We start from the raw sequence: 57671 nt of genomic DNA, 5'->3' as shown, positions 1-57671 counted from the left end.
ATGTATAGTATTGTTTTCATGCTACTTCCTGCGAAAGCAGAAATCTCTTTTAAATTAATACAATTCTGATTTATACCTACAAGGTTTTTGAAACCTTGCAGGATGACTACCCTGTTTACTCTAATCTAATTTTATATTTCTTCACACTTACTGCTATAAAGAACACGGTCATTCCCACTAAAATCAAGGTTTCTTTCCAAATGTATTGTAATCCAACGCCTTTTAGCATAATCCCTTTAATGATGATGATAAACCACTTGGCTGGAATAATATTACTAATCACTTGCAATGGTAAAGGCATACTTGAAATAGGAAAAATAAAACCTGATAATAAAATTACAGGAAGCATTAATCCCATTAACGAAATCATCATTGCGGTTTGTTGTGTAGCTGAAACCGTTGAAATTAAAATACCTAATGCCAAGGCTGTTATGATGAACAAAACACTTTCAAATCCTAATAGAAATAGACTACCTTGAACTGGCATTTTAAAAATAAAAATACTCAGCATTACAATGACAATAGCGTTAATAATAGACAGAAAAATATAAGGAAAGACCTTACCTACAATAACTTGAATAGGCTTTAAAGGCGATACCAAGAGAATTTCCATAGTGCCTAATTCTTTTTCTCTTGTAATAGAAATTGAAGTCATCATTGCTGAAACTAACATTAAAATTACGGTCATTACACCGGGAACAAACATATACACGCTTTTGAGTTCTGGGTTGTAAACCATACGTGTTTGTGGCACTATTTGATAGCCTATTGTGATGTCTTTATTTAATTCTTTTTGATATTGTTGAAGTATGGCATTTACATAATTACTTATGGTATTCGCTGTATTTGGATCTGTGGCATCTGTAACAATCTGAATAGTTGCATTTTTATCCTTAATTAAATTTTTACTAAAATCTTTGTCGAAGTTTAAAACGGCTTTTACGTGCCCTTTCTTAAAAATAGTTTCAATATCTGATTCTTTTTCAATATACTGACTTATACTAAAATATTTCGAAGCTGAAATTTTATTGATAATTTCTAGTGTTGTAGCGTCTTTTGAATGGTCTAAAATAGCAATATCTACATTATTGATTTCGTTAGTAATGGCAAAACCGAAGAGCATTATTTGGGCAATTGGCATACCAAAAAGGATAAACAACGAGCGTCTATCTCTAAATATGTGGTAGAATTCTTTTTTTATGAAACCTATGAATCTTTTCATCCTTTATTCCTGAGAAATCAGAAATCTTTATAATTGTTAGCACTTAATATCTCCCGCAGATTTCGCAGATTAACGCAGATTTCTTTTTATTATGATTACGAGTAGTTTTCTGCGTAAATCAGCGAAATCTGTGGATACTTTTTTACTATAATCCGTTTACTTTTCTAAAAATTCCTTTTGTAATATCAACTACATTGAAATTGACTAAAATGCCTAATTTTAATTCTGACATCTTTAAATAAGTTAAAACTTGTTTATGATGCACTTTTGCTAAAGTTTCAACTGATTTAATCTCTATTATGACTTTATTATTTATTAATAAATCTAACCTAAAGCCTGATTCTAATTCAATACTATCATAAAATATTGGTAACGTAACTTGCCTTCTAACATTTAATCCTTCTTTTTCTAATTCATAGCTTAAAACAGTTTCGTAAACTGATTCTAATATACCTGGACCTAATTCATTGTAGACTTTAAAAATTGCTCCTCTGATTAGATAGGATATTTCGTTTTCTGTTTTTTCTGCCATAATTATTTGTTTTACTTTTCTATAATTCTCCCGCAGATTTCGCAGATACTCGCAGATTTTTTAGTTACTCTTCTGCGTAAATCTTTGAAATCTTCGGGAACCTATTTACCCACGAGCCAATTTTAAAAATACATCGTTCATATTATCGACTTTAAACTGGGCTTTTAATTTTTTTGGTGTGTCTAATGCCTCTATTTTTCCGTTGACCATAATGGAAACTCTATCACAATATTCGGCTTCATCCATATAATGTGTGGTTACAAAAACGGTTGTGCCTTGATGGGCTGCTTTATAAATCATTTCCCAAAATTGACGTCTGGTTATGGGATCTACGCCTCCTGTTGGTTCATCTAAAAACACTATTTTGGGGTCGTGAAGCAAGGCAACTGAAAAGGACAACTTTTGTTTCCAACCTAATGGCAATGCTCCCACTAACGTGTTTGCAACTTCCTCTAAACCTAATTCTTCTATTAAAACCGTAGATTTTTCTTTGATCCGTTTTCTAGATAATCCGTAAATACCTCCAAAGAATGTAATATTTTCTTTAACGGTTAAATCGTCATACAAGGCAAATTTCTGACTCATATAACCAATGTTTTTTTTGATGTCTTCAGGATGAGTAAACACATCAAAACCCGCGACATTTGCTTTTCCTGAAGTTGGATTAGAAATACCAATGAGCATTTTCATGGCTGTGGTTTTTCCTGCTCCGTTAGCACCTAAAAATCCAAAAATTTCGCCCTTATCCACTTCAAATGTTATGGCATTTACAGCTGTAAAATCTCCGAACATTTTGGTTAAACCTTCTACTTGTATGACTTTGTTGTTTTTCATCTTTAGTTTCTACGAAAGTGGGACTCTTATTGTTTAATTTTATACCTACAAGGTTTTTAAAACCTTACAGGAAAGACAATTAGAGACCTGATAGGTTTGAAAAACCTGCTAGGCCTGGGTTCTTTATTTTGCTAATTCCATAAAGGTGTCTTCAATGGTAGCTTTTGTTTTTTCAATTTCTATATGCGATAAATTTTTGGATTCTAAATACGCTTTTAATTCCTCAGGATTAAAATCTGTTCTACTATCTGTATAGTGAACAAATTCGCCAAAGGGATAAACACTATGGTTATATTCGTAAGTATTTAAACTGGTAATGAGTTGATACATATTATTTGCTCGCACATTATAAATCTGTTTCGGATAATGTTTTACAATCGCTTCAGGAGTATCAATTTCTAAGATTTTTCCATCTTGAATTAATGCAATTCTATCGCACAAAGCAGCTTCATCCATATAAGGTGTAGATACCAAAATAGTGATATCTTTTTGCTGTAAACGTTTTAGCATTTCCCAAAACTCTTTTCTAGAAACGGGGTCAACTCCTGTGGTTGGCTCATCTAAAAACAAGACTTTAGGTTTGTGAATTAAAGCACAACATAATGCGAGTTTTTGTTTCATACCACCCGATAATTTACCTGCTCTTCGAGCTTTAAAAGGTTCAATTTGAACGTAAATATCTTTTATTAAATCGTAATTTTCTTCAATGGTAGTTCCGAATATCGTAGCAAAAAAATCTAAGTTTTCTTCAACGGTTAAATCTTGATATAAAGAAAATTTTCCTGGCATATAACCAACACTATTTCGAATCTTTTTATAATCGTTAACGATATCAAATCCTGCAACTGTTGCTACTCCTTCATCTGCAAATAATAAGGTTGTCAACACGCGAAACAAGGTTGTTTTTCCTGCTCCATCTGGACCAATGAGTCCGAATAGTTCATTTGGTTTTACTTCAAATGATATATTTTGTAAAGCGTTTACTTTTTTGTAAGATTTCGATATGTTGGAAACGGAAATACCCATTATTTAATTAGTAAAAAATTACTTTCTTCTTTCGCTATAATTTTGTGTTTTACATTTATTTCAATCATCACATAAACTCCTGTAGACAGATTGATTTCCTTACCGTTTTCATCTGAAAAAACAGCATTTCCAGAGACACAAACCAATAATGCAGGTATTTTTGAAATATGCTCCTTAAGTGTTTCCCCTCTAGCAATTTGCATTGAAATCACTTTTGATTCTGATGGTTCAAACAAAAATTGCGTTTGAACGGATTCATTTTTAGTATGAAGATTTTTTAAAATCATGAGATATATTATTTAATTATTTTGAACACTAATTTTTACTTCCATCGTTATTTTAGATGTAATAGAATTTGAAATTAAACAGGCTTTTTCCGCCTTTTCAACAATGCGTTCGGTTCTTTCTCTTTTAGACTCATCTGCAATTACAACTTCAGGAAATAATACTATTTCACTCATGACGAACTTACCATCCACTTTTTCTAAAATTCCTTTAGAGCCACATTTAAAACTGACGAATTCTAATTTTGAATATTCAGCTATCGCTAAAAACGTTGTCATTAAACAACTACTTACTGCAGCTGTAAACAAATGTTCTGGTGACCAAATGTGTTTCATCCCTCCGGGAAATTCTGGTGGTGTTGCTACTTCCACACAGTTTGATTCTTGTGTTTCATCATTTGTTAATTCGGGTGAACACATGGTTCCCTTTCGATCTTCTATCCAATTGATGTTAACGTTATAGGTGTGTTTATCCATGATATTATATATTTTATTGTTTTTCTTCTGAATTGTTTAACCATAGTTCTGCTGGCATGCCAATCTTTAAGCTTCCATCATTGATAACATCAACTTTTACCGCATAAACTAAAGCCACACGTTCTTCTTTTGTTTGAATAATTTTTGGTGTAAATTCAGCTTCCGATGCTATCCAACTAACTTTACCTTTATAAGGTTTCATCGTATTTAGGTCATCAATTTTTACTGTTACTTCTTGCCCGATTTTAATCGTTGCTAATTGTGTTTCGCTGATATAAACTCGTAATTGCATGGTATTTAAATCGGCAATTTTATAAAGTGGTTTTCCAAAGGCTGTAATTTCGTTTGGTTCTGCGTATTTGGTTAAAACGGTACCGCTTTTTGGGTTTATAATTTTACTTTTTTCAATTTGATCGTCAATTTGTTTAAGCTGTACATCTATTGATTTTAATTCGTTTACAACTGGTGCATTTTGAATTTCGACACTTCTTATCTGACTTTTTATTACTTCTATTTCGCCTGAAACATCATCTAATTGTTTTTGTGTTCCTGCATTGTCTTTTATCAGGTTTTCAACTCTTTTCTTATTAGTATTTGCTGTTTTTAACCTAGAATTTAGCACGCTTATTTGAGACAATACACCTTTTGACTTTGAACTAATTACAGCTTTAGAGACTTGTAATTGCTCGCGTTTAAGAGACAATGGAATGGTATCGATATAGCCAATCATTTGATCTTGCAGTAGCACATCTCCTTCTTGCACATTAAACTGCATAAGTTTCCCGTTGTTTTCTGCTGAAATGGTAATTTCTGTAGCTTCGAAGTTTCCATAGCCATCTGCTTTTCCATTGTCATTATTACAGGAAAATAGACTGGCTGCTATTAAAGCTAATCCTAATATGTTTTTGTAATTTTTCATGTTTAACCTTTATTATTTTGTTCCGCAGATTTGCTTCTCCAATTCGCTATCGCTCGAGTCGCTGATTTTCGTTGATTTTATTGTCCTTTAATGCTATTGTAATTTGCTTTTGCTAGTTGTAATTGGATTCTGTGTTTTACTAAAGTGTTTTCATCTTCGTATAAATTAGTCAGCTCTGTAATGTATGCTGATGTTGTTATCACTCCATTTTTAAGTTGTGAATCTGCGGATTTTAAGACTTCTTTTCTAAGATTTATTATTTCTAAATCGGAATGAATATAACTTTCAATTTTAATGATTTCCTTTTGTTGCTGATTCAGTTCTATATTGGTGTTTAGTTTAAATATTTCGGTTTCATTAGCAACAATCTCTTTGTTGACTGATAAAGCTTCTCTTTGTTTTTTATTGGAATTCCAGTCAAAAACATTCCAATGCAATCTAACACCTACGGTATAAAAAGTTTGAAACGAATTATCGAGCATATTTAACCCTGGATTTCCGTAACCACCTGTTGCAAATCCTAAAAGTTTAGGTGAATTTTGTTTTGCTATTAAGTTTTCAGAATTTTCTATTTCTTCTTTTTTGAATTGGAATAATTCTAATTCTGGTCGTGATAAGTCAGAATTTAGTTGTGTTTCTACAAGTGGATTTTCAAATGTTGTTTCAATAGTTAAAGGTTGATTTATTAAACTTGAAAGCGTTTCAATTAGTGCTATTTTATTACTTTTTAATTCTTCTGATTGTTGACTTATTTTCAATAATTCAGCTTCCAAGACTTTATCAGAAGCAGGTAAAACCACACCATATTTTATGCCTGATTGCACTTCTTTTAATTTAGCTTCTAACTGCTCTTTTTTTACAGCTAGTAATACTTCAGATTCTTGAGCTAATAAAATCGAAAAATACAATTGGTTAATGCGTTGCTTTAATTGGTATAAGTTGACTTCAACTTGCTTCTGTTTTGTTTTTAATTCTGCAGATTTTAGATGTAATGATGCCTCTGTTAATCCACCATTATATATCAATTGATTTACGGAAATCGTAGCACGATATTGGTCTTTGTTTAAAGGTTCTACTTCCACCCCAGGAATTGAAAAAGGAAATTCAATCACATCAGACTGATATGTTGCTTGAGCATCTAGACTAAATTGTGGTAATTTAGATGTTGAAATAGACGCTTTCTCTAATTTATTTTGAGATTCAATGATTTGCGACTGCTTTGCTAATGGATAATTTTCAGAAACCAATAGGTAACATTCGTTTAAAGTGATGCTTTGTTGAGCTATACTTGGTAATGTTACTAAACATACAAACAAGAGTGTAATACGTTTCATTTTATGAGTTCTTTATGGAATTGATAATAAAATTAGACACTTCCGTTTTACGTTCTTCAATTAATTGCTTGTAGCTAGTATCATCTGTATTTGTAAATGCCATGAGTAATGGTTTGGCTACAAAAGGAAAAATATTTAAAGCCATAATATTCATAAACAATTGCTCTGCACTAATCGGTTTTATAGTTCCATTTTCAACTTCATCTTTTACTTGTTTACTAAATTTTTCAAGATTAGGAAAACTTGGGTTACTTTTCAGTTTTAAAATAAACTCTGGATTTCTGTTGAGTTCTTGAATTATAAAATTTGGTAAATACGGATGCTTAACAATGAACGAGATATAGTTAAAGGTGAAGTTTTTTACTTTCTCCTCAATGGATGAGTCATCATTTAAAACCGCATTTAGTTGCGGTGCTAATAATGAAAATGCATTTTTAAAAACTGCCTCAAACAATAGTTGTTTATTTCTGTAATAATAATGAAGCATTGCCTTGTTAATTCCTGCTTTATCTGCAATTTCTTGCATACGAGCACCATTCATTCCTTTAGATTGAAACACATTTTTTGCAGCTTCTAATATTTGTTCTTCGGTATTTTCGTCTTTCTTGTTTTTCATATTAACTATATGGTTTAACCAAATGGTTAACAAATATACAAAAAAAATCAAACAACTATTAGTTTGATAATTTTTTAGTTACTTTTTAAAAAGTTTTTATAGCTCTAATCGCCTAAATTCAATTAACGAAGAAATTAAAACAACTTGACTTTTGTTTCAAATTCACCAAATCGTATTCATTCATAGTATATTATAAACAAAATTTAATTCAAGAAACGTTTAATAACATGTTGCCCGACTTCTTCTCCGACGTCGAGACCAACTTCATTATCGGTTCTAAAATGAACACCACCTTCAAAACGCGATTCTGAACATTCTAATGCCAAATCTTGAAAAAACTGTTTGTCCTTTGGAAATAAATAAGACATAGCAGTTGCCAATGCGCCAGCAACAGTTGTATGACCAGCTGGATAACCTGGAAAATTAGGCGTTTTTAAAATCGGTTGAAACTCAGGATCATATTGAAATGGACGAATGCCCCAATAATGATATTTACCATCCCAAGCAGCGATAGTTGCATCGAAACGCGCCGTATGAAAAACAGCACTTGTATAAGCTGCTTGAAAAGCATCGAGATTATACTCTAGAATTTTTCGTTCTAATAACATATCCCAAATAGGTTCACTCTTCCATTTCCACGCAATGTCGCTGCTGTTATTATTTCTATAAAACTCCCGAAGTTCTTCCATATCAGCCGTCCAATCGGTTGGTGGAGGTCCTGGTCGAAACTGATCTGCTGATTGTAAAGTAAATGGTCTCCATTGGCGTTTCATTACTCCACTTTTACTTGGCGAGCCACTCCATAAGGTTTTGTCATAGGGAACAGTACCTGCCCACAACTTATCGGTACGATCTGTTTTGGCATAGTCGATATATTTTTGCGCCATCGTGTTGCCAATAAATAATCCTAATTCAATATCATTTTCAGATTGCAGTCCAGATTGCAAACGTGCTCTTTTAAATTGCTCTAACTTATCATCTAAAACTGTTTTTTGGTCTGAAAAATAATACGCGATAATTTGATGAGCCACTGCTGCTGTTGCACTATATTCACAGATATATGCGGAATAATCGGTAGATTTCCCTAGATTTTTAATGAGGCTATGTTCTTGAAATGGTGCTCCACGTTGTTTCACTTTTTTATGCTTCCATACTTCAGCAAGGGCATCGTAAATAGCTAAATGTAATATGGCCATACGACCACCATTTTTTTTAACACTACTGTTATTGCCAGCTTCAACCATAATCTGATGCCAACGGTACGAAGGATACGATGCATTCCAGTACTTTATTTCAAGCTTAGTGCTATCATTTATTTGCTTTTGAGCTTCAAGAATAGCTGTGATATCTAACTCAGAATTAGATGTCATTTTAGACAAATCATCACTTTCTAAAGTGAACATAAACGGTTGATAAGATTGGTTTTCAATCTGGGCAGAAAGAAACATAGAAAAAGCCAACCATAACGTACAACTGAGTAGTAAAACGTGTTGAAATTTCTTTTTAAAAGCGATATATGACATTCTTAGAATTTTATGAAATTGACACGAAAATAAAAAATATCTTTCACTTTGAAGACTAATAGAGACGTCAGTTAAATTTGAATTATTTTTAAATAGAAAACACTACTTACCCTCAAAAATTAATTTACTGATACGCTTATAAACTGTACTCGTTATTATCTCAAATTTGAGCAAAAACACAATGTTATTTATTAAGCTTCTTGTAAATCATTTTAGCGAATACTAGCCCTAAGATTCCGCCAAGAGCAGATACGAGCATATTTATTGATAGTCGGAAACCATCAAAATCGCCATTGTTCATAATGTGCCAAGGATCAAAACCTAATCGTCCAAATAATTTGATAAATAAGATACTTCCGAAAACACCAATCAGCGTATTTCCTTTAAATCCAAACGTATAATTTTTTTTGAAATAGCCAAATAGGTTTGATGAAACAATTCCTATTAGAATACTGATTAATGAAATTAAAGTGCCTGTCATTGTAATAGCGTATTACTAATGTCCGTAATCCATATCGTCAATTTTTCCTCCCAATAATCTTTTTTGTACAATCGCATAAATAACAAGTAAAATAAAACCTATAATACCCCAAATTAAAGCTACAGATAAACCGTATTCTGATGCAGAGGTATTGTAAATCGTTAAATGCTCATGAACATCATTAATTGAAGGTAAAATTACTGGGAATATAGAAGCCAATGATGAGGAAATTCCTCCCATAATTATTAAGGTTGATAACATAAACGCATGAGCGTCTTTTTTAATTTTTTTTCTAAAAAACAAACCAATTAAACCCGCTAAATAAATTATTGGAAATACTAATAAGTAAGGCTTATGAATAAAATTATCTAAAGCATTTGGATTCACCCATTGCCATACTATTAAAGAAATTATTGTGAGCGCTGCAAGCACTATATTCAACTTAAAAATAACACCTTTAAGTTTATTATTTATAGATGAATTTGTTTTTAATATTATCCAATTGGCGCCATGAATTGCTAAAGTTACCACTGCTATCAATCCTATGATAATAGTAAACCAATCTATCACTCCTGGATGGTCCGATAATGGACTAAAACTACTATTCCATAATGGCAGGAAAAAATAATGACCTTCGTGTGCAGAAACACCATTCTCCACACTTCCTAAATTGACACCTCTGACAATATTACCTAAGGCGATTCCAAAAAACAAGGCTAATAACAAACTAGAAACTCCAAAGGATTTATCCCAAATATCTTTCCACATTTGAAATTTGAATTGTCCTCTAAATTCCAATCCAATAGCTCTAAAAACAATTAACCATAACACAATAATTAAGGGTAAATAAAAGCCACTAAAAACAGAAGCATAGAATGTGGGAAACGCCATAAATAGCATACCACCTGCTGCAACCAACCAAACTTCATTAGAATCCCAGAATAAACCTGCTGATTTTGTGATAACTTCTTTGTCTTTTTCTTTTTTTGCAAAAAACAAATGAATGATTCCTGCTCCGAAATCATAACCATCTAAAATAAAAAATATGGTTAAAACTAGTCCGACTGCTGAATACCAAAATATTTCCATAATTAATGTGATTTAGGTGTTGGACCTTGATTAATAGTTTTACCAACTAAAATTAAAAATAATAATCCGAGTAACATATATAAGCCAACAAAACCTAATAATGTAAATAAGGTATTACCAGAAGAAACATTAGGCGAAACACCTTCGCTTGTTCTTAGTAATCCATAAACTAAATATGGTTGTCGTCCTAATTCTGCTGTGTACCAACCTGTAATGTTTGCGATATACGGAAACGGAACTAAGAACATAATGGTCCAAAGTAATGGTTTGATGTTGTACAGTTTATCTTTCCATAAAAAGAAAAGTGCTAATGCCATGACACCTATAAAAATGGTTCCTAAACCAACCATTATGTGATAAGAATAATACAATGCAGGAATATTATCTGGCAATTCATCTTCATCAAATTGATCCATTCCTGGAATTTGCTTGTGCCACTCTTGATAGGTTAAAAAGCTTAATATATTTGGAACCGCAATCTTATTGTCTAACTTTTTCTCAACCATATTGGGTTGTCCAATCAATACAATTTCTGCTCCTGCTTCTTCGGTTTCAAAAATCCCTTCCATAGCTGCAAAGGTTCCTGGTTGATATTTCGCAACGTTTTTAGCATTCCAATCTCCAGTAGGAAAAGCAACTAAAACACTAGATATTAATCCGAAAACAACACCTGTTTTTAAAAATAATCTTCCATATTCTGAGTGTTTATCTCTTAAAATATAAAAAGCTCCTATACTTGCCATTACAAATGCAGAGGTTACAACAGATGCCATTTGGTTATGTAAAAAAGCAGGCAAAAGCCAAGGATTAGTAAAGAGATCTGAAAAATTATTTAATACAAATTTTCCATTTTCCAAAATTTCATAGCCTACAGGATGCTGCATCCAAGCATTGGTTGCTAAAATAAACCAACCACTTGCCCAAGAACCTAAAAACACTAAAAAGCCAGTTAAGAAGTGTAATTTTTGTCCCATTAATTTTTCACCAAAAATAAATAGCGCTAAAAATGAAGATTCTAAAAAGAACGAGAACATACCTTCCATGGCCAAGGTTTGGCCAATTATACCTCCTGTTAACTCAGAAAACTTTGCCCAATTGGTACCAAATTGAAACTCCATTGGAATACCTGTGACCACTCCCATGGTAAAATTAATAGCAAAAATCTTCATAAAGAATTTTGCCGCATTGTTGTATTTTTCAATTTGTGTTCTGAGGAATTTCCACTTAAAATAGACTATCATTAGTGATAATCCCATTGTTAACTGCGGAAATATGTAATGAAATGTGATAGTAAATGCAAACTGCAATCTATCGTAAAAAATCATGTCTTCCATTCTGTAAAGAATTTATGATACTAAATATGGCGCAAATTTAATATTATTAAATACGCTGTTTGTAACATTAGTAACCTAAGGCTATTTCACTCTTCTAATAATACTTCAAAGTCGTGTCTTTAGGCGTAATGAAATCATCATCTAAATTAATAATATTTATTATGGTTATCGGCTGAATTCCAATATAATTTTCTTGCGTAACAAAAGTTACAATTAAAGTTTACTATTTACACTATTTTTGTAATTCGTGAAAACTAAAACCTACATAGCAGCTCTATTAGCATTTCTATTTATAGCAAAGTTTATTGCTATAGATGCCAATGGATTAAACCTTCTATTTGGCGGAAATGATATAACGTTTGTAAAACCATTTTGTAAAAAGAAAAATGCTCCAAAACTGGCAAATAAAACTGTAGATATTTCTCAAGCTGATGTAATAACGTCCCAAGAAATTCTATTAAGTGGTTTTTGCACTACTCAGTTTCAATTTGAATTGTTTTCGTGGATATCAAATGTCTCGAAACCTATTACAGTTTTTAACGACTACCTTACTTCAAAATTAAATTATCGCTATTTAGAAAGCGTATCTCCTCCTCCACGATTGGTTTAGTTTCAATGACTCTAAAATTTGATGTTCGAATTTTCGCTATAGTTATATAAACTATCTTGAAGAAAGACTTCAGCAAAACAAACCTTTTTACATTTTAATAATGACGACAAACACTTTAATAAGTCGCCGTTCCATACAACTATTACGTATTTTAGTTAGTGGTATTTTTCTCGTTGCAGGAACCAACCATTTACTACATATTGAAAAAACAGCAAAACGCATTGAGCAAGCTAGCTTTAAAGGCATCGCCTATTTTTTTGGTGAGCCTCAATTGCTTATTGTTCTTTCAGGAATTGTAATGATTGTAGCAGGTTTTCTATTCTTAATAGGTTACAAAACCAAATGGGCTGCAATAGTATTAACGGCTGTTTTAATTCCAATAACATTAACCGTTCAAGTCGGACAAATAACAACGCTTGGACCATTATTTAAAAACATCGCAATTTTAGGTGGACTTCTATTTTTTATTCTGAATGACACCGACAACCTTTTAAAAACCAAATAATTATGAAAAAATATATTCTTAGTTCCATATTTTTAATGGTCGCTTTAGTAAGCACCATCAACCTACAAGCACAGAACACAGATACAACTAAAAACAATTATATAGTTGTCACTAAAAAAGTGCCTCAATTTCAACCCATAATCTTAACTGCAGAAGCTTTAAAAGTTGAAGAAGGAAACGACTTTGGTAATTTTGAAATTCTTATTTGTGGTCAACTTATTGGCGATTTAACAGACGCTGAAAAAATGGGTGATTTTATTGAAAAAGCAGAAAAGGCTAGCGTTACTATCGTTGCTTGCGGCTTTTCATTAAATAAATTTAAAGTAGATAGAGCAACGGTTCCTAAAGGGATTAAAATTGTTGAAAACGGTATTTTATACAATTTTCAACTTCAAAAACAAGGGTATAAAAGTCTAAGTTTATAATTAAAAAAGTATCAACAAGCCAAAGGCATTCTATTAAAATAATACACAAGAACAAATGAAAAATTACAATAAAAACATATTTAAAACAGTCTTCCTTTTAGGAATATTAGCCATAACGGTTTCCTGTAAATCGGAAAAAAAGAATCAAGTAGCAGATGATAACCCAACTAAAGGTGACACCTTAAGCATTACCATTTTACAAACAGCCGATATTCATGGACAATTAGATACACATCCTGAATTATTTTGGGAAAACGATAAAATTGAGTTTAAAAATCGTGGCGGACTTGCAAATATCAAAACACTTTTTGACAGAGAACGCGAAGCAAACCCTAATAAAACCATTATTGTAGATGGTGGTGATTTAATTCAAGGAAGTGGTTATGCTGCTTTATCTGAAGGTAAAGTAATGCAAGACGTTATTAAAAATATGGGCTACGATGTTATCATTCCTGGCAATTGGGAAGTGGTTTACGGTAAAGATATGATGCTAGAAATTATGAAAGGTTATGAAACCGACGTCATCGTTCAAAACATGTTTGATGATAAAAGTGAAGATCCATTATTTCCTGCGTATTCTGTAAAGGAAATTGATGGTGTTCGTTTAGGTTTTGTTGGTATTAACGATCCAGACGTTCCTGTAAGACAAAATCCTATTTTTAGTGAAGATATTGGTTTTAGTGGACTTGATGACGAACTTAAAAAAATGGTGGACGACATTAAAGTCAACGAAAACATAGATGTGCTTTTCTTAGTAACACATATTGGTATTTTTAAACAAGTTGAATTGGCAAGTAATCCTATTGCTGAACATGCAAATTTTGTTTTAGGAAACGATACTCACGAGCGTGTTCGTGAGATGATTCAAGGGAAATACGCTAAGGTTACAGAACCAGGTGCATTTGGTTCTTTTGTTGGGAAGTTAACCCTTCATTTTGTCGATGGAAAATTGGTTGGTGATGATTATGATTTGATTGACGTGGACCCAAAAACCTATCCTGCAGATGAAAAAATTCAAACCCTTGTCAATCAAGCAAAAGCACCATATAAAGATAATTTAGAAACGATTGTTGGCTATACAAACACACCTATCTACAGATATCTAACGGTTGAAAATCCGATGGATAATATGATTACAGATGCTGCACGTTGGAAAACAGGTGCTGACATATCAATCTCTAATGGTTTTAGATTTGGAAACCCGATTGTACCAAAAGACGGTAAACCTGCACCAATTACTCGTGCGAATTTATGGAATTTATTGCCGGTAAACGAACCTGTAAAAACAGGAAAAGCTACTGGAAAACAAATTAAGGATTGGTTAGAAAAAGAAATGCATAATGCCTTTTCTCAAAACCCAACCGAACGTTTTGGTGGTTGGTTAGTCCGTTTTTCTGGTATGGAAGTCGATTTTAATAGTCAGAATGACAGAGGCGAACGTATTTCTTCAATTACTGTAAAAGGGGAACCAATGCAAGACGATGAATACTACACTATTTCAGCATGTGTACGTCCTGGTGATCCAATTGATAATTTGTGTAGAATGGCGAATGTTAAAGATGTGGAAGTAAAAGATTACACGATTCATGAAGCTGTTGAAGAGTATCTCAAGAAAAACTCACCAGTTTCGCCAAAATTAGAAGGTAGAGCCTATTGCGAATATCTTGGTGAATATTCTTTTTCTACAGTGCCACAAACGGATTATGAGTTTCATTAAAAATTAAAATTATGACTAAAGAAAAAAAGAATATAAAGAAATCGTGGATTAAAAATGGGATTTTCATTGCCGTTCTCGCCATACTTTACTTTACAGGTTTACATACCGAAGTTATTGGCTTTGTGCAACGTGGAGTGCTTGAAACGGGTTTGATGAATCCTGATGTGGAAGAATTGGCGATAGCACATCATAATAAAGATGAAAGCTATACGACTAACTCTATAAAGGCAGATTTCAACTTAAAACTTATGGATATTGAGGGGGATATAGTTTCGCTTGAAGATTTAAAAGGCAAAGTCATCTTTATGAATTTTTGGGCCACTTGGTGTCCACCTTGCGTTGCAGAAATGCCAAGTATTAATAAGTTACATAACGAAATAGGTGATGATGTTGCTTTTGTAATGCTTTCCTTTGACAAAGATTTTGAAAAAGCAAAAGCCTTTAATAAACGAAAAGGCTATGATTTCCCAACTTATAAGCTCGCAAGTAACCTTCCTGAAATGTTTGAATCCGCAGCATTACCAACCACCTTTATTATAGACGCTAAAGGAAATTTAGCCTTAACGCATAAAGGTATGGCAGATTATAACACTTCAAAATTCAAGGAATTTCTAAACAGTTTGAAGTAATGCTCAAACAAAAAAACCACATTGAGATTATTATTCAATGTGGTTTTTTTTTATCACTTTAATGACATTAAGTCTTTTTACCTACAAACCGTATGACATCGGCATCGCCTTTATGAAATTCACCTTCAGAAAGCGCTATCGTTTGTTCTTCTAAAACAGAAAACTCCAAACTCGTAAATTCTTCCTTTATCTCTTCAAGAGAAAACAACATATTTTCATTTTTAGGACCACCAGAATTATGTTTTAATTGCGATTTTGCAAAGCCCTCAAATATGAGTATTCCGCCTTTTTTTAAAAAACTTAAAATGTGTTGGTGTGCTTGTTTTCGGATGTCTGTTGGAAAATGAACATAGCATAAACCAATGGCATCAAATTGCGTAGGACTTTGATATTCTAGAACGCCTTCAACTTTATAATCTATAGAAACATGGTTTTGCTCCGATAATAGCATCGCCTTATCTTTTCCTTTCTCACTAATATCAAAAGCTGAAACTGTCCAGCCTTGTATTGCTGCATACACCGCATTACGACCTTCACCTTCAGCAGGTAAAAGTAAGGTTCCTGCTTGTAAGTGGTCTAATTGTTCTTTAAAAAATGTGTTGGGCTCTGTACCGTAAATAAACGCTTCGTTACCAAAACGGTCGTCCCAAAATTCTGCTGGATTACTCTTCATAATATATTAAATAAATCGTCTCGTTTTTGTTTTATAGGTTGAATATTCAGGAAATGTGTTCATTAAAAGTTGTTCTTCATAAATAGACTTAAAATAAAATAGGAACCCTAAGGCTAGGAAGATTATAAACTTAAATACTGAGGCTTCATACACTGCATAGCCTAATGTGATTGCTAAAATACTCGTATAAATAGGATGTCTGGCGATAGCATAAGTGCCATTGGTAAGCAATTTTGCACCTGAAATTGGCGTCGGAAATGGTGATAATTTTGTGTTTATCTGTAACAAAGCTATACCTCCAAATATGAATCCCAAAACAGCCACAATTAAACCTAAATATCTTAGCCATTCCGAAAGGTCTATGGCTATTATTTGTATTGGAGCTACATATACCACAAAAAGCAAAACCTGAATAATAACAAATATATAGTCTTTTTTTGTTGGCTTTCCTGCTATCAATTGCTATCGTTTTTTAATCCTGAAATTTCTTAACTGAATCACTTAAATCAAACACATCAACTTTGCCTGTAATATTTGAAACAATACTACTTCCGGCTGCGCTTCTGTATCCTCCAGCACAATGCACTACGATAGGTTTCTCTGTAGGAATTTTACTTTTAGCATCTCTTAACTGATGAAGTGGAATGGCCAAAGCATCCTCAAAAATTTTCCCTTCATTGACTTCACTTTTATTTCTGACATCAATTATGGTATACTTATTTTTATGATTTTCAAAACCCTTTAAATCAAGAACTTCAGATGCATCATAATTCGATTGACCTAAAGTTAGTAACCCGATTAATTGTTTTTCGTAACCAATCTTAGCAATACGATACAGCATTTTATCACGATCTTCGATAGAATTGATTATTAAATAAAAAGTTTCATTTGGTTTTACAATAGAGCCTAACCAGGTTTCAAACTTATCATCTTCGGTTTCGGCAATAATATTAATACTATTGGGAATGTGGTTGTTTTTAAAATCGTCTTTGCTTCGCGTATCAACAATTAAAGCTTCCATATTTTTGAAATCAGTCACTTTAAAATGAAACGTTGGTATAGCCACACATAAATCAAGTTTTTCGGCACCTTCTTTATTAATATCTACATTAAATCCAAAATAAGATGGAATAAATGGCTGATCTTTTAAAATATGAGCCACAAATTGATCTTCGGTTAAACTTTTAAACGCCCAATTTTCTTTGCGTTCTTTTCCTAACGTACTGGACTTATCTGTGCTCATGTTTTTTCCACATAAAGAACCTGCGCCATGTGCTGGATATACAACTGTACTGTCCGGTAAATGATTGAATTTATGCGTCATGGTGTGGTACATGCTTTTTGCTAATTCTTCTCGTTTAGCTTTCATGTCACCCGCTTTTTCTCTTAAATCTGGTCGACCAACATCGCCAATAAACAAGGTGTCTCCAGAAAACATCGCGTGATTATTATCTTCATCTACTGCTATAATAGTAATACTATCAGGTGAATGGCCTGGCGAATTAATTGCGGAACATGTAATCTTTCCTATTTTAACGGTATCTCCATCATCAAAAGTTGTATGAGGATAATCTGCGCCAACCAATTTGCTAACGAAGATTTTAGCGCCAGTTTCTTCATGAATTTGTAAGTGACTACTAATAAAATCAGCATGTGGATGCGTTTCAAAAACCGCAACAATTTTTGCGTTGTGTTTTTCTGCTAATTGGTAGTATGGTTTTGGATCTCTAGAAGGATCTACAACAGCCATTTCATTATCACTTATAATCGCATAAGAATAATGTGCTAAAGGCTTGTCTTCGAATTGTATGATGCTCATGGTTTTCTTTTTTTGGATAGTCTATAAGATAAAAAAAAGCAATTTAATCCTTGATTTTATGCTCTAATTTTAACAGTATTTTAGAGGTCTTTTTTTATTCTCACCTAAGTATTATTTTGCTTAAAAAACCGCTTAAAAGTTGATAAAGATTGTAACAAACTAATGTTCTATCAACTTTTAAGCAGCATGTTAATTTCTGTAAGCCTGAATGAAATTATTTTTTAAGAATTTCTTTCAGTACTACATCTTTATCTAATTTTTTAGTACAGAAAAACCAATCTTTACAATCTAACTCTTCAGTATCTGTCATTCGTTCTTCAGCGACACCACAAGATCCGGCTGGTGATACAATAACATCATCACCAGGATTCCAATCAGCAGGTGTTGCCACATTAAATTTATCTGAAGTTTGCATGGCGATTAACGCTCTATATAACTCATCAAAGTTTCGACCTAAGCTTAATGGATAATAAATAATAGCTCTGACCGTTTCGTTTGGATCTACAAAAAATACCGCTCTAACGGCTTGTGTTTTACTTTCTCCAGGTTGAATCATTCCATATTTCTTAGCCACTTCCATGGAAATATCCTCAATTAAAGGAAACTTAACTTCTATGTTTTTCATGCCGTTAAATTCTATTTTATCCTTAATAGTTCTTAACCATGCGATATGACTGTAAAGACCATCGATTGATAAACCTATGAGGCTACAATTTGCCTTTTCAAATTTTTCTTCTAAATGAGCAAAGGTCATAAACTCTGATGTACATACTGGAGTAAAATCCGCAGGATGACTAAATAGTATAGACCATTTTCCTTTATAATCTGAAGGGTAATTAATATCTCCTTGTGTAGTTACGGCTTTAAATTCTGGCGCTTTATCTCCAATTCTTGGCATTGAAAATGTTTGCTCTTCTCTTATTATTTCATTTGTGTTCATAATTACAGGTATTTATTTTGTTTATATCAAATATACAGTACAATAGAATTTAACTATGTAACTAAAGTTACCATCACCTGTTGTTAGATTAAAAACTTAGACTCAATATGAGACAGAATTGCAACGACTATATAATATGTTTTCGATCTAAACAAACTGATTTCAAGTCATTTTAACTACAGATTATGTAAACAATTTTTCAGTAGCTTTTCAGTTTAAATAAAATTGAAGTATAAAAAAAGAGGGTAGCTTAACATACGCTACCCTCTTAAAATTTATATTGAGTTTTTAAATTAATATTCTCAATTATCTGTGTAATCATCGTCACGTATGTCGTTTAATACATCTACAGTATCAGAAGCTTCTTTAGATTTCCCACTCATCATCATATTAACGACTACTCCAACTAAAGCTAGACATACTACTGCAAAAATTGCGATCATTACAACACCATTATTCCAATTATTAACTAACATAAATACTGTTTTAACCATAGCTATCTATTTAATTCAACACTATAAAATTACATTAAGATTTTAAAATGGAATATGATAATTATCATTAAATACACTGAATTCTCAAACATTCAATTAATGTGAATTAATCACATTTATAATATCATTTTTTTGAAGGACACCAGACTGTCTCCAAACTTGTTTTCCGTTTTTAAATAACAACATGGTTGGCACACCTCTAACCTGATATTTTGATGCTAAAGTTTGATTCTTATCGACATCAATTTTAATAATTGTTATGCCATCTCCTAGATCTGCTTTTACGTCTTTTAAAATTGGACTCAACATTTTACAAGGACCACACCAATCCGCAAAAAAATCGACTAAAACGGGTTGATCTTGATTTATTATTTCTGAAAATTTGCTCATACCTGACTTGAATTTTATTTATCAAAAGTAACACTCCAAATGCCTCTAACTTCATTAATATCATAACCAATAGCTTTATCCATTGGATATAAATTCTTAATTCTTGCTAAAGTTGAAGCTTCTATTGTTTTATTAAGTTTTCCGTGACATTGTAGACACATATTATTAGTCGTAATTGGATAATATACTTTCACTTTATCATCCATTTCTTTTACTAGCGGTTTAGATTCTTCGCTGTTTGCGATAACTTGCTTAAAGTTGTTTATATATTCTAATTCTTCTGTATTAGCTTTATTATTTGGGTTTCTTGGTTTATCGGTTACACGTTTAATAGTCGCGTTATGCACCACAGCCATACTATCGGTTAATGGATAAGCTTGTACATTACAAAAATCTAAAGCTTCCAAAGTTCCTTTTTTCTGAATAGTTCCCATTAAGTTTTTTCCTAAAACCGCTTTTGTTGTTAAGGCATATTTTAAACCTCGCTCTCCATAAGGTAAGTCTTCAAAATTTGTTTGAGCTTGTTGTTGGTTTTTGCCTTTCCCTTGGCCATTACCATTGCCCATTCCTTTTCCTTTTCCTTTTCCTTTTCCTTTTCCTCTTTCTTCATTATAATGATTTTCAAACCATTCTGGTTGATCTATTTCAAAATCAAACATATACTCAGAAATTTGCGCAATGGTTTCTTCTGGAAAATATTGTTTAGGCATCACACCATATTGTCGTACTGCACCAGGCATTTTTGCATCTTCTTCATTTGGGTTTTTAATCCAAGCTTGCATGGCCTCTGTAAATTCTGCTTTGGTAGTTTCACTATTTATATAATGCCTTTTAATGGCAATCATTGGTGGCCCTATTCTATCATCATGACCAGCAGTTGCGCTATGACATAGGTAGCAATTAGTCTCCATTAATTTTTTGCCTGGATGGTCTTTAGAAATGGTTTCCTTATTCGCTTTACCGTAAGGATTGTTTTCTTTTTTTCCAGAATTACAACTCATTAAAAACGCAGTCAAAACAAGTAGCCCTATGATATTTTTCATTTCAATAAAATTTAAATAAAAATACAAAGGATTAATAACAGATAGCGTAACTAATGTTACAATACACTAGTCAATTAAAATAAAGACTCTAGTTTTTCGGCACTTGATATAGGCTGAAAAACTATTTGTTTTAAATCAACATCAACACCTTTAAACGCAATAGACCCAATGTAACTCGTTGTTATATTGAAGCTATAAACATTTATTTTATTAAAGTTATTTACTAATGATGCAGACACTGTATGGGAACCATCCTTAACCGGTATTTTAAAAAAATCATCATCAATACCTTGCCCAGTGGCTTTTACAATGGCTTCTTTTCTTGTCCATAATTTGTAAAAATCATGCCTTTCATCTTCAGAATCATTTATAAAATTTATTTCTTCTGTACTAAAAACTGTTGGTAGGATTTCTTCGTATTCAAATTGAGGATTTATATACTCAATATCCACACCTAATTCACAAGGACCAATTGCAATTAGGGCATATTCACCAGCGTGCGATACGTTAAAAAACAGTGATTTATCTGAAGGAAAATACGGCTTATGGTTATCATTTTTTTCAAAATACACTTGCGAAACCTTTAAGCCTTTTAGCTGCGCAATAATTATTTTAAGAATGCTTCTACAGATTACAAATCTTTTAAAATCTTTTAACTGATGATATCTGTGAGCTCTTTCTACTTCAAGTGGGGTTAATGTTTTTAATAATACTTCGACAACTCCATAATACTTAGATAATTCAATTTTAAATAATTTAATATCTGAATCGACACTAATTTCTTCGTCTATTTGACTATCAAAGGTTTCAGAAGTTTTACTAAAAATAATACATTTAGAATTATCACTCGCCGTCATCTAACACGCTTTCTAATAGTTTACTCACCTCTTCAACTGCAGGCGAGAGAAACATTTCTGAATGATTTCCAGGAATCATATGCTTACGAATTCCACCCTTCGCAATTTTTTCCCAACCCAAATTCTTATAATCATGAGCAAAATAAATATCTTCAGTTGATCTAAACAAATCTACTTGTATATCCTGTGGAATTAAGTTATAACTTTTAAAGGCCACGGCGTGCATCTCATCAATCTTAGAGGTGCGATTAAATTGTAATTGGTATTGTTTTTCTCTTCCGTATTTTAATCTTAAATATAAACCTGAAAAACTAATTTTAAGTAAATCAACCCTACGTTTAAAATTCTTAACACTACTAAACATGTTAAAGAGCATGAAAAAAAGTTGCCCCATATCATAAAGGCGAGCAATTCTACGTTTTGCGGTAGGATTTAAATATGAATAATGAGGATAAGCATAACTATCAAAAAGTGCAACATTTTTCACTTCTTTTCCTTCTGCCCTTAATTGTTTTGCCATTTCAAAAGCCACAATACCTCCAAACGAAAATCCACCTAACGCATAAGGTCCATCAGGATTTACAGACTTAATTTCTGATATGTAATGAGATGCCATCGCTTCTACAGAATCATGAGGTTCAATATCACCACTAAGACCTTTAGCTTGCAAGGCATAAACAGGATGTTTATCACCTAATAATTCTGACAAATTTTTAAAGACCAATACATTATGATTTGCTCCGTGAACAATAAATATTGGCATTTTATGACCATTAGTTTTTAAAGGCACTAACGAATCCCATGTAATGTATTTCTTGTCCAAATAGGCTGCCAATTTCTTAATTGTTGGTTGCTCCAGTAATGCCGCAAGTGGTAATCTATTTCCTGTCTCTTTTTCTAACCGAGTCATAACTTTGACTGCGATAAGAGAATGACCTCCCAACTCAAAAAAGTTACTATCAACATCAATTTTATCAATTCCAAGAGATTCTTGCCAAATTGCGGCAACAAGTTGCTCTGAATCACTTTGAGCAAAAGTTAAAGTTGATTTCTGCGAATTTATTGATGCTGAAGCGGTTAAACTTTTACGATCTATTTTCCCATTTAAAGTCGTAGGGAATTTATCTAAAGTAATCATTTCCTGAGGTACCATATATAATGGAAGTCGTTCTTTTAGATACGCCTTCCAATTTTGTTCTAGGGCCTGAGCGTCATTTTTTAAATTATTAGTAATGACAAATGCTTTTAAACGATCTTTATCTATTAATACTACAGAAGATTCTATCCCATCTATTGTATTTATAGCCTCTTCTATTTCTCCTAGCTCTATACGGTGCCCACGAATTTTAACTTGTTGATCAATTCGACCTAAACATTGAACTTCTCCAGTAGGCAACAGTTTACCCAAATCTCCTGTTCTATAAACACATGCGTTTTCGTCTTTATTAAAGGTACTTTTTAGAAATTTTTCCGCTGTTAAGTCCGGACGCTTCCAATATCCCTTTGCAACACCATCTCCGGCTATGCACAATTCTCCAATCTTACCGGGAGCTACTAATGCACCGTTTTCATCAAGTATGTATAATTGCGTATTTGCGATAGGATGTCCAATAGTTATTAACTCATCCTCTGGCATAATTTGTTTAACAGCAGACCATATAGTCGTTTCGGTAGGGCCATACATATTCCAAACCTCATCAACTCTTTTTAATAATTTAGTTGCTAAACTCAGTGGTAGTGCCTCACCTCCACAAAGTGCTTTTAGTGGTAAGCGATTTTGCCAACCTGCATCAAGCAACATCTGCCAAGTTGTTGGTGTTGCTTGCAACATTGTTATACGTTCTTCTTTAAGAACATCTAACATTAAACGCGGATCTTTTGCGACCTCATCACTTGCAATAATCAAGGTTGCTCCTTTTAATAAGGGCAAGAATAACTCGAGTCCAGCAATATCAAAAGAAATCGTTGTTATAGACAAAAATCTATCTGTTTCTTTTATACCTGGCTCTTTTAACATACCGTATAAAAAATTAACCAGATTTTTGTGTGTTACTTGAACACCTTTTGGTTTACCTGTTGAGCCAGAAGTATAAAGCAAATAGACCATATCTTCTAAATCTATTGAAATGTTCAATGGAGATAAAGGATATTTTGATAAGTCTAAAAATAGATCTTCCAATATTAGCATCTTCGGAATTGACTCTGATGATATCGTGAATTCTTTAGATGAAATTAATGCTTCAGCTTTTGAATCTTCGATCATAAAATCTAATCGCTGCTGAGGATAACTCGGATCCAAAGGTAAATAAGCAGCACCACACTGCATCACAGCAAGTAAGCTCACCACAAGTTCTATTGATCGTGGTAAAGCCACAGCCACTACATCACCTGGATTTATACCTTCTTCTTTTAAACGATATGCTAATTGATGAATCTGCTTGTCTAAATTTTCATAAGACATTTCCGAATCACCAAATTTTAGTGCCGTATTTAAAGGAGACGTTTTTGCTTGTTGTGAAATAAGCTCATATAAAGGCAACTGAGGGTAAGTAGCACTCGTATTATTTAAATTGTTATAATCTGAATCGTCTATTTTTACAATGTCACCTATTTTAACTTCTGGATTAGCTACTATCGTTTGAATTATCTCTTCAAAAGAAATCATCATTTGCTGAATAGTTTCAGGCTTAAAGAGATTTGAGTTATAGGACCACTCCAAAATGAATTCATCTTCCGATCCAGTAGCATTTAAAAAAATTTCAAAAGTTTCGTATGTTCTAGGATTACTTTTGAGTTTATAAGTTAAGTCCGTAAAAAATACGTCATCCGACATCCCTAAGTCAATATTAAAAACGACAGGAACAAGAGGTATTCTTGAAGGATCTCTTGTAATAGGAAGCTTTTGAAGTAATTGGCCAAAACTTAATTGTTGATGATCATAGGCGTCGAAAAACTCTGATTTCCGGACTTTTAAATACTCAACGAAACTACTATTTGTATTAATTTTACTACGTAAAGGCAACAAATTAACACAATGCCCTACCAAATGAGACTTGCCACTTGCCGATTGCCCTGCAGAAGGTAGTCCAACAACTAAATCACTACTACCAGTTAACTTAAATAACAGAACTTCAAAAGCTACCATTAGCGTACTAACAAAGCTGGATCCCGCTTTTAAACCTGTTTTTTTTAAAGCATCTAATAAGTCATTATCAATAGGAAAATCAAGACGTTCACTTTTAAATGTTCTTAATTGAGGCCTTGGAAAATCAGTAGGTAAATCTAATTGAGGAATAGACGACTCATAATGTTCTAACCAAAAATTTTCGGTTGTTTTATACGCTTCACTTTTTAAAAATTTCTGTTGATCATCTGCGAATGTCACAAAGCTTTCTGGTGATGGTAAAGATGCCAATTTATTTTGTACACGCGCAGAATAGAGACCTCCTAGATCCTGCAACATGATACCCATTGACCAACCATCACATATAATATGGTGAGCGGTGATAATCAACTGGTGCTTCAATTCACTAATTTTGATTAAACCAACTTTTAGTAATGGGCCTTTTACCAAATCAAAAGACACATTAGCGTCTTTTAGTAAGTAATCTGCTATTTTTTCATCTTTTTTAGAATCCGTAAGAGCTGAAATATCCTCATAATTAATAAGTATTGGAACATCTTTAAAAATACTCATAAAACGCCCATCAGTACTAAAAACAGCACGAAGTGATTCATGACGCTGAACCAATTTCTTTATTGCATATTCTATAGCTTCTTTATTTAATTCTCCTTCTAAAATTAGAGAAACAGATTCGTTATATGCACTATTAGCACCACTTCCTCCCAACTTACAAGCAATCCATATTTCTGCTTGAGATGGAGTTGTATAATTTACTTTTTCCAACTCTGGCCCTGCGAAAGGATCAAAATGATTGGTTGTATTCAATAATGTAGATTGATTCATCAATGTAAATTTGAAAATTAAGGCGCTCGCTATCTATTAAATTTTACAGGTATCTTACTATGTATGTTTTTTAAGAGTTCTTATATTTCGATTTATTCGCTCCTAAAATACTCCCTACTACAGAAAGATAAATATTTGACATTTTAGCAATTATCGAACTCCTTTTAGCAACTGCTGTATTGGCTTCATTTTTAAATCGTTTCCAATTTGATGCATTCAATGAATCCTGTGCAACAGAAAGGGTTATTGTTAACGAATGTGCAGTATGCCACCAACCATTAGGAATAAATAATGTTTCTCCGGGGCCTACAGTAAAGGTCACTGGAGTGATATTAGCACAAAGTGGATATTTTTCTAAATCGACGTTCTTAATATCGGGAACCTCCGAAACCCAAGTATTATTTTCCTTAGGATAAACATATGGTGTTTGATCTGGTGGAATTACTGTAAATTCCTTTTTCCCATATAATTGAGTAATAAAAGCATGTAACCCCATATAATCATAATGCACATAAGGGAATTGACCTCCAGGACTACCAAGGAAAATTTCATAGGTGTCTGCTCCTGCTGTAAATGGTTTTATAAGCGTATTATGACTCCAATCTGGCATTGCAAATTTAAATCTTGGTGATATATCCGGCAGTAATTCAGGGTACTCTCTATCTATTTGAAGTTTGCAAGGATAAGGCGCTGGATTATCAATAGTAGACCGCTCCATAAGTTCTATAAATTCGTCTAGTCGATACTCTTGGTCTTGGACTTTGACCTTTCGACTCCCATATTCTGATTTGAAAAAATCTGGAGTAAACTTATCTTTTGCTGCCCAGCCATCACAGGCATCGCCTATAACTACCGGAACACCTGCAAACAAATGATCCTTGGCAAACTCATCATAGGTCATACCATATTTTTTCTCTACAGAGAACGTTCCATTGTTAACTAATTCAATAATTTTTGTCGCCATAAGACATATTTTTTATAAATCTATTTTTACGAATTTCCCTTCTTCTTTGGTATCCGCTATAAACCAAGCTGGATTTCCTAGTTCGTCCATTCCTAAACGTGCACCTTCTACAGGTGGCTTATTTAATGCTTCAGCACTAGATCCATTAGTAATTGGACTTATATTATCTTTTTCTGGTTTTAAAATATCCGCAGCGATGAGTTCATCAACACTAGTTATAAAAGCTTGTTTTAACTTATTAATATCTTCACTTTTAAAAGCTGTAGTCATAAAACAAGGGAAACCATCCCATATATGGATACCTTTTTCTCTAACCAAAACAAAAAGCAATTCTGAATACGGTATTTCTTCTAAAAATTTTAGTCGCCATAATGACCCAAAATATTTTATTTCCATAGGTAACCCACGCTTTGCAAACTCTCCATTAAGATCCTTTGCAAAGTTTTCAGTGATACTATTAAGATTTTTTTGAAGCGATTCACCTAACTCTTTCATGTGAATTAATGATGCTTTAGCAGCAGCAAGCGCAAGTGGATGGCGAACAAACGTACCCGCAAAGTAAGTAACACCTGCTTCTGGGTATGAAGCGTCTCCATATTGCCAAAACCCACCATCTAGTGCATCCATACAATTTTTAGTTCCCATAATGGCTCCAATGGAAATACCTCCACCTATTACCTTTCCATATGTCGCAATATCGGCCTTGATACCAAACAAAGCTTGTGCACCACCTGGATGCATACGGAAACCTGTGATAACTTCATCAAAAATAAGTACAGTTTCTGAAGCTTTCGTTATCTCTCTAACTTCCTTAAGAAATTCAACAGGCTGAAATTCAGGTCTACGACTTTGTACGGGTTCTACGATAACAGCTGCAAGTTCATGCGAACGCTTACGGATAATTTCTAAACTTTCATCTGTACCATACTCTAAAATTAATACATTTTGTACCGATGGAGAAAGGATACCAGCTGCGGCTGGAAATGTTTTAAGACTTTTTGAACCTCTTACAAGAGCTTCATCATTTATACCATGATAAGCTCCAGAAAATGCAACCACAAGTGAACGTCCAGTTACAGTTCTTGCAATACGCATAGATCCTAAAACAGCTTCTGAACCTGTATTACATAAAGCAGCACGGTCATGTCCTGTAAACTCACAAAGCAACTCGCATACTTCACCTGCTAATGGATGCTGAGGACCTACCTCATATCCACTCTCTATTTGTTCATGTAAAACTTTTGTTATAAAATCTGGTTGATGCCCAAATAAACACGAGCCAAACCCATTTAAAGCATCAATATATTCGTTACCGTCTATATCCCAAAGGCGATTCCCAGAGGACTTATCAACCACTAAAGGGTAAATCAAATCTTTAGTCAATGGCTTAAAACCAGATACGACTCTTGGATCAGCCATATAAGCTCGATGCTTTTGAGAATAAGCTTTACTACTACCCGTTTTTTTGTTATATCTTTTTATAAGTTCATCTAAAAATGACTGCTGATTTAAATCTAATTCCGTTGCTTGTCGATCAATCTTTGGGGAAGCTCCAAAGGGTTTTTTATGTTCCTTAATTTCTTCTTCAGAGCGCGTTTCAACTGTAGAATTAATTGTTGGCTTAACTTCTGCTTTCGAGGATTGTGGAACTACTGTGGATTGCGGAACTGTTTCTGATGCCGAAGTTGAAGCTACATTATTTCCTTTTAACAATTCCAATTGCTTTCCTAATAGTTGCAACTGTTGCGCTATGAGATCTATTGCAGAGCCATTATTACTATATGTAGCACTAGTATTAGAGGATTGAACTGGTGCCGGAACTTGAGTGGCTACAGTATTCTGAACAGGTACGCTTACAGAATGAGTAACAGGCACAGGTGCATAAACATCTTTCGGTAAAATCTGGTCTAAATGTTCTGCTAATAAACTTGGCGTCCCTAATTCGTCATTTAACTGACGAAAGGTTATCGGTGTTTTAAACTCATTTTTACATGTGATAGACATTTGCGTTAGAACGAGAGAATCAAGTCCAAGCTCAAGGAAACTATAATCGTGTTCAGACGATTCCAGTTCTATTCCAGACGTATCCATAATGATATCTGAAATTTTTTCTAAAAGCGTCGTTTTTCTGTTAGGTTGTATAGCAGTATTCATTTGAGTTTGAGATTGAATAGGTTCATTATTATTTGATTCGGTTAATCTAATAGTAGTATTAGTAACTACTTCTGTTAGTGGTGGATCTACCCAACAGTGCTTGCGGTCAAATACATAAGCTGGAAGCCATACCTTTTGCCTAGATTGACCTTTATAAAAGGCTTGCCAATTAGGCTCTATACCTTTTAGCCATAGTTGACCTAATGCAGATAATACAGTATGATAGGAATTTTCATGTTCACCAGGAGCAACTAAACTTGAAATAGAGCTTGCCGATTTTGGCCTCTTTTTTTGTTGTGACAAAGTGGTTAATGCACGACCAGGACCAACTTCCAATAAAACAATATCTTCCAGCCCAAGTGCTGTTTCCATGGCATCTGAAAAGCGAACAGTTGCACGCAAATGATCTGTCCAGTATTTTGGGTCTGTAGCATCAGAATCACTCATCCATGTTCCTGTTACTGTAGAAATAATAGGTATTCTAGGAATATTTAAGGTTACTTTATTGATTTCAGTCTCAAATTCCTTCAAAACAGGATCCATCATTGTGGAATGAAACGCATGGCTGGTTAATAGTAATCTATTTGGTATTTCCTTTTCATCTAAAATTTTTGCAAATGCATTAATAGATTCGTCTTCACCAGAAACCACAGCTAATTTATCTGAGTTAACGGCAGCAATACATAAACCTTCTGGCAGTATTTCAGATAGACTCTTGTAGGTTGATCGAACAGATAACATACTACCTCCTGGAAGATTACTAACTAACTTACCTCGAATAGCAACTAAAAGTAAAGCATCCTTTAAATTGAATATACCCGCTAAATGTGCCGCAACAAATTCACCTATACTATGACCACAAAGTAAAGTTGGTTGCATTCCCCAACTCATCCAAAGTTGAGACAAGGCATATTCTACAACAAATAATGCTGGTTGGGTATATTGCGTATCCTTTAATCGATTTTCAGCCTCTTGTGAATTAGTTTTAGGATAAATAATATGTCTAATATCATAATTATAGGCGTCTTGTAATATTTGAGCGCATTGATCTACAGCTTCACTGAACACTGGTTCATGTTCATAGAGTGCCTTTCCCATTTGTAAATATTGTGCACCTTGTCCTGGAAAAAGAAATGCAAAATTGCTTGGTACAGCTCTTAAGCCTGAAGATTTAATAGAAGCTGATTCATTTGCTAATAGTTGCTCAATAGCATTTTCTGAATTATTTGCTAAAACAAAACTACGTTTGCCAAAAGTGTCTCGAGTGGTACTAAGTGAGTAGGCTATATCTGTTAATTTTACTTCTGTAGCAGACTTTATATACTTACCCAACGCTTTTTTATATCCGTCAAGACTATTTTCAGATTTTGCAGACCAGGTTAAAATTTGTAACGGCTTACCGTCACTAGTCGCTATAGGTTTTGTTTCATATTCTTCAACTACAACATGTACATTGGTACCACCTACTCCAAAAGAACTGATGCCCGCACGTCGTTTCCCTTCACAATTCCAATCAGAGAATGTATTATTTACATAGAATGGGCTATTTTCAAAATCAATAGCTGGATTCGCTTCAACATAACCTAAAGATGCTGGAATTTTTTGATTTTTTAATGCCAATATCGTTTTTATGACTCCGACGACTCCTGCTGCACCAGTAAGATGTCCCATATTACTTTTAATAGAACCTACTGCACAATAATTCTTTTTCGACTGCTCCCCAAATGCATCATGAAGCCCCTCCATCTCTATTGGGTCACCTATTGGAGTTGCCGTACCATGAGCTTCTATATAACTAATTTCAGAAGGTAATACATTGGCATCATCGAGAGCTCTAGATATAGCGCCAGATTGCCCTTCTACACTTGGTGCTGTAAAACTACCCTTTCCACCACCATCGTTATTTATACCTACGCCCTTAATAACTCCGTGTATTTGATCCCCGTCATTTATTGCAGACTCCAAGCTTTTTAGAAGAATTACACCACAACCATCACTAAAAATAGTTCCTTTTCCGTCTTTATCAAATGGACGACAACGACCATCTGGACTTAACATAGAGCCCTCTTGATAGAGGTGCCCACTGTAAATTGGAGTTGTTACACTAGAACCACCAGCTATAGCCACATCACACTGACCACTTCGTATAGCTTCAGTAGCTTGTGCAATAGCTAGAAGTGATGTAGAACAAGCAGAATGAACACTAACCGCTGGACCTTTTAAGTTTAAGTGATAGGCTGTTCTTGTAGAAATATAATCTTTTTCATTTAATGTACTCGCTTGAAAATCTCCTACTTGATTTAGAAGCTCTTTATTGGGTAATACATTGTTTTTATAATATGTATTCATTCCCGTACCTGCATAAACACCAACAGTTCCTTCATAATGCTTTGGGAGATAACCAGATTGTTCTAGGACTTCCCAGGCTATTTCTAAAAATAGACGTTGTTGTGGATCCATTACTGAAGCAACCTTTGGGTTTAAGCCAAAGAATGCAGGATCAAATTCTTGAGCAGAACGGACAATACCTCGCGCTTTAACATAAAGAGGGTCGTTACGTAAAGCTTCGGAAATTGTAGCATCTAATTCTTCTGAAGAAAAAAATGAAGTTGTTTCCCTTCCTTCTTTGAGAACTTCCCATAATTCTTGAATAGTATCTGCCCCTGGAAATCGACCTGCCATACCAATTACTGCAACATCTCTAGAGCCATTAGATTTATGATCTCTTTTAGTAGATTTTTTAGTCTTAACTTTTTTCTTAGGCTCTAAATAATTAGAGATTTCAGCAATCCTAGGGAACTGATATAATTTAGTTACAGGTAATTTATAGCCATAATTTTTTAATAGCAAAGCTGTTACCTTTTGCGCTAATAATGATGTTCCTCCTAATTCAAAAAAGTTGTCATCAATCCCAATTTTAGGCATTAACAATAACTCGGTCCAAACTTTAGCTATGTTTTTTTGAATATTTGTAATTGCTGCTTTAAATGGTGGTGCTGAATCTGGTCTACTATATTGCGGTGCTGGTAATTTTTTCTTGTCAATTTTACCACTTGAAGTTCGCGGAAAATCTTCAACAGCAACAAAATATGAAGGCATCATGTATTCTGGCAACAAATCCGAAACTTGCTGGCGAACATCGGCCATATCAAAACTGTTTTGATTGGGTTGTATATATGCTACTAGTTGCGTTTGCCCTCCCAAATGATTTGAAGCTATTACAACAGTTTGAACAATACCAATTATTGAATTAATTGCTAATTCGATTTCGGCCAATTCAATTCTATGCCCACTAATTTTAACTTGATCATCTTGACGACCAAGAAACTCTATAGTCCCATTGGGTAAATATTTGGCAATATCACCAGTTTTATAAATCCGTTTATATGTGCCTTCTGGAGATTTCCAATTAACAAATTTTTCTTCTGTTAATATTTTATTGTTCAAATATCCTTCAGCCAAGCAATCACCAGCAATACAAAGTTCACCGAGAGTTCCATCTGGCACAACTTCCTGTTTATCATTAAGAATAAATATTGAGGTATTGCTAATAGGTTTACCAATGGTTGGTAATGCTGGCCAATTAGAAGGTTCTCCTTCTAGTTTTAATTCTGTAACCACGTGGCATTCTGTAGGCCCGTATTGATTGAAGAGCACACAACCTCTAAGTTTAGTAAAAAAGTTACGAACTTGAGATGTAATTTTAAGTTGTTCGCCCGCAGTCATTATTTCTTTAAGGGATGTAGGATAAACCTCCATGCTTAAAGCTGCTTCTGCTAAAGCTTGCAATGCTACAAATGGTAAAAACAACCTATTAACTTGCTGCTTCTCTATATAATTTAAGAGCGCAACCATATCTAACCTTAAGACATCATCAATTAAAACAAGGGTACCTCCATTACTTAATGTAGCCATGATTTCTTGAAATGAAACATCAAAACTTAATGGCGCAAATTGTAAAGTACGTGTACCTATATTACATGTTGAATTTTCGTTTTGCCAATTAATAAGATTAACCATGGCTTTTTCACTCATACAAACACCTTTAGGTTCGCCTGTAGAACCGGAAGTATACAATATATAAGTCGCTGTATTTATAGAGCTTGACTCAGTTACCCCATTATCAATGGATTGTTTAAGTCCATTAGTTAATGGTTTAAGTCCCATTGCTATAACATTACTTTCATCCTTCTTTGTTGTTAAACAAAATGAAAGTTTTGAATTAGAAATAATGCCTTCAAGTCTTTTTTTAGGATATCCAAAATCAATTGGAAGATATGCTTTAGAAGCTTTTAAAATTGCTAATACGAAAATTATTTGTTCTGTACACCGTGTTGTTGGTACACCAATAATACTCTCGTCTTTGGCATGATTTAAAATTAGGTTGTAAATTCTTGAGACTGCTTCCTCTGTTTGACTATAGGTGAGCTTATCTGTTTCTGTAATTATACAAAGATCATCTGGATAAGATTTTGCCGCCTTTTCAAAAAGTAGATAAACTTGACTATGTTCACTCATTTTATTCCAATTTAATAATCGTAAATATCAATATACTTAGATATACATTTGTATAATTTACAGTTTACTAAGTAATATAATATTTTAATAGTAACTACTATTTCATTAGTCTAAGTATCAGGGAAAAAGCCCAGACCGCAGTTAGTTAAATTTTGAGGGGAATTTTGACGAAATTTAAATAAATTTTTAAACCTAATTAACATAAATTAGATAAATCGTTTCTTTTGTCGTTCAAAATCAATAAAATCCATCAATATCAAAAACCTCTTGAGTTTTTGTTATTAAAACACCAAACATAAGTCAAGATATAGTCGCTTGCATAAATCAAATAGGTATAATAATTACCGTTCGTAAAACTAACAAAATCAATATCTAACATGATAAACGAACATATCGCTATTGGATAAGACTTAAATACTAAATTATTATAATTTTTAATTTATAAAATTCCTCCATTCCTTATTATATTAGAAATTAGTCAAAATCAATAATTATAAACCACTACAGAATTATAGTGTCCGTGATGTTTGAAATTAATGACTAAAATATTTTGGTCTAATTTGAAAATTTTATCATAATCATTAGTTCTTTGGAAACCAACCGCTCTGTATGAGTTCTTTCTTTTTGCTTGTTGTAATTAGAAACTCTAAACCCCATAATCCTAGCATAACTAGAAAATATATGACCGCAAAGGTAATGTATGTAGGAGCCCCTCCAGTTGTCGGCATTATTGGTAGTGACACGGCAGTATAGTTCACCATAGTCTGTAATAAAAGAACACAAAGACCACTTTTAGTATGTTTGTAAACAAAAGCACACATACCAGAAAGTCCCATAAAAAATAGGAACGCAGGTAAAATTGGGATTTCAGGAAATGTACCTTCTCCAAGAATTAATATGGGAATAAACCATAAGGTCCAAAACACAGCAATAATTTGACTTGCATAAAGTGGCTTCACGATTTTTGACAATTGCCGAATACAATAACTAACCCAAACCACTTCTCCAAGGAAAGCCCAAACAAAATTGGCAATATACCCTCTAAGGCTTGTTGTAATAAGAGTAAAAAACGTAGAATATTCGACGTCATAATAGAGCGCCTTTAATAATAAAGTTATAGTCGCTATGGTTGTAGGAAAAATTAAACACAAAAAAAACCACTTTGGATGCACTTTCCATTTTAGCATAGGCTTAAATAAATCTCTTATGCCTTCATTTCCTCTAGTATATTTTATTAAACAAATTAATATAAACAATAGTAGACAAAATCGACCTGTATTATACATAGAACGCGACATCAGATCGTGAATCCTAGCCTGAACAAAAATGATATTGGATAAGGGGCCAAGTACTAGAAAGATCCAAATCTCATATTTTTTTACAAAAGCTTTCAAATTCATTTAATTTATATTTTTTTATTGATATTTTTCGTAAAAATAATATTTTCAAGGTCTTATAAGAGCCAAACTCAAACCAAATAATATAAAGAATCGATTGGGCTTTAATCAAAAGACTATGTTTGTAAAACATATTTTTTCTATTATAAATGTGGTAAAATTATGATTCACTCAATTCACCAAAGCTTCCTTGACATTAAAAATTTTTCCCACAACCACTTTATAAATCTTAACCATCCAAGCTAGTTTAGGATAATGAATTTTTGTGTTTAAATATAGTTCATCCATAAAGAAATTCCAATTATATGAGTTTACATGAGAGATTGCAACGGTAAGATTAAAATCGTGCATATAAGTGGTATGCCACCAACCTGCAGGTATAAATAAGGTTTCACCAGGATTTAATGTCGTTTTTACAGCTTTTGCATTCTTGAATAATGGGAATTTGTCATAATCTGGATTCAAAATATTGACAGGGCTGTGATGGTGATGTCTTTTATCTGGATAAAAATAAGGGGTTTGGTCGGGTGAGTATAAGATAACATCTTTCTTTCCTATTATTTGAGTGATTTGAGAATGTACTCCGAGCCAATCGAAATGGACGGTTGGAAAGGAACATCCATATCCGCCAAAAAACAATTCATGTTGATTAGTATGTTTGGCGAAAAAATTACTTAACAGGCGACTGTTTAGTCTATTTGATTTTCCGTATAATATTTCTGGTAAATCCCCAAAGTTTTCAGGAAAATCACGAAGAGCGTCATAAGTATTTGGATAAGGAGCTTTATTTTCTGGTGTTGATGTTTGACATAAATCAATTATTTCTGATAATGAATAGGTTTTACCATCAATGGTTTTAGATAAGTGGTTGTAATTAGATTTCAAATAATCAATTGTAAACTTTTCTGATGATGTCCATTCGGCTTTATCAGTAATTACAACAGGTAATGACGTTTTTACATATTTATTATAAAATGCTTTTTGGGACAGCCCATTACATCTATCAATTTTGGATATATTAGCACGACTTTTCATTTTTTTTCTAACTTTTTAATTATAAAGACAAAAACTATTTAACCTTTTAACACAATCATTACCCTATTAACATCATTAATAAATAGGATAAGAGTTTTAAAATGAATCGCTACTAATCGTTATTGATTTGTTTCTGTGAAGGGGACTACTATCTTAAATAAAATCAGTAAAACTTAAGAAAGTTATAAATTCAAACATAGTCAATTATATTTAATTAAACTGATTTTTAACAACTAAATAGTTAACAAACAACATCTTACAACTAAAAACACAATTAATTATGTTATAAATTTCTTACATTATCGAATTCTCGTTTTTTCAATAAAAACAAATAATTCATAATGATTTCAAAAAAAAATAGTCATGTTTTCTGACGTTTTCAAGTGGCTATAAAACAGCATGATTATTTACTCTTGTAAAAAAATAATGAAATAGATTATTTATTAGCTCGTTAAGAATTTTTTGAATTTTAATGGTAGCTAATTGGTTATAAATATGCAGAATAAACGTAAAACAGGTATTCCAATATTTAAAAATAAATACGAGTTCTCAAAAAGAAGCGATCCTAATAGAAACACTTGAGCACAAGATCATGAATTTTAAACTAAAACTGGAATGTCATAAACTATGGTTCGTTTTTATCAAACTTCCTTAGCTCAATATATTAAATGAAATTATAGGACTTTGAAAACAACAAAATTCAAAATATCGAATATCTAATATTTTGCACCAACGAAAGTTTGAGTCCCACCTTTAAACCCGGTTTTTTGTGAAAAATGCCATAAATTAAACCCGGCATTTTTAAAAAGTTTAGGATAGTTATGCGAAAATGATGGCTCTTTTCCATAAAGCTGCGAGTTAGGGTTTGTTTCAAAATTATGATCAACACCATTAGGCTCTATAGCTACAAAAAATGTTTTACCCAATCTATATACTTGATTCAAGAACTCTTGTAGTTGTTGTTCTAAAAAATACTCTAAAACACCATCAGACGAAACAAAAATAGTATTACTACTTCCATGTTGGTTAACCCAATCTGAAGCATCTGCAGTGACAAACTCTACTCTTTTGTTATTACTAAATCTTTCTTTATTGATTTCAATCTGATCTGAACTAAGATCAATACCAACAAAACGATTTATTTGCGGAAATTCAGCACTAAGGTAATTAAGAACTTCCCCATTACCTGTTCCTATTTCTACAAGCGTATCAAATTCTTCGGACTCATTTAACAATTCCTTTTTTAATAAATCGAATACAAAGCTACAGTTTGGTAGAAAATCATTTTCAAATTTATCTTCTGTATCAGAAAAAAGCTCCGTCGCTTCTTTATTAACCCAAAAATTTCGGTTCATCTCTGCAATTTTATCGTAATCTTGAATCTTATCAAGTTTATTTACAAGAGCAAAGCGCATTAACCTTTCAGGGATATTTAAATTATTTTTATTCTTATGTATTAAGGTAATCCTATTTTTTGACAATTCGCTAGCCTTTTTCGGAAATAAAAACACAAGAATATTTCCTAAAACTGCTGCAAGCTTATGAATAATATTTGATTGGTTACTAATACTCATATGAAATAATTTTATATTAAATATTTATTCTATTCTAATGTTTTAACAAAAGTGTAAGTTACATTCAAAAACTTTAATGTGCAGTCTTTAACTAAAAAAAACAGCGCAAATTACTAAAAATCAGATACATAAAATAAACACAAGTGTGTTACTCTTTAAATCACAAAAGAGTAACGCAATTTTATAAAAAAAAATAACATGATCGGTTTTTATCCTACGAAAGGTGAATATCTATGTTCAGTGGTTCAGATTATTATAGATAAAAATTTGAAACGATAAATCGTCAACAATATTTCATTTAGAGATTCTGAATTATTTAAAATTGAACTTAACTAAAAAAAAGTACCAAAAACAATACTACAACATGTAAAGGTTTTAGTGTCAGTAATAAAAATAAACTTATATTTAGTTTCCTGGTAAACCAGTCATCGCAAATATCATAACGAATAAAGCTACTGTTTCTACAATAGCTATAACCATAATATAGATTAATTTTTACCATATAGAAATTGAGTACCTAGGCTTTATGACTAATTATTCTAATTTATAAACAATTATCACATTAATTACCTTTTTGTCTCAATTACAACATAATATTTTCAGAGTAATTTCATTCGAAACATTATATTCGTAAAATATAATGGACTCACTCACACAAATCGTTTTAGGCGCTGCCGTTGGCGAAGCAGTATTAGGTAAAAAAGTAGGTAACAAAGCTATTTTGTATGGCGCCATTGCTGGTACTATTCCTGATTTAGATATTTTTGCTTCTCACTTTACGGATACCGTTTCGGCATTAGCAATCCATCGTGGATTTACCCATTCAATTGTATTTTCAGTTCTTTTTGCTCCCGTTTTGGGATGGCTCGTATCGCGATATGAAACCTACAAAGATTATAAAGGTTGGGCTTGGCTATTTTTCTGGGCATTGATAACACATCCTATTTTAGATGCGCATACCACTTGGGGAACACAATTATTTTGGCCAATAGACTTGAGACTCGCTTTTAAGACCATATTTGTTATAGATCCGTTATATACGTTTCCTTTTTTAGTGTTTTTGATTTTAACGATGTTTCAAAAACGAACTTCTAAAAAAAGACGTCTCTATAATGGTATCGGTTTAACTTTAAGCACCGCATATTTAGCCTTAACCTTCATTTTAAAAGATGCAGCATTAACACAATTTAAAAGCGCATTACACACACAAAATATATCTTACAACCAAATAGACACTAGGCCTTCACCATTAAATACCATTCTATGGAATGCTAATGTAGACACTAAAAACGCCTATTTATTAGGCGAGTATTCATTTTTTGACACCAAAGCGATAAGCTTTCAAAGCTATCCTAAAAATCACGAATTGTTAGGCAACCTCATTCAAAATGAAAAAGTAAAGCGGATGATTGCGATTTCAGAAGGTTGGTTCACCATTTCTAAAATAGACGATAAACTATATTACAATGATTTACGTTTTGGACTGTTAAATTTAGAACCGCAGTCTGAAAGTTTTGTATTTAAATATTTAATTGATGTTGATGCTTCCGGAAACGTTAATTTTATAGAACAAGAACGAACACAGCGCGATGGCAAAAAACTAATGAGCGCTTTATGGGAAAGACTAAAAGGAAATTAGATTTAACGCCTTTAATAATTAAAAAAGTATCGACAGATAAAGCAATCATTTATTGAAATGAGCTAATCTTCTAGTTCTTCAGGTCTTATCTTTAGATTGTACTCTAATTCTTTTATCAATACCTTATGGAACTACCTATAATATTGGTATTTATTATCATCGGCATCAGTATTTTACTGTTTATTACAGAGCTTTTTCCGGTCGATAAAATTTCGTTTTTTATTATTGTAGCATTAGTCTTGCTACAACTCACAACTCCGGAAGAAGCCATCAGTGGTTTTGCCAATCCGGCAACAATTACCGTTTTAGCATTAATGATAATAGCGGTTGGACTTGAAGAAAATGGTGTCATTCAATTACTTTCTGATGGCATTAAGAAATTAAAAATATTACCCCTCATTTTATTAACGCCAGCGTTTATGATTATATCAGCAAGTATATCTGCTTTTATAAGCACAACAGCTGTTGTTATCATCTTTATAAAAATAATAACACGATTATCAGAAAAATATGGGTTTTCATCATCGCGACTATTAATGCCTATTTCATTTGCTGGCATTTTAGGTGGAAGCTGCACGTTAATGGGAACATCTACTAATTTAATAGTAAATGCAATTGCTAAAAAACAAGGAGTCGAAGCCTTTAGTTTTTTTGAATTCACTCGATATGGCATCATTTTTTTTCTCATTGGGTTGGTAATAATGACCTTGGCATCACGTTTCTTACCAAAGAAAAAACAAAGAAATCTATCGCGTGATTACGACATTGAATCGTACGTGTTTACTATAAAAGTCACGGAAGATTCTCCATTAATTGGGCAAAGGTTTGGAGACATTGAATTTATGAACCAAGAGGATGCTAAATTGTTAAAACTAATTCGAAATAACCAAGTCATTAATGATCCAGGGAAATATATTAAACTCATGGCTAATGATAATTTAGTGTTGATGAGCGATTTAGATAATTTTCAAACCTTTATGAAAGAAAACGGATTTGTTCTCAATGAAAAAAGACAAAAGCAACAACTTGAAAACTATAACAAAGATGAACAAAACGATCTTACGTATATTGAAACCCTCATTTTACCAGGTTCAAATCTCATCGGAAAAACACTAAAAGGCTTGCGTCGTATCTCTTTTGAAGGCGCATTTCCTATTGCGATTAAAAAACGACAAAATTTAAGAAATACACAAGAACGCTTATTACGAAAAAACATCGAGGAGATTAATCTTAAACCAGGAGACCGTGTTTTATTAGAAATGCAAGAACATAAAATTTCAGATTTATATAATATAGAAAATATTGCCATTTTAAATGAACATGAATTTAAACGCCAGGTTTCAAAATCTAAAAGGACGATTGCACTATTAATTTTGTTAGGGGTTATTTCACTTGCAGCTACAAACGTGATTAGTATTTTAACGGCATCATTAGTTGGAGTTGCTGCAATGTTATTAACCAATAATATTCAACTTGAAAGCGTTTATCAAAAGGTCAATTGGCAAATAATATTTTTACTCGCTGGTATGATTCCTCTTGGCATTGCGATGACGAATAGCGGAGCAGATGTGTGGTTATCTCAGCATTTACTGAGTATAATGAATAACCAAGAGCCAACCATAGTTTTGGGATTACTATTTGGCCTCACCATAATTTTATCTGGTGTTATTTCTAATAATGCAACGGCTATAATTATGACTCCAATTGCGATTGCTGTTGCAAGTGGATTAAATTTAGATATAAAACCATTTTTATTCGCTGTTATGTTTGGATCCAATTTTAGTTTTTTCACACCTGTTGGATACCAAACCAATACCCTTATATACGGAACAGGAGTTTATAAGTTTAAGCACTTTTTATTTATAGGAGGTGCTTTATCTTTAACACTTTGGATTGTTGGAACATTCCTATTATCAATGGACTTTTAGCTTACTTTGAAAAAAGAAGAGGCTACTGTTTTACATGGTTCCAATAGCAATACAATCGGTTAAACGTACTAACTAGAATACGAGGCCTCTTGCCCAGCCTCTTCTGCCATTTGGCGTCGTATTTGTTTAATGGTTAATGTACTACCATCATGGCTCCAGCCTGGAGGACCAAAAACATACATAAACTTATGATACCAGTTCTTCGATTTTTTCATATCCTCCCAGATATTTTTGTATTCGTGAGTTAGTATTATAAATAAGTTATAAGAGTTTGGTGGAGTTGAAACTCCGTATTCGATAGGAATAGTTTCATCGAGTTCTTTCCAAGTTCCAAAAATCCTATCAAAAATATTCAGAAAACCACCATGGTTTTTATCCATATATTCAATATTTCTTGCATGATGTACTTGGTGCATGGTATGCGTATTTACAAACTTCTCTATAAAACCCATTTTCTTAATATACTTTGTATGCAGCTGAAATTGCCATAGCGCCTCAATACCTAAACACACTACAAGCATTTCTGGTGGAAAACCGATCATAACAATCCACACATAGAAAAAAGGTTTGTAAAAAATAGTAAACCAACCATTTCTAACAGCAGTTCCTAAATTAAAATTATCAGAAGAATGATGTACGATATGCGCTGCCCAGAAAAAACGAACCATATGATTTTGTCGGTGAAACCAATAATAGGTAAAATCATCTAAGAGCATACAAATGACCCAAATGTACCAAACATATCCAAAAGACTCGTATCCCATAATATTTGTACGAACTCCATTAACTATTGGATTGAAAATATTATAGACAAAATCAAAAATCACTATCATTGATACCGTCTTTATCAACGCTGCAATTACGGCTGATCCTATGCCTATTGAAACACTAGATAACAAATCCTTCCAATTATATAATTGTTTATCATCTAATACTTTACTGTAGGTCAGCTCTAAAGCAATAAGAGCTAGAAATACCGGAACACCGTAAACTAAAGGGTTAGTAAATTCCATTATCTATTATTTTTGAAAATTTGGATGTTTAAACAAGACTAAGCTATGCAGATAACAATATGCTAATTCTTTAAAAAAAAACTGAAAAACATGTTTAAAAAGAAATATCAAATTATTGTAACTAAATTTAATCGGTGAATATACATCAACATCACTAAACTTCCGAATTATTTTAGTTTTCGTTTTTAAATTTTTCTTAAAATCAGTAATTAATCTTGTATAAAACGACGATCACATGCCACAAATAATATTTTGGTTTTCAAAATTTACTTCCATCCACCGCCAAGGGCTTGGTACAAATCTACAATGGATTGAAGCTGATTATTTTTTGCAGTAATCAATCCCAAACTAGAATTTAATGCATTTTCCTCTGCTCTTAGAACTTCGAGATAATTGGCTAAACCATTGTTCAATAATTCTTGTGAATATTCAGTTGCTAAAGCATAGGCATCATACTCATTTTGTTTAATTTCAATTTTTTCTAAAGCCGTATTATACGCAAACATGGCATCAGACACTTCCTTTGAAGCCACTAATAACGATTCCACAAACTGCAAACGTGCTTGCTCCTGGTTTGCTTTTGAAACTTCGTATTGTGTTTTAATTTTTCTTCCGTTAAAAACTGGTTGAGCGACACCTCCAATAATATTCGCGAATAATGAACTGGCACTAAACAATTCATCTAATTCTAAGCTTTGAAAACCTCTACTAGCAGACAAGGTTAAGGATGGATAAAAATTGCTACGTGCAACATTTGTTAATTCAAAAGCTTGTCTTAAATTATACTCTGCTGCGATAACATCAGGTCTGTTACTCAATAACTGAGATGGTACTCCTAGTGTTAAATCCGTACGTACAACTTGTTCTGCTAAAGTAGAACGCTCTATATCCTTTGGCATGTCACCTAATAAAATAGACAATGTGTTTTCTAACAAATGCGATTGCTGTTTTAAATCTACTAAAATAGCTTGGGCTGTGTATAACTGTGCTTCGGTTTGTTTAACACTCACTTCTGTTACATTTCCTGCCTCTTTAAGGGCTTTAGAAGTTTCTAAACTATTGATTCTTGTTTCAATAGTTTGTTCTGTAATTGTAATTTGTTCATCTACGGCCAACAACTGGTAGTAAACCGAAGCAATATTAGCAATTAAGCGCGTTTTTACAGCTTTGTGTGCTGCAATAGTTTGTAAATAACTAGCGTTAAAGGCACGCTTGTTAGATCTAATTTTCCCCCAAATATCGGCCTCCCAAGATAAGGCACCATTTAATTGATATTGGTCTAAAGAACCGCCAAAGGCAGTACCAAACTGACTGTTTTCTGAAACCTCTTGATGCGTGTATTGCGCATTGGCAGAAAGCGTTGGGTAATACCCTGCTTTTCCTTGCTTAAAATAGGCTTCAGACGCTATAATTTGCTGCAGTGCCACACGAATATCGATATTATTCTCTAAGCCTTTTTCAATATACTGTGTTAGAATTGGATCTGTAAACAACGTTTTCCAAGACACATCGGCAAAGGTGAGACTATCCTGTGTTATGTTATCAGTTCTAAATTTTGCTTCGTCTATATTCAGCTCCAATTCTGGTTGTACATAGTCCTTTGCTACAAAACACGATTGCAAGGTTAACATAGTAACAACAACTAAACTGAATTTTATTATAATTGATTTGTTCATCTTGTTTAATTTCAAATTGAAAAATTAGGCTTCCTCTACTGCTGTTATTGGTTTTTTACTCACTTTCTCATGTAAATACTGAAAGAATATATACAGAATTGGAATAATAAAAACACCTAAAATAGTTCCTATCAATAGACCTCCAACAGCTCCTGTACCAATGGCTCTGTTTCCTTCAGAACCCACTCCTGTTGCTAACACCAATGGCATTAATCCAAATATAAAAGCTAAGGAAGTCATTAAAATTGGTCGTAATCGTGCTTTTGCACCATCTACTGCAGCATTAAAAATAGTTTCTCCTTGTTGTCGTCTTTGTATGGCAAATTCCACAATAAGAATGGCATTCTTTGCCAACAACCCAATTAACATAATTAGGGCAATCTGGAAATAAATATTGTTTTCTAATCCAGCTAATTTTGTTGTGATAAATGCACCAAATATGCCTAATGGTAATGAGAATAAAACAGCAAACGGAATAAAGTAACTTTCGTATTGTGCGGCTAAAAGGAAGTACACAAACACAATAACTAAAATTAAAATAGTAGTCGTTTGGTTGCCTGCTGCTAACTCTTCACGTGTTAATCCTGAGTACGCTGTAGAATAATTACTTGGCAAGGATGTTGCCACTTCTTCCACGGCTGCAATACCATCTCCTGTACTGTAACCCTCATTTAATGCACCTGTAATAGATGTTGAATTGAACAGGTTGAAACGCGTTACAGATTGTGGTCCAAAGTCTCGTTCTAAAGATACAAACTGTGTAACTGGTGCCATGTCTCCTGAACCAGTTTTTACATATAAATTGCTTAAATCTTGTTTATCGGTTCTATCTTCTGGCATCGCTTGGATGTAAACTCTAAACTGTTTTCCAAATCTTGAAAAATCCGCAGCATAAATACTTCCTATATAACCTTGCATAGTATTAAAAATACTATTGATATTTACACCGTATTCTTTTGCTAATGGTACATTAATATCCATTTTGTATTGTGGATATTTCGTACTGAATGATGAGTTGGCATACTGAAATTCTGGTCGTTGGCTCAACGTCCTTATAAACTCTTGGTTTACCTTATCTAACGATGCAAAATCACCTCCGGAACGGTCCAATAAGTTAACTTCAACACCTGCTGCATTACCAAAACCTGGAATACTCGGTGGTGAAAAGAAAATAATATTTGCTTCTGGAACAGTAGAAGCCATAGCAAATAACTTTCCTATAATAGCTTTAACAGAGGTTTCTTCTGTAGTACGCTCACTCCAATCTTTCAATTTAACAAACCCTAAACCATAGTTATTACCAGCACCACTGATTAAACTTCTACCGCTAATTAGAGTGACGCCTTCAACACCTTCTATTCCTGCTATTTTTCCTCGTAAACTAGCATTTACAGCTGCCGTTCTATCTACAGATGCTCCTGGTGGCAATTCAATATTCGCAAATATTAATCCTCTGTCTTCATCTGGCACAAAACCTGTTGGTGTCGTAGAAGACGCATACCATATACCTGCAATAGCTGCTAAAAGTATAACCACATTTATCCATTTATGTTTGTATAAAAACCCAATAGATTGTCCATATTTTTGGGTCATAGCACTAAAACCAACGTTAAACGCATTGTAAAAACGTTGTAATAGTGTGCGCTTCTTTTCTTCGTCGGAATGTGGTTTTAAAAATATGGCACATAACGCCGGACTTAAAGTCAAAGCGTTAACCGCAGAAATAATAATCGCTACAATTAAGGTGACACCAAATTGCTCGTAAAATACACCTGTCGGACCCGTTACAAAAGTAACAGGCACAAAAACTGCAGCCATAACTAAGGTAATAGATACAATAGCACCAGAGATTTCACTCATGGCTGTTATAGTTGCTTTTTGTACATCTTTTGCCCCTTCATCTATTTTTGCATGTACAGCTTCAACCACTACAATGGCATCATCTACCACAATTCCAATAGCTAGTATTAATGCAAAAAGCGTTAATAGGTTTATAGAATAACCAAATAGATTTAGGAAGAAAAACGTTCCAATAATAGAAACGGGAACCGCAATTGCAGGTATTAAAGTTGATCTAAAGTCTTGTAAGAAGATAAAAACAACAATAAACACCAAAATAAAAGCTTCTATTAAAGTGTGTGTTACTTTCTCAACCGAAGCATTTAAAAACGCATTGGTATCATACGGAATTAAATAGTCAATCCCTTCTGGAAAACCTTCAGCTAACTCTTCTAACTCTGCTTTAACCTCTTCAATAATAGCCTGTGCATCTGATCCTTTGGTTTGAAACACACCTATTGCCACACTCGGATTACCGTTAGTATTCGCACTTGCAGCATAGGATTGGGCATCTAACTCTATTTTAGCTACATCTTTTAATCGTAAAAACTCACCGTTTCCTAATGATTTTAGAATGATATTTTCATACTGTTCTTGATTTTTATATCTACCATCATAGGTTATTACATAGGAAAATGCTTCACCATTATTTTCGCCCAAGGTTCCTGCCGCAACTTCCTGACTTTGTTCATTTATAGCAGCTGAAATATCTGAAGGTGCTAAACCGTAGGCAGCTAATTTTTCAGGTGTAATCCATATACGCATCGCGTAATCTTTAGCACCAAAAACGGATACATTTCCAACTCCATTAACACGTTGAAACGCAGGAACCGCATTAATTTTTAAATAATTCTGAATATAGGTATCGTTATATGCCTCATTAGTACTAAAAAAACTAATAAACATTAAGGCACTAGTCTGTTGTTTCTGCGTTAAAACTCCTGTTTGTCTTACTGCAGCTGGCAATAACGGATTAGCACGTGCTACACGGTTTTGTACGTTTACTGCGGCGATATCGGGATCGACATCCTGATCAAAATAAACTGTAATATTAGCAGAGCCAGAATTGGTTGCGGTTGACGTTAAGTACGTCATCCCTTCTACTCCATTTATTTGTTCTTCAATAGGGATAATCACACTTTCTAAAACCGTACCTGCAGTCGCTCCAGGATAATTAGCCGAAACTTGAATGGTAGGTGGTGCAATATCTGGATATTGAGTTACCGATAGGGATTTTAATCCCAATATACCCAATATAACAATGATGATTGAGATGACTGTAGACAGTACAGGTCTCGTTATAAATGTTTTTAACATGATGATTTACTATTTAATGCTTACTATGCTATATATAGAACAGTAGATTCAATTTATATGATAAGTGTATAGGTTAAGTGTTATTGAAATTCACTTTTTATAGGCTGTGCAACACTATCAAAATCTGAAACTTCAGGTTGAATTGCCATACCGTCTCTTAATTTTCCAATACCATTGGCGATGATAGTTTCACCTTGTTCTAATCCAGATTCAATAATGTATAAGTTTGCCGTCTTGCCTTTAATGTTAATGGCTTTTGCGATAGCAACTGCAGCGTCACTCGAATCTTTTTTTACGGTATAAACAAATTGACTGTTTTGATTTTCAAAAGTTGTCGTTTGTGGTACTACTAAAACATCTTCAAAAACTGTTGGTACTTTAATTGTACCACTATTTCCATTATTAAGAATGCCACTCTCATTATTAAATTGTGCTCTAAAAGAAATGGTTCCTGTTTGTTTATTAACTTGCGAGTTGATGGTTTCAATCTTTCCTTTAGTCTCATATTCGCTACCATTGGCTAATAATAACGTTACTTCTGGAAGCTGATTAATTTTCTCTTCTTTTGTACTCCCTTTAGCATTCTGAATAAAATCGAGATACGCACTTTCATTCATTGAAAAATAAGCATATACATTGCTAATGTCTGAAACCGTTGTTATTGGGTTTTGATTATTCGGGCTCACCAAAGAGCCTTTTCTTAAACGAATTTCTCCCACATAACCATCCACAGGACTCTTAATTGTTCCGTAACCTATGTTTGAAACAATACTGTTATAACCGCTTTTTGCTTGTTGTAACTTTGCTTTTGCAGTTTCTAATTGTACAGAACTGATGATGTTTTTCTCAACCAAAGGTCCTAATTTATCAACCTCAACTTGTGCCGCATTAACGTTAGCTTTAGCAGCAGCAGCATCTTGGTTCATGGCTTGAGTTTCGAGCTTAAATAAGGTCTGTCCTTTACGAACTTTTTGTCCTTCGTCTACTAAAACTTCTGTTATATAGCCAGATATTTTAGCTCTTACTTCACTGTTTACAATACCTTCTATTCGAGTAGGAAATGTCGTAAACGTAGTTACTGTTCTACTCGGCACTTCTATAACAGGTAATGCCATAGCTCTTGGTTGTGCAGATGCTGGTTGTTGTGATGCTTTTTCGTCACTACAGGAAGTGATTATAAAAAGTAATAAAAGTGGTAGAATGTTTTTAGTTATCGTTTTCATAGGGTGTTATGGTTTAGGCTTGATTTTGGAAAGCTTCAATAGCTTTTAATTTCTGATGTATATTTGCGCATTGGTCCTCTAAATGTTCTTCAAATAGCAAACCAAGAGATTTTTCATTTTTAAACTTTTCTGGATTATGATTCTTATTAAAGTCATTTATTTTTTGAACAACACTAAGTTCCTTTTCAATTAAATGAACTTGCTGCTCTAAAGTGTTTTTAATATAGAAATGAGACGTTCGGAAATAGCGTTTTCTATCGCCAGGCTTTGTATAGTAATCTACATAATGTAGCTGCAGAAGTACATTAATATTATTAGAAACTGAACTTTTACTAGCCTGCATTGTACATACAATAGCCTCAAAACTTAAGCCATCATTCGACGACAAAATAAGCAGGGCGTAAATTCGGGAAGCTAAAGGCGATAGATTGGCGCGCTCCTCTATAACAAGACCGACCTCTTCTACTAGCTGCTTCTTTTGCTGAGTTAATTCCATATTTAAAATATTTTAAAGATTAACGCTGCAAATATATAGTTAGTTCGTTTTGTACTGAACTAATAAAAGTTAACTGTTTGTTAAATATAAATCATAGGAAAGTAAAAGAGGGTTAGATCGGATATTCACCATTCTAACCCTCATTAATTTAAATACGTAAAACCGTGTTAATCGGAATCTGGAGAAACAGTTTCAGAGGCGCTCATCCGTAAAATAGTAAAGCCAATAACCGCAGAAATGAGTGACCCTATAAGGATGCCTATTTTAGCAGAATCAACATACTCTAATGAGGACTCAAAGGCTAAACTAGCAATAAAAATAGCCATAGTAAACCCTATACCTGCCAAAAACGAAACACCTATAATTTGTTTAAAACTAATATCATTTGGCACATCTATAAGCTTTATTTTCTTTGCTAAGAATACGATTAAAGACACACCAATACCTTTGCCTAAAACTAAACAGATAATAATATTTATGACCAATGCCATATCTATATGGCTCGATCCCGTAACATTGACACCTGCATTGGCAAACGCAAATATGGGAATGATAATATAAGCGACCCAGCCATGTAGATTATGTTCTAAATGTTGCAGTGGAGACTGAAACCTATGGCTCCAATCATTAAGATCGTCAATAAGGTGGATTTGTTCAGACGATAAAATAGGTTTTTTTAAATTACTCGCTTTTTTAAGGTCGTTAAAAACCTCTTCTAAATGATCTATAAAAGTCGTGTTATCAACCTTTTGCCTAATTGGAACAACAAATGCAAGCATAATTCCTGCTACCGTCGGATGGATGCCAGACTTTAAGAATAGAAACCAAATAATAATACCCATAAAAAAGGTTAAAAACCTTGAGTAATACCCTTTATATGACATTAAGTAACCTATAAGAAGTAAGCCTATTGCTATTAAAAGCAAAGTAATATTAATGGTTCCGCTATAAAAAATGGCAATAACCAAGACAGCACCAATATCGTCAACAATGGCAAATGCGGTTAAAAACACCTTAAGACTTAACGGCACACGTTTACCTAAAACATTGAGTATTGCTAATGAAAATGCAATATCTGTAGCCATTGGGATTCCCCAGCCATGCGTTGTATCAGGATTTTGATTAATAGTTAGAAAAAAAGCAACAGGAATAATCATACCTCCTAAAGCACCAACCAAAGGAAACGCTATTTTCTTGGGTGTATTGAGTTCACCAATCATCAGTTCGCGTTTTATTTCTAAACCAATTAAGAAAAAGAATATGGCCATAAGACCATCATTAATCCAAAGAATTAATGGTTTTTTAAACTCAAATGTTTCTGTTGCAATACCTATATCGAATTGCCATATTTCATTATACAAATCACCATAAGGCGAGTTTGCCCAAGCTAAAGCTAAAATAGTGGCAAGTAATAATAAGATACCTCCAAGCCCTTCAACTTTAACAAATTTTTGAAATGGTGTAAGAAATACTTCCTTTATCATGTGGCATCTAAAAAAACGGTTACCTCAAATATAAGCAATCGGTAATAACAAATTTGCTGTTATTTTAGAATTGATAGTTTTTAATGACATTATTTTCCAAAAAAACATATTCTACTCAAAATCCAGATCAAAAAAAAAAAAAAAAAAAACAGTAACTACCCAATAAAAGAAAGTCGCTACAAAATGAAGAACGATGGAGGTTGCATTGTTAATCTACTTTCATCTATACCTCAACTATTAAATTATGAGTTTTGAAAACACATAATATGTTAACTTACTTCCCGATACAGCAATTTAAATCCTACTGTTTATAATTGGTTTCAGAGAATATCTAATACGTGTTCCTGTAAAATAAAGTTAGTAATACTATAAAATTCAAAACACTAAAAAGGTCACTATGTTATTAAAACACGTTCTCTACTTCTGCGGCTTCAAGCATTAAATAGTGTAAATCTGTAGTCTTTATAAATGGGTTTAGCAGCTGACTTCCTAGTCCATACATCGCTAATTCTACATAATCGGCAGCGTGTTGCATACTTATCCAACCTACAGAAATATGCGGTTTTTGCATTGTAGCCAAAAGATAAAAAGGAAGATGTCTTGGGTTATAAAAGACCTTTATCTGTCGGTAAATCCTTATAATAATCTCATAATTGCTTACCTATAAACCAATTTCTAATATGCTTAACTAAAAGTAGTTGTTTTGAGCACATGAATACAAGGACTTTTCAAAGCTAGAATTACACAAAAAAAGAAGCCCATTTTATAGGATATAAAATGGGCTTTCAATAAATTTCAGTTCTTAATTTAACAAGAACTAAAGCGCTATTAATTATATTAAAAAATCAAGGCTATTAATTAGACTTTATTAAGCGTTTAGTCAATGTACCATTGGAGGTTTGTACTTTTACCATATACACTCCTGATGCTAATTCATTAACATTAATTTCACCATTAGGATGATTAATTGTTTTAACTTTTTGACCTGCTAAATTATAAATAGTAACAGCACTTAAGTTAGCGTCACTTTTCACGGAAAAACTATTTCTGGTTGGATTAGGGTAAAATTTAATAGTGTCATTATATACTATTTCAGAACGAATTGACAACGTTGACATATCAATAGTATATTGTATTAAACCTAAATCATGAACACCTAAATAAACACTAATTTCATCCTCCGTAAAGACAAATGCCGAAGACTCCGTAAATGGATACTCTAACATTTCAGGTGATATTTCGGTCCATGTTTCACCTAAGTCTGTACTTACAATAATTTTTGCTTTTGCAACAGGTAGAGGAAAATTATACCCATCAGAGTAGTGTGTAACTCCAACGATGGTATTCTCTGTAACTGATGAAAAGGCAACGTCATTAGTAAATTCTGAAGAAATAAACGTCCAAGAATCTCCTTTGTTTTCAGACAAATAGATACCATTAGTTGCTGACAACATTAGTTGATTAGCATTTAAAGGGTTTTGTTCAATATCTAAAATTAATTGATCCTCAAGCGTTAAACCTTCTAACCCAGCATTACTTGCAGTCCAAGTCGCACCATCATCTGTAGATTTATAAAAATTAATGCCTTGCGCAATAAAGATAGTTGTTGCAGCGTCACTATCTACTTGTACGGCTGTAATAACCTCTCCCAATTCAGGAACAGCAATATTCTCATCAATAATATTATCCATATCCGTCAAATCCACTTTGTGTACCTCCAACCCTGTAGATATCCAGCTTATATTTGGATTAGCAATAGACGTAGATACATCTTCAAGAATTAAGAAAAACATAGAACTCGCTATTAATTTCGGATCTAATCCATGCTCAGAACTCACATTAATATAAGATGTGTTTAACGCTCTATTACTTGTAAAAACACGTCCAGGAACAACAGGATCCGCAATCACTTTCACTGCTGATCCAAACCCTTGAGCCAAAGATTGAAGATAATGCCCTTCTTCGGTATTGTTTTGAAAATCCTTATGCATATAGCCTGCACGCATCCCGTAATAGATATGCTTTTCGTCATCTGATGAGAAAGTTGAGATAATCCCTGTAGAGTTTATAAAAGGATTTTCTAACTTAGTAAGTGTTACCCCTCCATCTGTAGTTAGGAATGGGTAAAAGTTTGTTGTAATTAATAGTTCATCAGCCGTAAATGGGTTATACGATGCGGTTAATCCGTAGTAATATGCCTCCGGATCTATTGTGGTATAAACATAGTTTTGCCACGTAGTTCCATTATCAGAAGAGACAACCATTTCATTTTCTTCCAATACTATGATTTCATTAGAGTTGTTAGGATTAAATTCAATTTTATTAATATGATCTGTAGACATGTCTGTCCATGTTATAGGCACAATAGCCCAAGTATCTCCACCATCTAAAGAACGGTATAAATTTTCTACATGAGTATCATATCCATAGCTTGTTCCTAATAAGATATCCTCTGCATTATCTGGATTAAATGCTATAGCGTCATAAGTATTGCCTGGTATCTTATTCTCCCAAGTTTGCCCAGCATCAGTAGACACAAAGACTCCTCCTAATTCTCTAGATGTAGAACCACCACGCATTAAGAATAGTTTGTCGTCGTCTTCTGGAGAGATACTTACATTATTAATAGCAACGTTATAATTAGTTGGACTATAATAAATAGAATACCAATTATCTCCACCATCAGAGGTATAAAACACCTCGTGAGTATAAGTAGTAGATAACGTATATGTTGTATGCATTAAAGCCACATCGTTATTAGCATCTGAAATATCATACGACTCTATTAAAATATCAAATTCAAAATAGTTAGGTGGAGAAAATGTTTTAATCACAGACGCTGTAGCTAAGTCAAATAATACAATTTTATTATAAGTAGTCCCTTCCGCACTAACATTAAAACTTAAAGTGGTCCCATTATTCATGAGTCTTAAATCTTTTAATGTTGCATAATTGTCCATAGGATCTGAATATAAAATATCCCAAGTATCTCCTCCATTTAAAGAAGTTACAATATGGTTTGTCAATGTACGTGCGTAAATAACGTCTTCTTGTGTCTCACTATAAGTAACATCAAATAATTGCCCATAAGCTTCTGCTCCTTCAAATTCTATTTGAGCGTTGACGTGTAACGACATCATAACCCCTAGGAGGTAAAATAATAACGTAGTTCTTTTTTTCATAATATCTTTATTTTGGATTAGGGTGATAAATATAGATACTAGACGGATTTTGGATCGTATTTTAAGCGTGACATTTCGTGACACCTCTATTCTTTTAGCGTGACATCGCCATTATATCATTGATAAATAATCATGAATTGTAGTCTCGTCAGGGATATTTAACTTACTAGAAAGACGCTCTTTACGCTTCCTACAAGATTGTGGCGTAATGTTTAAAAGCGATGAAATTTCTTTATTTGATAAATTCATGTATAAATAAGTGATATACCGAATATCACTCGGCGTCAGTTTTTCATGTTTACTCCTAAGCCGATCTAAAAACCCCTGATTAATTTCCTCAAAGTGCGTAAAAAAACTATCCCATTGCGTATCGGTTTTAAGGTGTTTTTTTAATTCTCTTATTTGTGTCTTTAATTCTGGATTTTCTGAGATTTCAGTGTTTTTAGATAAAGATTGTACGACCTCTTCAATTAAATCATTCTTACTCGATAAATACAAAGCTTTAGCAGTCAGTTTTCTATTTTTAGCCTCTAATTCGTTTTTAAAACGTTCTTGTTCTAATAGAGCCAGCGTTTCTTGCTCTCGTAATTGTTTTTCTATAAGCAAGTAATCACTTTCCTCTTTAGCTAACTCTAATTCAACGATGGTTTTCCGTTGTCTATGCTTTATTGAGTTACTCCTAAAAATCCACAAAATAAAACCCATACTTAGTACCGTAATTCCGATTATGCCATAAAAGAAACGGCGCTCTTGCCTTAAGATTTCTTTACTTTCAGAAAGTTCATGCTGATAATTTTGAATTTGAAACTTTACTTTTTCAGTTTCAAATAACCTTCGGTTTCTAATAGTGGTTAGCGAGTCTGATGCAATAATTACAGAATCTTTATAAATCAAAGCCTTTTCCAGCAGTCCCATTTTACCATATAAATTAGAAAGATAACCATAAACTTCTTCCCGATTCTCAATGCCTGCTTGCGTATTTCTGGCTTCTATACCATACTGTAGCGCTTTATCTAAACGATTTTGACCTTCTTTGATTTCAGCCAAAACTAACAGAATAAAAACTCTATTTTCTACTTGGGATATATCTTGAAACTTAGGTAATAATTTGAGAGCGATGTCTTCAGATTTAGCATATTGCTTTTTCAATAGAAGCATTTCAGACTGCGCCATTTTTCCTTGTAGCAAGACGTTTGGCTGCTTCTTCAATAGCGGTAACGCTTCTTCTACATAGGCTTGAGCAGAATCTGGTGCTTTCATTTTATTAGATACCAAAGCAAGATTTACGGCATAATAGCCTACTTTAATTTCATCTCCAATACCTTTTGCTTTTTGGTAAGCTTTGAAGAAATAATTCTTAGCCTGTAATAAATCTTCTTCTTGAAAATAGAGTATCCCAATGTTATTGAGCACTGTCATTTCTTGACGAGAATCTAAATGTTCAATCGCTATCTCATAGGCTTGCAAGTAATACAAAACTGCTTCGCCAAAATCGGACAATAAATAATAATTTGAACCAATATTTAGGGTTGACCTAAAAGCCTGCTCATACCACTCATTTTTTTTAGCTATTGCTTCGGCATTGATTAATAACTCAATAGATTTCGAGTGTTTTTTTTGAAACATAAGCGCAATACCTTCATCAATCTGATCATCTAAAGATTTAGGAGTGTCAGCTTGAGAATAAATATTTATTGCTATCAATAGAGCAATACATTTGATGAATAAATGTGATGTTTCACGCATTAAACCACAGCCTTTTTAAGGCTAAATGTAACTAAAATTTGAAGAACACTTTTATAAAAAACATAGTAGACTCTATACAAACAGGTTATCTTCCATGCGAATTTCACTGGAAAGCATGTCATCTGTTTTTCTATTTTGATTATTAAAAGTTAAAAATATTCCAAGAACAAACTGTAATAAAGCTATAATTACCTGTGACTATTTTAAGAAAATATTTATAATAACTTGGGTAAACTTCTCTTTATCGCTAAATTGCGAAAACCCTACATTCTAACGTTAATCAAAGCTATAAAATTGATGATAAGAACACTATTTTTTATTTTCCTTTCATTTTTTCTAATAACGAGCTCTAAGGCTCAAAATTATACAAATACCTCTACAGAATTAACAATCAGTCTCGAATTAGACAATCCTTCTTCCGAAATCAATAACGGAACGGCTCAACTAAAAGTTGAGGGAGGCACACCTCCTTATCAATATAAATGGAGCAATCAAAATACGCCTTTAATTTCTGAACGTTCTATAGGATTAGTAGAAGGAATAGAACATTCGGTAACGGTAACTGACGCTGATGGAAATTCTATATCAAAATCTTTTAATGTACCAGCGACATCCATCGTTGAATTTTTTAATAGTAATGTGCAACCCGCGGTTGATTTTTTAGGAGCTATACTATTCTGGGATCCTTTCGCCTCCATCGGTGTATACGACCCTGTGGTTTATATTGCTCATGAAGACATAATGCCACCAAATACGACTATTGAACACGAAAACTACTTGCTTAAAAAATGGTTAGTAGCTGAAGGAGAGCAGGTAAAACCAAACCAACAGATTGCACGTATTGAAATTGATGGAGAAGAAACTATTTTACTAACAAAATACGCCGGAAAGCTACATCACAATGTTACAGAAGGCACACTGATAAAACCATCTTCAAAAGCATCGACTGCCCAAGAACTTAAACTTGGAAGGGTTGATTTTAAGAAAAAGCAGCCTTTATTACACCCTAATGGTGATGTTGTAACCAATACCATACCTTTTATAGTGATTTGGTTAATACTTGGTAGTATTTTTTTTACAATTCGCCTGAAGTTTATTAATATTCGAGGTTTTCGCCATTCTATTGATTTGGCAAGAGGAAAGTTTAATGATCCTAACGCTCCAGGAAGTATTACCCATTTTCAAGCGATGGCTACTGCCGTATCTGCCACAGTTGGTTTAGGAAATATTGCAGGTGTTGCTGTAGCTATTTCTTTAGGTGGAGCTGGTGCAACATTTTGGATGTTTATGGCTGGTTTCTTTGGAATGTCTTTAAAGTTCGCCGAATGCGCCATGGGTGTTAAGTATCGCGTTATCGATGCCGATGGACGGGTTTTTGGTGGCCCAATGAATTACTTACGACACGGTCTTGAAAAACGAAATTATAAACGATTAGGAAAATTTCTTGCAGCTTTCTTTGCGTTCTTAGGTATAGGCGCCTCCTTTGGCGGTGGAAATATGTTGCAATCAAACCAGGCTTTTAAAATAGTTTCTGAACAAGTACCATTTCTTCAAGGCCAAGGCTTTTGGTTCGGAATTGGCTTTGCAGTACTGGTTGGCATCGTAATTATTGGAGGTATTAAAAGTATCGCTAAGTTTACTGCAAAAGTGGTACCTATAATGGCGATCTTATATATTATGGGCTGTTTGGTGGTTATCGGAACTAATATTGAAGGGCTTGGAGGTGCTTTTTTAGCCATTTTTGATGGGGCCTTCTCTGCCGATGCGCTTAAAGGTGGCTTTATAGGGGTGCTAATTATAGGTTTACAACGTGCCGCATTTTCTAGTGAGGCAGGTGTGGGATCTGCCGCTATAGCCCATAGTCCTGCGAAAACAAATCATCCTATTGCCGATGGATTTACCTCCATCGTAGAACCGTTTATAGACACTATGGTGGTTTGTACCATGACAGCTTTGGTTTTAATTTTTACTGGTAAACACGAAGGTAATTTAGAAATGGGTGGCGTAGAACTTACGTCTTCAGCTTTTGGAAGTGTGATTTCTTGGTTCCCAATAGTTCTAGCAATTGCGGTGTTTTTATTCGCCTTCTCTACAATGGTATCTTGGTCCTATTACGGAATGCGTTCATGGACCTACTTGTTTGGACGCAGTAAAAAAGGGGAGTTAATATACAAGTTTATGTATTTGGGATTTGTGGTATTAGGGGCTTCTGTAAGTTTAGGTGCCGTACTAAGTTTTGCCGACATGATGATTTTGGCAATGTCATTTCCAAACATTGCAGGGTTATATATTTTAGCCCCTGAGATATATGCAGATATGAATGCTTACTTAAGGAAACTTAAGAGAGGAGAGTTATATATCAACAAGAAATTTATTAAGGCTAAAGATTAAATCTTCATCCTATCCGCTCGCAAGTTCAATGTTATAAGTTGTTATACCGTTTTTAGAGTTGATTCAACGGAGTCAACGCTATATTCGGAGTAATATTTTGTTATATGAGTTAATGATTTGTATAAAATATTAGTGTTGGTAATAATTTCTTTTATTTCAAAACTCACTTTTGCTACTTGCAAATGACTAGAGTTTAAACCAACTTTAGTCACTATCTATACAGCAGTAATTTGATTTTTTTTTGCGAATGTTTTCTTTTATTACTTCCCGATACAATATTTAACTAACCCTATATCCATTGGTACTACTGCATTTGGGCAACAAATAGCATACAAAAAACATATAAAAAGAGAAG

44 protein-coding genes and 1 pseudogene (1 of these 45 running past the window's edge) are annotated in these 57671 nt (G+C 33.4%); 8 read left to right on the top strand and 37 right to left on the bottom strand.

All coding sequences use genetic code 11. The annotated features are described in order from the left end of the window. The 14 genes from ITJ86_RS11395 to ITJ86_RS11330 form a co-directional block, all read right to left on the bottom strand. Positions 1-20: the beginning of an ABC transporter permease gene (locus ITJ86_RS11395; protein WP_195871766.1), read on the bottom strand. The gene continues 1102 nt to the left of window position 1, outside the view; the window shows 20 of its 1122 coding nt (coding positions 1-20); the start codon lies at positions 18-20; the stop codon falls past the left edge of the window. Between the two features lie 95 nt (positions 21-115). After that, positions 116-1222: an ABC transporter permease gene (locus ITJ86_RS11390; protein ID WP_195871765.1), complete on the bottom strand. Its 1107-nt coding sequence runs from the start codon at positions 1220-1222 to the stop codon at positions 116-118. Between the two features lie 145 nt (positions 1223-1367). Next, positions 1368-1754 (bottom strand): GxxExxY protein, encoded by a 387-nt coding sequence (locus ITJ86_RS11385; protein ID WP_195871764.1) that lies wholly within the window; start codon positions 1752-1754, stop codon positions 1368-1370. Between the two features lie 105 nt (positions 1755-1859). Then, complete coding sequence (locus tag ITJ86_RS11380) at positions 1860-2588, bottom strand: ABC transporter ATP-binding protein (protein WP_195871763.1); 729 nt, start codon at positions 2586-2588, stop codon at positions 1860-1862. Positions 2589-2711: 123 nt separating this feature from the next. After that, complete coding sequence (locus ITJ86_RS11375; RefSeq protein WP_195871762.1) at positions 2712-3614, bottom strand: ABC transporter ATP-binding protein; 903 nt, start codon at positions 3612-3614, stop codon at positions 2712-2714. Next, positions 3614-3901, bottom strand: a complete 288-nt coding sequence (locus tag ITJ86_RS11370; RefSeq protein WP_195871761.1) for a cupin domain-containing protein — start codon at positions 3899-3901, stop codon at positions 3614-3616. The genes ITJ86_RS11375 and ITJ86_RS11370 overlap by 1 nt, the downstream gene beginning before the upstream one ends. A gap of 12 nt (positions 3902-3913) precedes the next feature. After that, positions 3914-4375 carry an OsmC family protein gene (locus ITJ86_RS11365; protein WP_195871760.1) on the bottom strand — a complete coding sequence of 154 codons (462 nt, stop codon included), beginning with the start codon at positions 4373-4375 and terminating at the stop codon, positions 3914-3916. Positions 4376-4388: 13 nt separating this feature from the next. Further along, on the bottom strand, positions 4389-5294 hold the full coding sequence (locus ITJ86_RS11360; RefSeq protein WP_195871759.1) for an HlyD family secretion protein: 906 nt from the start codon (positions 5292-5294) through the stop codon (positions 4389-4391). A 77-nt stretch (positions 5295-5371) separates the two neighbouring features. Further along, positions 5372-6628: a TolC family protein gene (locus ITJ86_RS11355; protein ID WP_195871758.1), complete on the bottom strand. Its 1257-nt coding sequence runs from the start codon at positions 6626-6628 to the stop codon at positions 5372-5374. 1 nt (position 6629) lies between these two features. Beyond that, positions 6630-7244 carry a TetR/AcrR family transcriptional regulator gene (locus tag ITJ86_RS11350; protein WP_195871757.1) on the bottom strand — a complete coding sequence of 205 codons (615 nt, stop codon included), beginning with the start codon at positions 7242-7244 and terminating at the stop codon, positions 6630-6632. A 203-nt stretch (positions 7245-7447) separates the two neighbouring features. Next, positions 7448-8767, bottom strand: coding sequence for a vanadium-dependent haloperoxidase (locus ITJ86_RS11345; protein ID WP_230080284.1), 1320 nt, complete (start codon positions 8765-8767; stop codon positions 7448-7450). Positions 8768-8951: 184 nt separating this feature from the next. Beyond that, positions 8952-9248 carry a hypothetical protein gene (locus tag ITJ86_RS11340; protein ID WP_195871756.1) on the bottom strand — a complete coding sequence of 99 codons (297 nt, stop codon included), beginning with the start codon at positions 9246-9248 and terminating at the stop codon, positions 8952-8954. 15 nt (positions 9249-9263) lie between these two features. After that, positions 9264-10337 carry a cytochrome d ubiquinol oxidase subunit II gene (cydB, locus tag ITJ86_RS11335; protein WP_195871755.1) on the bottom strand — a complete coding sequence of 358 codons (1074 nt, stop codon included), beginning with the start codon at positions 10335-10337 and terminating at the stop codon, positions 9264-9266. Between the two features lie 2 nt (positions 10338-10339). Continuing rightward, positions 10340-11671, bottom strand: a complete 1332-nt coding sequence (locus ITJ86_RS11330) for a cytochrome ubiquinol oxidase subunit I (RefSeq protein WP_195871754.1) — start codon at positions 11669-11671, stop codon at positions 10340-10342. A gap of 247 nt (positions 11672-11918) precedes the next feature. Here ITJ86_RS11330 and ITJ86_RS11325 point away from each other — a divergent pair, with 247 nt between their 5' ends. The 5 genes from ITJ86_RS11325 (at position 11919) to ITJ86_RS11305 (ending at position 15557) form a co-directional block, all read left to right on the top strand. Continuing rightward, positions 11919-12281: a hypothetical protein gene (locus ITJ86_RS11325; protein WP_230080283.1), complete on the top strand. Its 363-nt coding sequence runs from the start codon at positions 11919-11921 to the stop codon at positions 12279-12281. Positions 12282-12381: 100 nt separating this feature from the next. Continuing rightward, positions 12382-12786 (top strand): DoxX family protein, encoded by a 405-nt coding sequence (locus tag ITJ86_RS11320; RefSeq protein ID WP_195871753.1) that lies wholly within the window; start codon positions 12382-12384, stop codon positions 12784-12786. Between the two features lie 2 nt (positions 12787-12788). Then, on the top strand, positions 12789-13211 hold the full coding sequence (locus tag ITJ86_RS11315) for a sulfur reduction protein DsrE (protein ID WP_195871752.1): 423 nt from the start codon (positions 12789-12791) through the stop codon (positions 13209-13211). 55 nt (positions 13212-13266) lie between these two features. Continuing rightward, entirely contained in the window at positions 13267-14928 is a 1662-nt protein-coding gene (locus ITJ86_RS11310) for a bifunctional metallophosphatase/5'-nucleotidase (protein WP_195871751.1), read from the top strand. Between the two features lie 11 nt (positions 14929-14939). Then, on the top strand, positions 14940-15557 hold the full coding sequence (locus ITJ86_RS11305) for a TlpA family protein disulfide reductase (protein ID WP_195871750.1): 618 nt from the start codon (positions 14940-14942) through the stop codon (positions 15555-15557). Between the two features lie 67 nt (positions 15558-15624). Here the strand turns inward: ITJ86_RS11305 and ITJ86_RS11300 are convergent, their stop codons facing one another. From ITJ86_RS11300 to ITJ86_RS11235, 14 genes are all read right to left on the bottom strand, one after another. Further along, positions 15625-16230: a class I SAM-dependent methyltransferase gene (locus tag ITJ86_RS11300; RefSeq protein ID WP_195871749.1), complete on the bottom strand. Its 606-nt coding sequence runs from the start codon at positions 16228-16230 to the stop codon at positions 15625-15627. A gap of 6 nt (positions 16231-16236) precedes the next feature. Next, a complete protein-coding gene (locus ITJ86_RS11295; protein WP_230080282.1) occupies positions 16237-16689 on the bottom strand; it encodes a methyltransferase family protein in 453 nt (150 codons plus the stop codon). 13 nt (positions 16690-16702) lie between these two features. After that, a complete protein-coding gene (locus ITJ86_RS11290) occupies positions 16703-18049 on the bottom strand; it encodes an MBL fold metallo-hydrolase (RefSeq protein WP_195871748.1) in 1347 nt (448 codons plus the stop codon). Positions 18050-18263: 214 nt separating this feature from the next. Further along, positions 18264-18989, bottom strand: a complete 726-nt coding sequence (locus ITJ86_RS11285; protein WP_195871747.1) for a peroxiredoxin — start codon at positions 18987-18989, stop codon at positions 18264-18266. Between the two features lie 302 nt (positions 18990-19291). Continuing rightward, entirely contained in the window at positions 19292-19483 is a 192-nt protein-coding gene (locus tag ITJ86_RS11280) for a hypothetical protein (RefSeq protein WP_195871746.1), read from the bottom strand. 96 nt (positions 19484-19579) lie between these two features. Beyond that, positions 19580-19873 (bottom strand): thioredoxin, encoded by a 294-nt coding sequence (gene trxA / locus ITJ86_RS11275; protein WP_195871745.1) that lies wholly within the window; start codon positions 19871-19873, stop codon positions 19580-19582. A 14-nt stretch (positions 19874-19887) separates the two neighbouring features. Beyond that, positions 19888-20916, bottom strand: coding sequence for a Tll0287-like domain-containing protein (locus ITJ86_RS11270; protein ID WP_195871744.1), 1029 nt, complete (start codon positions 20914-20916; stop codon positions 19888-19890). 74 nt (positions 20917-20990) lie between these two features. Then, positions 20991-21773 carry a 4'-phosphopantetheinyl transferase family protein gene (locus tag ITJ86_RS11265; protein ID WP_195871743.1) on the bottom strand — a complete coding sequence of 261 codons (783 nt, stop codon included), beginning with the start codon at positions 21771-21773 and terminating at the stop codon, positions 20991-20993. Beyond that, positions 21760-25740: a non-ribosomal peptide synthetase gene (locus ITJ86_RS11260; protein ID WP_195871742.1), complete on the bottom strand. Its 3981-nt coding sequence runs from the start codon at positions 25738-25740 to the stop codon at positions 21760-21762. Before ITJ86_RS11260 ends, ITJ86_RS11265 begins: the two co-directional genes overlap by 14 nt. 70 nt (positions 25741-25810) lie before the next feature. Continuing rightward, positions 25811-26704 (bottom strand): cupin-like domain-containing protein, encoded by an 894-nt coding sequence (locus ITJ86_RS11255; RefSeq protein ID WP_195871741.1) that lies wholly within the window; start codon positions 26702-26704, stop codon positions 25811-25813. Between the two features lie 12 nt (positions 26705-26716). Next, complete coding sequence (locus ITJ86_RS11250; protein ID WP_195871740.1) at positions 26717-33376, bottom strand: polyketide synthase; 6660 nt, start codon at positions 33374-33376, stop codon at positions 26717-26719. Between the two features lie 581 nt (positions 33377-33957). Beyond that, positions 33958-34776, bottom strand: coding sequence for a type II CAAX prenyl endopeptidase Rce1 family protein (locus ITJ86_RS11245; RefSeq protein ID WP_195871739.1), 819 nt, complete (start codon positions 34774-34776; stop codon positions 33958-33960). 168 nt (positions 34777-34944) lie between these two features. After that, positions 34945-35808 (bottom strand): cupin-like domain-containing protein, encoded by an 864-nt coding sequence (locus tag ITJ86_RS11240; RefSeq protein ID WP_195871738.1) that lies wholly within the window; start codon positions 35806-35808, stop codon positions 34945-34947. A gap of 716 nt (positions 35809-36524) precedes the next feature. Further along, positions 36525-37382 (bottom strand): class I SAM-dependent methyltransferase, encoded by an 858-nt coding sequence (locus ITJ86_RS11235; RefSeq protein WP_195871737.1) that lies wholly within the window; start codon positions 37380-37382, stop codon positions 36525-36527. Between the two features lie 640 nt (positions 37383-38022). On the opposite strand from ITJ86_RS11235, the gene ITJ86_RS11230 reads away from it, so the two are divergent. After that, complete coding sequence (locus ITJ86_RS11230; RefSeq protein WP_195871736.1) at positions 38023-39021, top strand: metal-dependent hydrolase; 999 nt, start codon at positions 38023-38025, stop codon at positions 39019-39021. Between the two features lie 125 nt (positions 39022-39146). Continuing rightward, complete coding sequence (locus ITJ86_RS11225; RefSeq protein ID WP_195871735.1) at positions 39147-40949, top strand: SLC13 family permease; 1803 nt, start codon at positions 39147-39149, stop codon at positions 40947-40949. Positions 40950-41017: 68 nt separating this feature from the next. Here ITJ86_RS11225 and ITJ86_RS11220 read toward each other — a convergent pair whose 3' ends face one another. The 9 genes and pseudogenes from ITJ86_RS11220 to ITJ86_RS11180 form a co-directional block, all read right to left on the bottom strand. Further along, positions 41018-41962, bottom strand: coding sequence for a sterol desaturase family protein (locus ITJ86_RS11220; RefSeq protein WP_195871734.1), 945 nt, complete (start codon positions 41960-41962; stop codon positions 41018-41020). Positions 41963-42228: 266 nt separating this feature from the next. After that, positions 42229-43638 carry an efflux transporter outer membrane subunit gene (locus ITJ86_RS11215; protein ID WP_195871733.1) on the bottom strand — a complete coding sequence of 470 codons (1410 nt, stop codon included), beginning with the start codon at positions 43636-43638 and terminating at the stop codon, positions 42229-42231. Between the two features lie 24 nt (positions 43639-43662). Then, positions 43663-46794: an efflux RND transporter permease subunit gene (locus tag ITJ86_RS11210; protein ID WP_195871732.1), complete on the bottom strand. Its 3132-nt coding sequence runs from the start codon at positions 46792-46794 to the stop codon at positions 43663-43665. An 80-nt stretch (positions 46795-46874) separates the two neighbouring features. Continuing rightward, positions 46875-48017, bottom strand: a complete 1143-nt coding sequence (locus tag ITJ86_RS11205) for an efflux RND transporter periplasmic adaptor subunit (protein WP_195871731.1) — start codon at positions 48015-48017, stop codon at positions 46875-46877. A 13-nt stretch (positions 48018-48030) separates the two neighbouring features. Further along, entirely contained in the window at positions 48031-48513 is a 483-nt protein-coding gene (locus ITJ86_RS11200) for a GbsR/MarR family transcriptional regulator (RefSeq protein ID WP_195871730.1), read from the bottom strand. A gap of 167 nt (positions 48514-48680) precedes the next feature. Next, positions 48681-49997: a Na+/H+ antiporter NhaA gene (nhaA, locus tag ITJ86_RS11195; RefSeq protein WP_195871729.1), complete on the bottom strand. Its 1317-nt coding sequence runs from the start codon at positions 49995-49997 to the stop codon at positions 48681-48683. A gap of 403 nt (positions 49998-50400) precedes the next feature. After that, positions 50401-50607, bottom strand: a pseudogene (locus ITJ86_RS11190) (alkaline phosphatase); the annotation flags it as partial. 244 nt (positions 50608-50851) lie between these two features. Then, positions 50852-53179 carry a T9SS type A sorting domain-containing protein gene (locus ITJ86_RS11185; protein ID WP_195871727.1) on the bottom strand — a complete coding sequence of 776 codons (2328 nt, stop codon included), beginning with the start codon at positions 53177-53179 and terminating at the stop codon, positions 50852-50854. Between the two features lie 111 nt (positions 53180-53290). Further along, entirely contained in the window at positions 53291-54925 is a 1635-nt protein-coding gene (locus tag ITJ86_RS11180; RefSeq protein ID WP_195871726.1) for a tetratricopeptide repeat protein, read from the bottom strand. Between the two features lie 297 nt (positions 54926-55222). Here ITJ86_RS11180 and ITJ86_RS11175 point away from each other — a divergent pair, with 297 nt between their 5' ends. Next, the gene (locus ITJ86_RS11175) at positions 55223-57316 is read left to right on the top strand and encodes an amino acid carrier protein (protein WP_195871725.1); all 2094 of its coding nucleotides are present in this window, start codon (positions 55223-55225) and stop codon (positions 57314-57316) included. The last annotated feature ends 355 nt before the right edge of the window (positions 57317-57671 follow it).

The sequence above is a fragment of the Winogradskyella marina genome, from assembly GCF_015645385.1.
In the GTDB taxonomy this organism is placed as follows: Bacteria; Bacteroidota; Bacteroidia; order Flavobacteriales; family Flavobacteriaceae; genus Winogradskyella; species Winogradskyella marina.
Note: the sequence above shows the minus strand (reverse complement) of the source record. Positions and strands in the feature narration are given on the sequence as shown.

What these genes read in the sequence shown, in the direction of transcription:
- ITJ86_RS11370 (WP_195871761.1), bottom strand. Translation starts at nt 3,901, where the DNA reads ATGATTTTAAAAAATCTTCATACTAAAAATGAATCCGTTCAAACGCAA.
- trxA (WP_195871745.1), bottom strand. Translation starts at nt 19,873, where the DNA reads ATGAGCAAATTTTCAGAAATAATAAATCAAGATCAACCCGTTTTAGTC.
- ITJ86_RS11250 (WP_195871740.1), bottom strand. Translation starts at nt 33,376, where the DNA reads ATGAGTGAACATAGTCAAGTTTATCTACTTTTTGAAAAGGCGGCAAAA.
- ITJ86_RS11380 (WP_195871763.1), bottom strand. Translation starts at nt 2,588, where the DNA reads ATGAAAAACAACAAAGTCATACAAGTAGAAGGTTTAACCAAAATGTTC.
- ITJ86_RS11220 (WP_195871734.1), bottom strand. Translation starts at nt 41,962, where the DNA reads ATGGAATTTACTAACCCTTTAGTTTACGGTGTTCCGGTATTTCTAGCT.
- ITJ86_RS11375 (WP_195871762.1), bottom strand. Translation starts at nt 3,614, where the DNA reads ATGGGTATTTCCGTTTCCAACATATCGAAATCTTACAAAAAAGTAAAC.
- ITJ86_RS11350 (WP_195871757.1), bottom strand. Translation starts at nt 7,244, where the DNA reads ATGAAAAACAAGAAAGACGAAAATACCGAAGAACAAATATTAGAAGCT.
- ITJ86_RS11355 (WP_195871758.1), bottom strand. Translation starts at nt 6,628, where the DNA reads ATGAAACGTATTACACTCTTGTTTGTATGTTTAGTAACATTACCAAGT.
- ITJ86_RS11340 (WP_195871756.1), bottom strand. Translation starts at nt 9,248, where the DNA reads ATGACAGGCACTTTAATTTCATTAATCAGTATTCTAATAGGAATTGTT.
- ITJ86_RS11225 (WP_195871735.1), top strand. Translation starts at nt 39,147, where the DNA reads ATGGAACTACCTATAATATTGGTATTTATTATCATCGGCATCAGTATT.
- ITJ86_RS11285 (WP_195871747.1), bottom strand. Translation starts at nt 18,989, where the DNA reads ATGAACACAAATGAAATAATAAGAGAAGAGCAAACATTTTCAATGCCA.
- ITJ86_RS11390 (WP_195871765.1), bottom strand. Translation starts at nt 1,222, where the DNA reads ATGAAAAGATTCATAGGTTTCATAAAAAAAGAATTCTACCACATATTT.
- ITJ86_RS11230 (WP_195871736.1), top strand. Translation starts at nt 38,023, where the DNA reads ATGGACTCACTCACACAAATCGTTTTAGGCGCTGCCGTTGGCGAAGCA.
- ITJ86_RS11205 (WP_195871731.1), bottom strand. Translation starts at nt 48,017, where the DNA reads ATGAAAACGATAACTAAAAACATTCTACCACTTTTATTACTTTTTATA.
- ITJ86_RS11270 (WP_195871744.1), bottom strand. Translation starts at nt 20,916, where the DNA reads ATGAAAAATATCATAGGGCTACTTGTTTTGACTGCGTTTTTAATGAGT.
- ITJ86_RS11385 (WP_195871764.1), bottom strand. Translation starts at nt 1,754, where the DNA reads ATGGCAGAAAAAACAGAAAACGAAATATCCTATCTAATCAGAGGAGCA.
- ITJ86_RS11290 (WP_195871748.1), bottom strand. Translation starts at nt 18,049, where the DNA reads ATGAGCATCATACAATTCGAAGACAAGCCTTTAGCACATTATTCTTAT.
- ITJ86_RS11365 (WP_195871760.1), bottom strand. Translation starts at nt 4,375, where the DNA reads ATGGATAAACACACCTATAACGTTAACATCAATTGGATAGAAGATCGA.
- ITJ86_RS11240 (WP_195871738.1), bottom strand. Translation starts at nt 35,808, where the DNA reads ATGAAAAGTCGTGCTAATATATCCAAAATTGATAGATGTAATGGGCTG.
- ITJ86_RS11235 (WP_195871737.1), bottom strand. Translation starts at nt 37,382, where the DNA reads ATGAGTATTAGTAACCAATCAAATATTATTCATAAGCTTGCAGCAGTT.
- ITJ86_RS11260 (WP_195871742.1), bottom strand. Translation starts at nt 25,740, where the DNA reads ATGAATCAATCTACATTATTGAATACAACCAATCATTTTGATCCTTTC.
- ITJ86_RS11300 (WP_195871749.1), bottom strand. Translation starts at nt 16,230, where the DNA reads ATGAAGAGTAATCCAGCAGAATTTTGGGACGACCGTTTTGGTAACGAA.
- cydB (WP_195871755.1), bottom strand. Translation starts at nt 10,337, where the DNA reads ATGGAAATATTTTGGTATTCAGCAGTCGGACTAGTTTTAACCATATTT.
- ITJ86_RS11310 (WP_195871751.1), top strand. Translation starts at nt 13,267, where the DNA reads ATGAAAAATTACAATAAAAACATATTTAAAACAGTCTTCCTTTTAGGA.
- ITJ86_RS11245 (WP_195871739.1), bottom strand. Translation starts at nt 34,776, where the DNA reads ATGAATTTGAAAGCTTTTGTAAAAAAATATGAGATTTGGATCTTTCTA.
- ITJ86_RS11180 (WP_195871726.1), bottom strand. Translation starts at nt 54,925, where the DNA reads ATGCGTGAAACATCACATTTATTCATCAAATGTATTGCTCTATTGATA.
- nhaA (WP_195871729.1), bottom strand. Translation starts at nt 49,997, where the DNA reads ATGATAAAGGAAGTATTTCTTACACCATTTCAAAAATTTGTTAAAGTT.
- ITJ86_RS11345 (WP_230080284.1), bottom strand. Translation starts at nt 8,767, where the DNA reads ATGTCATATATCGCTTTTAAAAAGAAATTTCAACACGTTTTACTACTC.
- ITJ86_RS11280 (WP_195871746.1), bottom strand. Translation starts at nt 19,483, where the DNA reads ATGGTTAAAACAGTATTTATGTTAGTTAATAATTGGAATAATGGTGTT.
- ITJ86_RS11175 (WP_195871725.1), top strand. Translation starts at nt 55,223, where the DNA reads ATGATAAGAACACTATTTTTTATTTTCCTTTCATTTTTTCTAATAACG.
- ITJ86_RS11200 (WP_195871730.1), bottom strand. Translation starts at nt 48,513, where the DNA reads ATGGAATTAACTCAGCAAAAGAAGCAGCTAGTAGAAGAGGTCGGTCTT.
- ITJ86_RS11360 (WP_195871759.1), bottom strand. Translation starts at nt 5,294, where the DNA reads ATGAAAAATTACAAAAACATATTAGGATTAGCTTTAATAGCAGCCAGT.
- ITJ86_RS11185 (WP_195871727.1), bottom strand. Translation starts at nt 53,179, where the DNA reads ATGAAAAAAAGAACTACGTTATTATTTTACCTCCTAGGGGTTATGATG.
- ITJ86_RS11265 (WP_195871743.1), bottom strand. Translation starts at nt 21,773, where the DNA reads ATGACGGCGAGTGATAATTCTAAATGTATTATTTTTAGTAAAACTTCT.
- ITJ86_RS11255 (WP_195871741.1), bottom strand. Translation starts at nt 26,704, where the DNA reads ATGGCGACAAAAATTATTGAATTAGTTAACAATGGAACGTTCTCTGTA.
- ITJ86_RS11305 (WP_195871750.1), top strand. Translation starts at nt 14,940, where the DNA reads ATGACTAAAGAAAAAAAGAATATAAAGAAATCGTGGATTAAAAATGGG.
- ITJ86_RS11330 (WP_195871754.1), bottom strand. Translation starts at nt 11,671, where the DNA reads ATGGAAGACATGATTTTTTACGATAGATTGCAGTTTGCATTTACTATC.
- ITJ86_RS11215 (WP_195871733.1), bottom strand. Translation starts at nt 43,638, where the DNA reads ATGAACAAATCAATTATAATAAAATTCAGTTTAGTTGTTGTTACTATG.
- ITJ86_RS11315 (WP_195871752.1), top strand. Translation starts at nt 12,789, where the DNA reads ATGAAAAAATATATTCTTAGTTCCATATTTTTAATGGTCGCTTTAGTA.
- ITJ86_RS11210 (WP_195871732.1), bottom strand. Translation starts at nt 46,794, where the DNA reads ATGTTAAAAACATTTATAACGAGACCTGTACTGTCTACAGTCATCTCA.
- ITJ86_RS11320 (WP_195871753.1), top strand. Translation starts at nt 12,382, where the DNA reads ATGACGACAAACACTTTAATAAGTCGCCGTTCCATACAACTATTACGT.